General features: G+C 62.7%; 56 protein-coding genes and 1 pseudogene (1 of these 57 running past the window's edge). 37 read left to right on the top strand and 20 right to left on the bottom strand.

From position 1 onward, the window contains the following. From FHY04_RS18985 to FHY04_RS18955, 7 genes are all read left to right on the top strand, one after another. On the top strand, positions 1-262 hold the 3' portion of the coding sequence (locus FHY04_RS18985; protein ID WP_183937444.1) for a MobA/MobL family protein. 413 nt of this gene lie to the left of the window's left edge; only the last 262 of its 675 coding nucleotides appear in the window; its start codon lies beyond the left edge, outside the window; the stop codon is at positions 260-262. Then, positions 259-537 carry a hypothetical protein gene (locus FHY04_RS18980; protein WP_183937443.1) on the top strand — a complete coding sequence of 93 codons (279 nt, stop codon included), beginning with the start codon at positions 259-261 and terminating at the stop codon, positions 535-537. Before FHY04_RS18985 ends, FHY04_RS18980 begins: the two co-directional genes overlap by 4 nt. Before the next feature lie 16 nt (positions 538-553). Next, positions 554-1054, top strand: a complete 501-nt coding sequence (locus FHY04_RS18975; protein WP_183937442.1) for a MucR family transcriptional regulator — start codon at positions 554-556, stop codon at positions 1052-1054. Positions 1055-1261: 207 nt separating this feature from the next. Then, complete coding sequence (locus tag FHY04_RS18970) at positions 1262-1921, top strand: recombinase family protein (protein ID WP_183937441.1); 660 nt, start codon at positions 1262-1264, stop codon at positions 1919-1921. 147 nt (positions 1922-2068) lie between these two features. After that, positions 2069-2746 (top strand): ParA family protein, encoded by a 678-nt coding sequence (locus tag FHY04_RS18965; protein WP_183937440.1) that lies wholly within the window; start codon positions 2069-2071, stop codon positions 2744-2746. Beyond that, entirely contained in the window at positions 2743-3096 is a 354-nt protein-coding gene (locus FHY04_RS18960) for a hypothetical protein (protein ID WP_183937439.1), read from the top strand. Before FHY04_RS18965 ends, FHY04_RS18960 begins: the two co-directional genes overlap by 4 nt. Before the next feature lie 273 nt (positions 3097-3369). Further along, positions 3370-3612 (top strand): hypothetical protein, encoded by a 243-nt coding sequence (locus FHY04_RS18955; RefSeq protein ID WP_183937438.1) that lies wholly within the window; start codon positions 3370-3372, stop codon positions 3610-3612. 103 nt (positions 3613-3715) lie between these two features. Here FHY04_RS18955 and FHY04_RS18950 read toward each other — a convergent pair whose 3' ends face one another. Further along, positions 3716-3985 carry a hypothetical protein gene (locus tag FHY04_RS18950; RefSeq protein WP_183937437.1) on the bottom strand — a complete coding sequence of 90 codons (270 nt, stop codon included), beginning with the start codon at positions 3983-3985 and terminating at the stop codon, positions 3716-3718. Positions 3986-4331: 346 nt separating this feature from the next. Between FHY04_RS18950 and FHY04_RS18945 the strand changes: the two genes are divergently transcribed. Genes FHY04_RS18945 through FHY04_RS18935 form a run of 3 tightly spaced genes read left to right on the top strand, consistent with a single transcriptional unit; the run spans position 4332 to position 7614 of the window. Continuing rightward, a complete protein-coding gene (locus FHY04_RS18945; RefSeq protein ID WP_029625562.1) occupies positions 4332-4913 on the top strand; it encodes a hypothetical protein in 582 nt (193 codons plus the stop codon). Positions 4914-4945: 32 nt separating this feature from the next. Continuing rightward, positions 4946-6436: a relaxase/mobilization nuclease domain-containing protein gene (locus FHY04_RS18940; protein ID WP_260171649.1), complete on the top strand. Its 1491-nt coding sequence runs from the start codon at positions 4946-4948 to the stop codon at positions 6434-6436. 17 nt (positions 6437-6453) lie between these two features. Continuing rightward, on the top strand, positions 6454-7614 hold the full coding sequence (locus tag FHY04_RS18935; protein ID WP_311725614.1) for a hypothetical protein: 1161 nt from the start codon (positions 6454-6456) through the stop codon (positions 7612-7614). Between the two features lie 24 nt (positions 7615-7638). On the opposite strand, the gene FHY04_RS18930 is transcribed toward FHY04_RS18935, so the two are convergent. Continuing rightward, complete coding sequence (locus FHY04_RS18930; RefSeq protein ID WP_183937435.1) at positions 7639-7881, bottom strand: hypothetical protein; 243 nt, start codon at positions 7879-7881, stop codon at positions 7639-7641. 368 nt (positions 7882-8249) lie between these two features. On the opposite strand from FHY04_RS18930, the gene FHY04_RS18925 reads away from it, so the two are divergent. Beyond that, the gene (locus FHY04_RS18925; RefSeq protein WP_183937434.1) at positions 8250-8474 is read left to right on the top strand and encodes an antitoxin VbhA family protein; all 225 of its coding nucleotides are present in this window, start codon (positions 8250-8252) and stop codon (positions 8472-8474) included. Then, complete coding sequence (locus tag FHY04_RS18920; RefSeq protein ID WP_029625563.1) at positions 8471-9529, top strand: Fic family protein; 1059 nt, start codon at positions 8471-8473, stop codon at positions 9527-9529. The genes FHY04_RS18925 and FHY04_RS18920 overlap by 4 nt, the downstream gene beginning before the upstream one ends. Positions 9530-9540: 11 nt before the next feature. Here the strand turns inward: FHY04_RS18920 and FHY04_RS18915 are convergent, their stop codons facing one another. From FHY04_RS18915 to FHY04_RS18845, 15 genes are all read right to left on the bottom strand, one after another. After that, positions 9541-10275, bottom strand: a complete 735-nt coding sequence (locus FHY04_RS18915; protein WP_183937433.1) for a hypothetical protein — start codon at positions 10273-10275, stop codon at positions 9541-9543. A gap of 56 nt (positions 10276-10331) precedes the next feature. After that, complete coding sequence (locus FHY04_RS18910; RefSeq protein ID WP_311725610.1) at positions 10332-12107, bottom strand: type IV secretory system conjugative DNA transfer family protein; 1776 nt, start codon at positions 12105-12107, stop codon at positions 10332-10334. Between the two features lie 165 nt (positions 12108-12272). Continuing rightward, on the bottom strand, positions 12273-13295 hold the full coding sequence (gene virB11, locus FHY04_RS18905) for a P-type DNA transfer ATPase VirB11 (RefSeq protein ID WP_183937431.1): 1023 nt from the start codon (positions 13293-13295) through the stop codon (positions 12273-12275). A 4-nt stretch (positions 13296-13299) separates the two neighbouring features. Further along, entirely contained in the window at positions 13300-14592 is a 1293-nt protein-coding gene (virB10, locus tag FHY04_RS18900; protein WP_183937430.1) for a type IV secretion system protein VirB10, read from the bottom strand. Position 14593: 1 nt separating this feature from the next. Then, positions 14594-15601: a TrbG/VirB9 family P-type conjugative transfer protein gene (locus FHY04_RS18895; RefSeq protein ID WP_183937429.1), complete on the bottom strand. Its 1008-nt coding sequence runs from the start codon at positions 15599-15601 to the stop codon at positions 14594-14596. 1 nt (position 15602) lies between these two features. Further along, a complete protein-coding gene (locus tag FHY04_RS18890; RefSeq protein ID WP_183937428.1) occupies positions 15603-16280 on the bottom strand; it encodes a virB8 family protein in 678 nt (225 codons plus the stop codon). A 489-nt stretch (positions 16281-16769) separates the two neighbouring features. Further along, positions 16770-17822: a type IV secretion system protein gene (locus FHY04_RS18885; protein ID WP_260171648.1), complete on the bottom strand. Its 1053-nt coding sequence runs from the start codon at positions 17820-17822 to the stop codon at positions 16770-16772. A 314-nt stretch (positions 17823-18136) separates the two neighbouring features. Then, positions 18137-18922, bottom strand: coding sequence for a type IV secretion system protein (locus FHY04_RS18880; RefSeq protein ID WP_260171647.1), 786 nt, complete (start codon positions 18920-18922; stop codon positions 18137-18139). Beyond that, a complete protein-coding gene (locus FHY04_RS18875) occupies positions 18861-21227 on the bottom strand; it encodes a VirB4 family type IV secretion/conjugal transfer ATPase (RefSeq protein WP_183937427.1) in 2367 nt (788 codons plus the stop codon). Before FHY04_RS18875 ends, FHY04_RS18880 begins: the two co-directional genes overlap by 62 nt. Further along, positions 21220-21561: a VirB3 family type IV secretion system protein gene (locus FHY04_RS18870; protein ID WP_183937426.1), complete on the bottom strand. Its 342-nt coding sequence runs from the start codon at positions 21559-21561 to the stop codon at positions 21220-21222. Before FHY04_RS18870 ends, FHY04_RS18875 begins: the two co-directional genes overlap by 8 nt. Continuing rightward, the gene (locus FHY04_RS18865) at positions 21554-21877 is read right to left on the bottom strand and encodes a TrbC/VirB2 family protein (protein ID WP_183937425.1); all 324 of its coding nucleotides are present in this window, start codon (positions 21875-21877) and stop codon (positions 21554-21556) included. Before FHY04_RS18865 ends, FHY04_RS18870 begins: the two co-directional genes overlap by 8 nt. 21 nt (positions 21878-21898) lie before the next feature. Further along, positions 21899-23209 (bottom strand): LPD7 domain-containing protein, encoded by a 1311-nt coding sequence (locus FHY04_RS18860; protein ID WP_183937424.1) that lies wholly within the window; start codon positions 23207-23209, stop codon positions 21899-21901. Beyond that, complete coding sequence (locus tag FHY04_RS18855) at positions 23206-23805, bottom strand: lytic transglycosylase domain-containing protein (protein WP_183937423.1); 600 nt, start codon at positions 23803-23805, stop codon at positions 23206-23208. The genes FHY04_RS18860 and FHY04_RS18855 overlap by 4 nt, the downstream gene beginning before the upstream one ends. After that, positions 23802-24155 carry a hypothetical protein gene (locus FHY04_RS18850; RefSeq protein ID WP_183937422.1) on the bottom strand — a complete coding sequence of 118 codons (354 nt, stop codon included), beginning with the start codon at positions 24153-24155 and terminating at the stop codon, positions 23802-23804. Before FHY04_RS18850 ends, FHY04_RS18855 begins: the two co-directional genes overlap by 4 nt. Next, positions 24152-24889, bottom strand: coding sequence for a muramidase (locus FHY04_RS18845; protein ID WP_311725604.1), 738 nt, complete (start codon positions 24887-24889; stop codon positions 24152-24154). Before FHY04_RS18845 ends, FHY04_RS18850 begins: the two co-directional genes overlap by 4 nt. Positions 24890-25198: 309 nt before the next feature. Between FHY04_RS18845 and FHY04_RS18840 the strand changes: the two genes are divergently transcribed. Then, positions 25199-25843 (top strand): Hin recombinase, encoded by a 645-nt coding sequence (locus tag FHY04_RS18840; protein ID WP_183937420.1) that lies wholly within the window; start codon positions 25199-25201, stop codon positions 25841-25843. Positions 25844-26319: 476 nt separating this feature from the next. Here FHY04_RS18840 and FHY04_RS18835 read toward each other — a convergent pair. Further along, positions 26320-27077, bottom strand: a protein-coding gene (locus FHY04_RS18835; RefSeq protein WP_183937419.1) for an IS5 family transposase whose coding sequence is annotated in 2 segments (ribosomal slippage) — positions 26320-26756 and positions 26756-27077 — 759 coding nt in all. Because the reading frame shifts where the segments join, the coding sequence is not laid out codon by codon here. A 427-nt stretch (positions 27078-27504) separates the two neighbouring features. Between FHY04_RS18835 and FHY04_RS18830 the strand changes: the two genes are divergently transcribed. The 5 genes from FHY04_RS18830 (at position 27505) to FHY04_RS18810 (ending at position 34483) form a co-directional block, all read left to right on the top strand. Further along, positions 27505-28452 carry a GAF domain-containing protein gene (locus tag FHY04_RS18830; RefSeq protein ID WP_137861163.1) on the top strand — a complete coding sequence of 316 codons (948 nt, stop codon included), beginning with the start codon at positions 27505-27507 and terminating at the stop codon, positions 28450-28452. A gap of 140 nt (positions 28453-28592) precedes the next feature. Beyond that, the gene (adh, locus tag FHY04_RS18825) at positions 28593-30113 is read left to right on the top strand and encodes an aldehyde dehydrogenase (protein WP_183937418.1); all 1521 of its coding nucleotides are present in this window, start codon (positions 28593-28595) and stop codon (positions 30111-30113) included. Positions 30114-30192: 79 nt separating this feature from the next. Next, entirely contained in the window at positions 30193-31227 is a 1035-nt protein-coding gene (gene adhP, locus FHY04_RS18820; RefSeq protein ID WP_066278433.1) for an alcohol dehydrogenase AdhP, read from the top strand. Then, the gene (acs, locus tag FHY04_RS18815) at positions 31227-33509 is read left to right on the top strand and encodes an acetate--CoA ligase (protein WP_260171640.1); all 2283 of its coding nucleotides are present in this window, start codon (positions 31227-31229) and stop codon (positions 33507-33509) included. Before adhP ends, acs begins: the two co-directional genes overlap by 1 nt. A 488-nt stretch (positions 33510-33997) precedes the next feature. Beyond that, entirely contained in the window at positions 33998-34483 is a 486-nt protein-coding gene (locus FHY04_RS18810) for a GNAT family N-acetyltransferase (protein ID WP_183937417.1), read from the top strand. 192 nt (positions 34484-34675) lie between these two features. Here FHY04_RS18810 and FHY04_RS18805 read toward each other — a convergent pair whose 3' ends face one another. Next, positions 34676-37633, bottom strand: coding sequence for a Tn3 family transposase (locus FHY04_RS18805; RefSeq protein WP_183937416.1), 2958 nt, complete (start codon positions 37631-37633; stop codon positions 34676-34678). A gap of 139 nt (positions 37634-37772) precedes the next feature. Between FHY04_RS18805 and FHY04_RS18800 the strand changes: the two genes are divergently transcribed. Both FHY04_RS18800 and FHY04_RS18795 read left to right on the top strand, forming a co-directional pair. Continuing rightward, positions 37773-38348, top strand: coding sequence for a recombinase family protein (locus FHY04_RS18800; protein WP_311725594.1), 576 nt, complete (start codon positions 37773-37775; stop codon positions 38346-38348). 10 nt (positions 38349-38358) lie between these two features. Continuing rightward, complete coding sequence (locus FHY04_RS18795; RefSeq protein WP_183937414.1) at positions 38359-38625, top strand: hypothetical protein; 267 nt, start codon at positions 38359-38361, stop codon at positions 38623-38625. Between the two features lie 196 nt (positions 38626-38821). Here FHY04_RS18795 and FHY04_RS18790 read toward each other — a convergent pair whose 3' ends face one another. After that, the gene (locus FHY04_RS18790) at positions 38822-39082 is read right to left on the bottom strand and encodes a helix-turn-helix domain-containing protein (RefSeq protein ID WP_183937413.1); all 261 of its coding nucleotides are present in this window, start codon (positions 39080-39082) and stop codon (positions 38822-38824) included. A gap of 156 nt (positions 39083-39238) precedes the next feature. On the opposite strand from FHY04_RS18790, the gene FHY04_RS18785 reads away from it, so the two are divergent. The 17 genes and pseudogenes from FHY04_RS18785 (at position 39239) to FHY04_RS18700 (ending at position 57413) form a co-directional block, all read left to right on the top strand. Beyond that, positions 39239-39679, top strand: a complete 441-nt coding sequence (locus FHY04_RS18785) for a hypothetical protein (RefSeq protein WP_183937412.1) — start codon at positions 39239-39241, stop codon at positions 39677-39679. Positions 39680-39866: 187 nt separating this feature from the next. Beyond that, positions 39867-40889, top strand: coding sequence for a helix-turn-helix domain-containing protein (locus FHY04_RS18780; protein ID WP_183937411.1), 1023 nt, complete (start codon positions 39867-39869; stop codon positions 40887-40889). A gap of 349 nt (positions 40890-41238) precedes the next feature. Continuing rightward, positions 41239-41886 (top strand): hypothetical protein, encoded by a 648-nt coding sequence (locus FHY04_RS18775; RefSeq protein ID WP_311725590.1) that lies wholly within the window; start codon positions 41239-41241, stop codon positions 41884-41886. Between the two features lie 52 nt (positions 41887-41938). After that, positions 41939-42268: a single-stranded DNA-binding protein gene (locus FHY04_RS18770; protein WP_183937410.1), complete on the top strand. Its 330-nt coding sequence runs from the start codon at positions 41939-41941 to the stop codon at positions 42266-42268. Positions 42269-42425: 157 nt separating this feature from the next. After that, on the top strand, positions 42426-42938 hold the full coding sequence (locus tag FHY04_RS18765) for a DUF2726 domain-containing protein (RefSeq protein WP_183937409.1): 513 nt from the start codon (positions 42426-42428) through the stop codon (positions 42936-42938). A 162-nt stretch (positions 42939-43100) separates the two neighbouring features. After that, positions 43101-43991 (top strand): toprim domain-containing protein, encoded by an 891-nt coding sequence (locus FHY04_RS18760; protein ID WP_260171638.1) that lies wholly within the window; start codon positions 43101-43103, stop codon positions 43989-43991. Positions 43992-44015: 24 nt separating this feature from the next. Further along, positions 44016-44558, top strand: coding sequence for a hypothetical protein (locus tag FHY04_RS22740; RefSeq protein ID WP_260171637.1), 543 nt, complete (start codon positions 44016-44018; stop codon positions 44556-44558). A gap of 53 nt (positions 44559-44611) precedes the next feature. Then, positions 44612-44806, top strand: a complete 195-nt coding sequence (locus FHY04_RS18750) for a hypothetical protein (RefSeq protein WP_183937407.1) — start codon at positions 44612-44614, stop codon at positions 44804-44806. Between the two features lie 4 nt (positions 44807-44810). Then, positions 44811-45080 (top strand): hypothetical protein, encoded by a 270-nt coding sequence (locus FHY04_RS18745; RefSeq protein ID WP_183937406.1) that lies wholly within the window; start codon positions 44811-44813, stop codon positions 45078-45080. 66 nt (positions 45081-45146) lie between these two features. Beyond that, positions 45147-49367 (top strand): strawberry notch-like NTP hydrolase domain-containing protein, encoded by a 4221-nt coding sequence (locus FHY04_RS18740; protein ID WP_183937405.1) that lies wholly within the window; start codon positions 45147-45149, stop codon positions 49365-49367. A 126-nt stretch (positions 49368-49493) separates the two neighbouring features. Then, positions 49494-51557 carry a ParB/RepB/Spo0J family partition protein gene (locus FHY04_RS18735; protein WP_183937404.1) on the top strand — a complete coding sequence of 688 codons (2064 nt, stop codon included), beginning with the start codon at positions 49494-49496 and terminating at the stop codon, positions 51555-51557. 140 nt (positions 51558-51697) lie between these two features. Continuing rightward, positions 51698-51928 (top strand): annotated as a pseudogene (locus FHY04_RS18730) (ArdC-like ssDNA-binding domain-containing protein); the annotation flags it as partial. Positions 51929-52502: 574 nt separating this feature from the next. Then, positions 52503-54200: a group II intron reverse transcriptase/maturase gene (gene ltrA / locus FHY04_RS18720; RefSeq protein ID WP_183937402.1), complete on the top strand. Its 1698-nt coding sequence runs from the start codon at positions 52503-52505 to the stop codon at positions 54198-54200. Positions 54201-54216: 16 nt separating this feature from the next. Then, on the top strand, positions 54217-54966 hold the full coding sequence (locus tag FHY04_RS18715; RefSeq protein WP_311725581.1) for a zincin-like metallopeptidase domain-containing protein: 750 nt from the start codon (positions 54217-54219) through the stop codon (positions 54964-54966). After that, the gene (locus FHY04_RS18710; RefSeq protein WP_183937401.1) at positions 54963-55934 is read left to right on the top strand and encodes a phosphoadenosine phosphosulfate reductase family protein; all 972 of its coding nucleotides are present in this window, start codon (positions 54963-54965) and stop codon (positions 55932-55934) included. The genes FHY04_RS18715 and FHY04_RS18710 overlap by 4 nt, the downstream gene beginning before the upstream one ends. Before the next feature lie 207 nt (positions 55935-56141). Then, positions 56142-56777 (top strand): hypothetical protein, encoded by a 636-nt coding sequence (locus FHY04_RS18705; protein ID WP_183937400.1) that lies wholly within the window; start codon positions 56142-56144, stop codon positions 56775-56777. A gap of 24 nt (positions 56778-56801) precedes the next feature. Continuing rightward, positions 56802-57413, top strand: coding sequence for a DUF6927 domain-containing protein (locus FHY04_RS18700; protein WP_183937399.1), 612 nt, complete (start codon positions 56802-56804; stop codon positions 57411-57413). Positions 57414-57551: the final 138 nt, after the last annotated feature.

The raw sequence follows: 57551 nt of genomic DNA, 5'->3' as shown, positions 1-57551 counted from the left end.
CTACCTCCTCTTCCCAACGCGCCCGATCAACGCTGGTCGGTTCGATCAGAAGCCGCGCGAATGGAACACACGACAAAAGCTGACTGCGCTGCGCGCCGAATGGGCGAACATCCTCAACGCGAGGCTCGAGGCCGTTGGCAGCGATGCCAGAGTGGATCACCGTTCCAACAAGGACCGGGGTGTTCCCAAGGAACGTAGCGCTCACATTGGCATAGTCGAGCGTCGCATCATCGAGCGTGAAATTACCGGAGTGCGCCGATGAACGACGCGATTTTCGACGGCGACGATCTAGTGGCGATGCTGGATGCAATTCTGGACAGCCTGATCGATGCTCTCCAGGCCAATGATTGGGCGGACGCCGGTCGGCTTCATGCTTCTATCAAAGGAATTGCGCTGGCTTTAGGTGTTACCGACTTCCCGGAACCGAATTGGTCACCAGCCGACATATGCTACGTTCCGCTCCTGACTGGTCCGAACGGGAGAACAGCATTCGAAGGCGGCAGCCTTGAGCCGCCACCACGTCTAGATCTTGAATAGCAGTACGAATGGGAAAATGAAGATGGACGAAAAGACTGACATGATTGCACTAGCGGCCGAGCTTACCGCTGCGTGGCTTGCCAACCCGAACACTCGCACCGAAACCGATGCCGTCCCTGCCTTCCTCACCGCGATGTACACCGCCCTTGTGAAGCTGGAAACGCCATCCGGCGATCAACCTGGATCTGATGCTCAGGCCGAGATCGAGTATCCCCCAGCTACGACGGTGCGGAAGTCGCTGGCGTCGCCTGAACAGATCATCTCGATGATCGACGGCAAACCCTACCGCACCCTTCGCCGGCATCTCACCACCAATGGGCTGACGCCCGAAGAATACCGCGCCCGCTACAATCTCAAACCCGATTATCCGATGGTCGCGCCCGCCTACAGCGAGGCCCGACGCGCGATGGCAAAGCAAATCGGCCTTGGCCGGAAACCGAAGGCCGTCGACGCGGGATCTGCTGTACCGCCAGCGCCCGCACCACGGCGCAAGCTTAAAATGGCTACGCCAGCATAATTGCCGATCCGTGTCCGAAACCGATCGGTTTCGGACACGACAACCGATTGTTGGAAAAAGCCGAGTTTTTCGTGTCCGAAACTCCTGTCCGGAACTAGCCGTAACCAACGTCCCCCGAAAACGTCCGGAACGCGATTTTGTTTTGTGACTTTCGGACAAAGTATCTAATGTCCGAAAGTAGAATAATCGCGTTGGAGTTTCGGACAAATGCTGATCGGCTATGCTCGCGTATCAACGCATGACCAGCAGCCCCGCTCCCAGATCGAGGCGCTCGAACACGCCGGCTGCACCAAGATCTTCACCGACGAAGGTATCAGCGGCGCTGCCGTCTTCAAGCCGAAATTGAGCGAGGCCCTCGCCTACGCTCGACCTGGCGAAGACACCCTCGTCGTCTGGAAGCTCGACCGGCTCAGCCGGTCGATGTTCGACCTGATCGAAACCGTCGAAGCCATGAAGGCCAAGGGCATCGGTTTGCGATCGATCAAGGAATCCGTGATCGACACAACCAGCGCTGCGGGAAACCTGATCTTTCAGATCTTTGGAGCCTTCGCCGAGTTCGAGCGCGGCACGAACCACGAGCGGACGATGGCAGGCATCGCTGCCGCGCAGCGCGCGGGCACGCGGTTCGGGCGACCACCGAGCATCGATGATGCACAGTGGGCCAAAGCCAAGGAATACCTAGAAGCCGATCCCCCTGCCCGGATCAACGACATCGCCATCCTGCTCAAAGTCAGTCGGCAAGCAATCTACCGACGCCTGGAACGCGACGCCGGCACGGCAGCGACGAAACCCAAGGGTTCGGCTGCTCCGGCCCTGGCGCGAGTTTCTCAGCGCGGAACCGGGAGCAGCAGGAAGGGCAATCAATGACTGTCCCTTTCTTTACATGTAATTCCATGCATGTCCAGGCACTGGAATTGACATGATTGCCAATCCCTAGAAAGATCAGTATTCCGAAAGACAGCCTCCTACATCCTTGGACGGCCAAGGCTTGCGTAGGCATGAAAGGGAATACCGATGGCCGTAATCACATTGGCCTCCTCAAAAGGAGGGTGCGGAAAATCGACTACGGCGATCGTCCTGGCGGGCCAGTTCGCCGAGCAAGGCTACCGGGTCAGGATCATCGACGCCGATCCGAAGCGGCGCGTCGTGCGATGGGCCGCCAGCGGCATGGTCCCGGAAACGATCACCGTGAAAGCGGCCGATCATACATCGTTGGCGACCGAGGTGCGGAACGCCGAGCTCGATAACGACGTCGTGCTGATCGACGTCGAGGGTAGCGCCAATATGGTCGTGTCGATGGCGATCGGTCGATCCCATTACGTCGCGATTCCGGCGAACCCATCGGCCGCTGACGTCGAAGACGCGATCCAGATGGTCGGCCTCGTAAACGACATTCCGAACAACGCCGGAAAGCCAGCCGTGCACGCGGTTCTATGGACCCGAGTGCCGACAGGGTTCCGCAGCAGGGAGTTCAACGCTCTCGCAAAGCAGCTCGAGGAGGCAGGCATCCCGGTCTGCGATGTCGTCCTATCCGAGCGGTCCGCATACAAGAGCTTGATCTCGTACAGCACGACGCTGGACCGGCTGCCGACCGACGAAGTGCCGTCGGTCGACAAAGCAAGAAGCGAGGGGCGGGCGCTGGCAGAAGCCATCAGCGCAGCGATCCTAGGTGCACAGGAGAAGGCCGCATGACCGACGAGGTAAAGCCACAACGCCGCAGCCTGACCGGGGGTCTAGGCGCTATCCGCAACGACCCAGCCGAAGCCCCAGAGAGAGACGTCGCGCTGTCTCCGGCAGCCGTTCGCGCAGGATTCGATACGGTGCCTGTTCCGATGGCGGAGGTTGAACAGCTACGCGCGAACCAGACGCCGCAGTTGCCAAGACGGACGCGCGGGGCAGGGCGCTCGGTTCCGTTTTCCTTGAAGCTCAGGCCCGACACGCTTGAGTACATCTACTCGATCGCGAACGGCCGAAACATCCCACTGGCGCAGGTGATCGAAGAGCTGGTCGACGCACATATGCGCTCCTCACAGCAGGGATAACAGGGCGAACTCAACCGTCCGATTGCTGCCCGTTAAGATAGGGGAATGACGGGACTCAGACCCCAGCAGCGATCGGGCTGGCTTGCGTGGGACGGTTGGGAAAAGTGCTGGATGCGCGATGGGTTATACCAGCCGCTCTGACCCGATGTGCATAGCCTATTGGATGAGTTTCGTCGGCCCTTGCGAAGCGCAAGGACGCGCCAGATCGCTGACCGACAAGATGCCCGAACAGTGGCTCGCTGGGTGTGAAACCTACCTAGGGGCGGGGAAGCGGTGAGACGCGCGAGCAACAACCAGCGACGCGAATTCCACGGGGCCGAGCAGCTCCAGTTTCAGTTCGCGAGCGGTGCCACGACGCGCGGCAGAGGCGTTCTATTGCGCACCTATCAGTCGATGCGGCTCGGCAAACGCGTCGAATTGAAGATACTCCCAGAGATACAAAAGCTGCCATCGTTCGACGTGATCGGCAAGGGATGGGAGGGACACCACGACGGCTGCACCAATCTGTGGGCCTGACGGAATAAGCTCTGCCGCGACCTCGAGATTACGAAGGGCGTCAACCGGCCTCATGGAGCTAGTGAGCGCCGGGATGGCGGGGAGAGGTGTGGCGGGGTGAGAGTCAGGACGTGGGGATTGTGGCGAGGTGTTGAGCGACAGCCTCGGCGCCATGGGTGGAGATAGCTGAGGCGATCGATCGAGCGTCAGTCTTTTCCATCGACGGGATTTTGATGCGATCGAGAGCCGCAAGAAGGACAGGACGGCCGGCATCGCGAGCGGTAAGTTCGGCGACCTTCTTCTGTTCAGCGAGCGCTGCAAGTTCTTCACGCAGGGCTTTTTCTCGCGCTTCGATGGTGGTGATGTCGACTGTCTTGGGGGAGGTACGGGCCATGTGATGTCTCCGGGTATGAGGATGGGGTCGATCGCATAATGTGCGAGGATGACTTGGATTGCTAGGCTGATCGATTGAACCGGGATCGCTTAAAAACCAAAAACAAAAAGCGCGCGCCGAAGGTGCACCTTTTGGTCTTTGATCGACAGTAGAATGAAGAGCTAACGCCCGAATTTTTGGGTGCTGAAGCATGACCGTTGCCCCGGCTCCGCGTTTGTGAGATGATGCGAGATGTAGGAAGGAGCGGAAGGTGTATGAGGGATAGATGGAAGGGATGGCAGGATATGCCTCATGGCACCAATGTCGGACATTGGTTTATGAGGTTCCGCTGCTCGGGGCTTTCAAGATGAAGGTTACGGTCCGGCTTAGCGACGTTCTCACCGCGGAGATCGATCGTATCGCTGTGGCGTCTGGACAGACGCGCAGTAGCTGGATCACGGCTGCGCTAACGGAAGCTGCGCTCACACCGGAGAGCCGAAGCGTACCGGTCATGCCGGTGCAGGGGAGGGGCCACCCCGACGACTACATCCGGGTGACGGTTCGCCTGAACCGCAGTGAGATGGAGGCGATCGATACCGTTGCCGCGCCGATGCGCCTGACCCGCAACGAGTGGATCAAACGCACGATCCGCTGGCAGCTTTGGGACAGGGCCGCGCTGCTGCGTCTCGCGCCGGCGACGCAAACCGAGATCGGGAAAGTGCGGAAGCAGGTTCTCGCGATCGGGCGAAACATCAACCAGGCGGTCCACGCAATGAACGCGGCGAACCAGCCGGAAAGCTCGCTCGACATAGCTCGCATCGCCGGCTCCTTCATGGAGACATGCGCTGAGTTGCGCACCCTTTTGATCGAGGCGCGTCGCTCGCTGGCATCCTCGATCGGCGGGGAAATCGGGTACTGGACCCGCAAGGATGAGGCACCGGGCGAGTGAGCTTTCGTCTCTCCCCCGGCACCATGGACTCGATGGCAGGCGTCTTCGCGCCTCCCAAAAAGTACCGCATGGGATCTGGTGGCGGTAGCGCCAAAGGCCCGAAGACCGGGGGCACGATCCTCGGCATGGCCGTCGCATCGATGTTCCCGAAACCGGCAAAATCATCCGGCGGATCACGCCCTAGTGCGCAGGCAAAACATGCGTTCGGAGGTGGGTCGCAGACCCGTATGAACAACCGCGCTGTGATGACGGCCGACCGTACTTCACGTCGCGCACCCGAGGCCGTTGTGCGGATCACAGGGCGCCAACATGGGGGCGGCCATGTCCTCGCGAACTTCTCCTACATCAGCCGCCTTGGCCACGGCGATGAGAGCGAGCTGGGTCTGGAAACGAGCGAAGGCGAGGTGTTGCGCGATGGCCGCGAGATGCAGTTGCTCGCGAAGGAATGGCACGGCTGGGAGATGGACGGCGACGCCCGGAGGAAGGGTGCGACGTCGATTTCGATGATCCTATCGATGCCAACCGGCACCGATCCAGATCGCTTGAAGGATGCGGCGCTGGACTTCGCGAAGGAGGAATTTGCCAATCGATCGTGGGTCGCATCGCTCCACGTCGATCGCGAACATCCGCACGTTCACCTGACGATCGCGCGCCGCGATCATGATGGCCGGCGCTTCCATCCGAACCGCGACGACCTCTTCCGGTATCGCCAGCGCTTCGCTGAAAAGCTGCGCGATCGCGGCATCGAGGCGAACGCCACGCCCGCCCGTGCGCGCGGCATCGACCCCAAACATGAGCCGATCGCCGCGGTGAAAATGCGCGAGAAGGGGCAAGTGCCTGAGATCGACAAGAGCCGTATCGCGCGGGCCGAGCGCCTTCGCGCGGAGGGTCGCGAAGACCCCGTTATCGCGATGCTCGCGAGCCGACAGGCGACCGTTCGCGCAACCTACACACGATCGATTGCCGAACTTTCGACGTCGCCTTCGGCCGTCGATCAACACGTCGCTCGGAGCCTCGAACGGTTCGTCGCGACGATGCCCGAGCCCGAACCAAACTCCGTCAGGGCATTGCGTGAAGCCGCAGAGCGGGGTGTTGAACCGCGTGTCGAACCAGCACCGAAGCTATCGGTTGGCCTGGACGTTTCCCCGACGTCCGAAGCCCCTAAATCAATCTCGACCGTTGAGCGGATGCGGGCATTGCACGCAGAGCTAACTGCCCGCAATGAGCGCCGCAGCCTTACTCCGACGCCCGCTTCTGACCAGGACAAGCCGCAACCGTCCAAGGTAGCATTGCGCGTTCAGGAGCTTCTCAAGAGCGACCAAAGCCGGAAAGACGAGGGCGTCGAAAGCAAGCCACCCGAGGATCCGAACGAGCGCATCCGCGCCCTCCTGGACGAGGTAGTCGAGCCTACCCCAGCGATGGACCTCGATCAGGCAAATGCGGTCCTCCGCCGGGCCGAGGAGCGAAATCGGGAGCGGCTCGACCGCGATCGGGCGAAAGATAGGGATGGGCCAAGCCGATGAGTGGGGATGCAGGACCCGTGGCGATCGCCGCCGTGCTGGATGCCGTCACGCTGTTGCGAGGCGAGATGGCGGCAGTCACAAGGAGCAACGCGCGCATCGAAGCAGGGCATAAGGAGCTACATCAAAGGCTCGACACTATCGAGGCCGCACAGGCCGACCTCGCCAACGTAGCACCGTTCCTCCAGAACCATTTCGGCAAAACGGTTGAGGGCAATGAGGCACTTGGCATGACCCTCGATGCGATCGCCACGGTCGTAGCCGCTCTCGCTAGCGATAATGAAGCGAACCACGCTGAAGCTACCACGGCCCGGGAGAAGATCCTTGGGCACCTGACTGGAGCGACCGGAGGGCTACGCGAGGCGATCGATGCCGGTGTGATGCCCCTGACTGAGCTGATCGATACCCGCCTGAAGGCGAACGACGCGGCAGCACAGGAAGGAATTGCGGATGTCAAAAGGGGAATATCGGGCATTGCTGAGATCGCCGAGAAGATCATCAGGGACGGTTCATCCGCGCGCGAGCAGGCCAAAGCGGACCTCAAATCAACCGGAACGGTTATCGCGTTCACGCGCGCGGCTGTCCTTGGAGACCACGCGCCGCTGCCGGTTAGCGTTGAAGACCATCCCATGCTGGAGCGCTACATCCTCCATCAACGCCCAGACCTTACATCCAGCGAACGCGCCCTGGTCGAGTGGCGTAAGATTATCGTCGCCACCAGCGCGGAAGAGCTTATCGCCCTTCTCAAGAAGCAGCAGACCCCTTCGCCAACCGACACGCCAGAATCCCGCCTGCTTCGGTATCGCCTCGCCGCCATCACCCGAGCGAAGATAGAAGAGCGCGGAGGCGTACCGCCTCCTCGGCCGACCACGACCCGGGCGACGGACCGATCAGCCGGCACCGGCTACTTGCGAAACCAGGAACTCGCCGCACTCTGGCGGCAGGGCGAAAGCACCGAGCTATATGCCGAGCCCGAACTGGCGGGCGCGCTCGACATCTTCGACGCCCTTGACGATAAGATAGCGCCTTCAGCGCCCGACGCCTATCAGCCCGAGCTGAGCGCGCTTCACAGCGACCTGGCGAAACGCATCGAATTAGGCGAACGGCCGACGCTCCATGAGAGCCGGCCGACCGCGCAACCCGATCGCACTCCAACGATCGAGCCGAGCAAGGACCGATAAGGCCGCGACCCAACGACGCCCTTTTCAACTTGGCCTCAAACCAGCGCCTACACGCACCAAGTCTGTCAGAAACTCCGCAAAGACAAGTCCATCATCCATATCCTCGAACGGTAGGCTAGAAGGATCCTCAAAGCGATCCAACCATTGCCGGACCCGACCGCGCAAGATGTGAGCGTTTTCACGATCGACTAACGCACTGGCAATAGCAGCAGCCTGCATTGAATAACCGTAACCAGGCAGGCCCGAGGGGCAGCGATTGGTCTCCATGGTCTTTCCTTTCTCAAATAGAGCCGAAGGCGATGTGCACATCGACTTCTGGCCCTCGCCGAGAGCGGGGGGTGAATGGGCAAAACCAGGGCCGATCGAGGGGGAGGGGGATCACCCGGCCTGCACCAGAGCGCAGCGCCGGGAAGGCTGGGGATACCCCCTCGATCGCCAAGCGGAGCGCTCGCGCGGAGACGGTCCAGCCCTTGCCCAGAGGGGGGATGCACCCCCCTCACTCCGCACCGCCAAAGGCGGTGCAACGAACGCTCGCCGGCCAACGGCCGCCAGCATTTCCAGAGGTAAGGCTGCGCGCTGTTTGTCGTATCGAGCACGGTTTTGTGCTATGAAGGCTCTCTTGAAAGGATCGCCCGATGAACGTCGTATCGCCCATCACATCATCCACGCCGGCGATCAGCGCGGCAGAACGCGCGCGCCGGCTGAGCGAAGTAAACTTCGCTCGAGGCAGTGTTCGCTATGAGGGTGGGATCCTCTCGGACGAGATCGAGGGCCTTAACGCGCGCTACGTCGCCGGCGAAATCACCAGCGACGAGCTGACGGCCGCGATCCTCGCATCAGACACTGTTAGCGCGGCTTGATTAGCCAGCGCGAAGCAGCCCTTACTTTTGCACGGGTTCGGGAGCTTCAACACGATCCTGTAAAAGGCCAGTTCGATGTGGCCCATCTTCAGGAAGTCCATCGCCGGATCTTCCAGGACCTGCCGGAACATCGCCCAGGCGAGTTCCGGCCGGATGCTCCGGGCCACTTCAAGAACCGCGAGCTGGAGGCTTCGAGCGATCGCGTCCTCGTACCCTATGCGCTCCGGCCCGAGATCGATCGCAATCTCGGACCGACGCTCGCGGTCCTCGACGGGGGCAAGGCGCTAAAAGGCTATGACATGCTGGAGATGTCCGAGGCCGTCGCACAGACCTATGCGCGCCTCGACTACCTCCATCCGTTCAGAGAGGGCAACAGTCGCACGCTCCGCACCTTCACCGAGCAACTCGCCCGTGAAAACGGGCACAAACTCGACTGGGGCACGACGAACGTCACGCCTCAATCCCGCGACGCATTGTACATCGCGCGCGACATGGCAGTGATCCAGCTTCGCAACCCGGGCATCTCGATGGCAGACGCGATGGCAGCGACCACGCGCGAGGATTACGAGCTCAAATACAAGATGGCGAGCCAGGTCGAACGCTACAAAAACGCCGATCCGCTCGAGGAAGTCGTCCGACGATCGCTCGAGCGGGGTCGCGAGCAGGAGCCATACGACCGGCGAATGTCGATCAGGGAAGCGGCGCGCGAAATCGTCGTGATCGAGCCGATCGCCCAGAAGCAGGCAGAGCGGAACGTCGAAGAGATGCGGCTCGCTGTCCTACGGAAAAAGGAGCCCGCGGCCGAGCTGGACCGAGCGACCAACCTGCGCGACTGGGTTAGCCGCGAAGGTACGGTTTCCGCGCTGACCGACCGCCTGGCGAACGTCAGCAGCGGTCACATCACGATCAACCACGAACCCGGCGCATCGGCCCTAAACCGACTGACCGCCGTCGCCGACGGCATCAACCTGGAGCTGTCGAAGCAACGAACCAACCCGACGCCGACGATAACGCCCCCGGTTCGGCAGATCGATCGGGGCGACATGGAGCGCTGAGGGCACCCAGCTTACGCGGGGAGATGCTCAAGCCGGGTCAACGTGCCGCATAACTCTTCAGCGGCGCGACGCTCCCGGCCGAAGGCCAGGACCGTCGTATAGACCGGACTGTTGCGCTCGAACTGATAGCGGATCTCGAGGAAAGCATCCTCGATCACGGTAGTCGTCGCCTTGGAACGACCGCCAAACGTATAGCCCCCGAAAATGCCGCCCGACACGCCGCCTAGCGTGAAGGATCCGCCATGACGGATGTTCGTGATCTGGGTTGCCTCGCGCTCGATGCCGACGTTGACGATCTGCGACGGGACAAGCCACAGCTCCTCATAATTGGTCGACCGGTCGCAAATAATGACGTGGCCGTTGGCGGTCACCGCGATGGCGCCAGGGGCGCCCATCCACCAGCTCTGGCAGATGGTCACGCGCTCCGGGCCTGCCTGGAGCTGGCTGGCGAGTGTCTTCGCCGCGCCCTTGTACCGCACCGTCCGCATCGGCTTCAAAATCAAGCTGTTGACGACGGATGCGACAGCCTTCGCGATGAAATACATGATGAGGCTGCCGACAATCACGTCGACAAAATGACCCATAACCAACGGGCGGATCGCGGAGAGACCGACAAGACCGAGGATGATCGCCATCGGGACGATCGAGCTGATCTTCTCGGTCTGCTCGACACAATGAAGGATCTCGGGATTGCTCCGGCGAATTTCAGGTCCCGGCCTCGTCACAGGTAGCACTACGTCGTTCATGTCATTCCCCTCGGATGGCGAGACCGCCGATGTTCGATCGCGGAATATTTGCTGTCTTAGGCAGCTTTCTCTCCGACCGCGCAAAGGCCGTCGAAGAGCTTGCGGACCTGCTGCTTTGGCGGAACCGCAAGACAATCATTGATGGCCGATCGATTCAATCTGCGGCCTTCCTTCGCTCCGCTACCGGTCGGGCTGGCAGCTTCGGAGGCAGATGGAGTACCTGCCTCAGATGCGGCAGCGGCTGCGGCCGCGTCATTGGCGGCCTGCGTCGCCTCGATCACGCGCAGGCTATTCGCCGCGATCGCGGGGTCGACGCGGATCTCGGGCATCTGCGGCGCCGCAATCTTGCTGCGCTCGATCAGGTGCTTCTCGGCATAGTAGCGGACCTTCTTGCCGTAGGTCGCGTACATGCCGCGCCGGAAAACGATCAGGTCGTTTTCCGGTAGCAGCTCGACTTCCTGCGGAAGCATCAGCGGCCGGCGCTGGTCGGACTCGGACGTCGACCCGCCTCCGCCACCCCAGGTGCCCATCGAGCGCGAGCGCGCCTTGTACGTGTAGCTGCCAAGCTGGTCCGAGATCTTCTTCGCCTCGGACAACGCGGCCGGACGCAGCACGAGCCGCACCGCGCAGTTGCGCTCGATGTCGGCCGCCACCTTGTCACCATAGACGCCCTGAATCTGCTCGAGCGACTGGAACGCCGGCAGCATCCGCATCCCATAGCCGGCGACGTAACTGAAGGCATTGGCCAGCACGGTGCATTTGCCGAGGCTCGCGAACTCGTCGAGCGCGAGCAATACCTTGACCTGGTGCAGCCCCTCCTTGGGTAACTCGCGGACGTTGCGGTCGATGAGCTGCTGGAACAAGAGACCGTAGATCGGCGCGACACGCTCCAGATCATCCGGCGAGACGCCGAGGTAGAGCGAGATCCGCTTGTCGCGGAACTCGCTCAGATCGAAATCGCTATCCGACGTTGCTGTATCGACATACGGGTTCAACCAAGCATTGATCTTGGACGTGACCGACTGACGCAGGCCGGAGAAGGTGTTGGCGGACGAACCGGTGTAATCCTGAATCGCCGAGACACACGCGGTCGACAGCGGCTTACCCGCCTTCTCGCGGGCGGCGATGATCTTGGGGAAGCGCCGCTGTGCATCGACAGCCGCGAATTGGCGATAAACCTCGCCGAGCGTGAACGGGAGCGCGTCCTCACCATCGTCGACGGTCGCAGCGATATAAGCAGCGACGCCGAGGAACGCGGTCCGCGCGCCTTCGGCCCAGAACTTCTCACCCGTGAGCGGGTCGGGGTAGAGCATGGCCCCGATCTTCTGCAGCTCGTTAATGACCTGAATCGGATCACGCCGGTCGATGTAGCTCAAGGGATTCCAGCGCACGGTGCGGCCGGTCGGATCGAGCGGATTGAACAACAGCACCTGCTGGCGCAGCACGTTTTTACGGTAGCCCGCGGTGTTGTCGTAATTTTCCTGCTTGATGTCGAGCACGACCACCGAGTCCGGCCAGTCGAGAAGGTTCGGGATGATGACGCCGACGCCCTTGCCGGCGCGGGTCGGCGCCTCGAGCATGACATGCTCGGGACCGCCGAAGCGCATCACCTTGCCGTTGAACTTGCCCAACACGATGCCGGTCTCGGACAACAACAGGCCCTTCTTGACCTCGTTAATGCGCGCCCAGCGCGCCTCGCCGTGCAGCTTCTGGCGTGTGAACAGCGTCGAAATGATGATGATGACGGTCAGGACCAGGCCGATGCCGAAACCGATCAGGAACGGCACATAGACGATCGGATAACCCTTGAGCGCCCAGAGCGCGCCGGGCACCTTGCTCCACGCCGTATGCGCGTTGAGCAGATGCGCCTTGAACAGGACCGCGACCGCGCCGATCGCGGCGCTCATCACCACCCCGATCAGCGCTAAAAACGCGATCGCAGCCGGCTGCGACCCCTCGTCGCTTCGCATCCATCTTCCGCTCACGCCACACTCTCCTCAATCGTTCGGCTTGCTCGCAGGATCGAACCAGACTTCCGTCATGCGGTATCGCGCGGGCCGACCTTCGCCAGGCGGCAGGCGGTGCATCTGCACGACGATATCGACCAGCGAGCGCAGCAGCGATCGGATGTCGTGCCGATCGAGATCGTTGCCGCCCTCGGATTCCTTGACCAGCAGCGTAAGCTGCTCGAACGCGCCCTCGGCCGTATTGGCGTGGACCGTCGTGATCGAGCCGGGGTGGCCGCTGTTGACGTTGCGCAGGTAGAAAAACGCGGTGCCGTCGCGCAGCTCTTGGAGGAGGATGCGATCGGGCCGCATACGCAGCGCCGATTCCAGCAATTCCTTGGCGCCGGCCTTTTGGAGGCTCTTGCCGTCCTTGGCGTACATCATGTGGACATGGTTGCGCTGCGGCACGACCAGCTCGCGCGTGTCCTCGATCGTCAGGATCCGCTCATAGTCGGGGATCAGCTTGATGAGCCCCTTGGAGAAGCTAGTTTTGCCCGAGCCGGTCGCGCCGGAAATCAGGATGTTTTTTCGCGCTTCGACCGCCAGTTTGAAAAAGCCGCGCCAGTCGCCCGCTTCGCGCAGGCGCAGCAAATCGGCATCGACGTCCCCGTACAGACCATGCGCGCGGACCTCGCTGAACAGGCCGGCCCGCTCGAAGTCGTCGATGTTCATCGTCACGCCCGACGCTTTGCGGATCGTGATCGAGATGCACCCTTGCTCGACCGCCGGGGGCACGACGACCTGGGCACGTTCGCCCCCCGGCAGAACCGAGGAGCAGACGGGATATTCGGAGTTGATATCCTGCTTGGTCAGACCGGCGATCAGCTTCGCCAGCGTCATGAGAGCGGCGTTGTCCAACGCCGGTTCGTCATGCCACTCCCAGCCATTGCGGGTTTCGAGACCGATCAAACCCGGCTCGTTGATGACCAGCTCGGTCACGTCGTCGCGAAGGAGATGTCGCCTGATCGGCTCGGAATTATGCTCGTAAATGAGCGACGTCGGATTGGATGCCATCGGCTTAGCGCCTCAGACCCACGTCATAGACCGAGCGGAAATCGAAGTCCTTCGCAACGAAGATCGCAGCGGTGTCGCCCTGGTTCTTCTTCAGGATCGGCTTGATCTGCATCGTCGACTGGAGGACCGTCGATCCAGTGGTACTCGGGACCTGCGTCGTATTACTGCCCTCGCCGGCGAGCGAGCGGCTCGCGATCTGCGAGGCATCCTCCAGCACCGAGATCACCAGCCCGACGCCGAACCGCGCCCAGAACTGCGTATCGACGCCGCCCGGCAGGCCGGCTCGGCCGAGACTGTCGGCCGCGGGCGAACCGAGATCGATCGCAACACCGCGAGGCGTCAACGCTCGGGTCCACAGCACGAACAGGCGAGCCTGCCCTTGCGTGATGCCGCCCGAATACTGTCCCAGCACCTTCGTCCCCTTGTCGAGAAGGACGATGCGGCCATTTTCGGAATAGACGTCGTGGTTGATGACGCACGACACGAAACCGGCCTGTGTCGAGTTGATTGCGGTCTGAAGCGTGCAGGGGATCACCGTACCGGCGCTCAAAAGCAGGTTCCGATCTCCGACCATCGTCGCCCGCACCGTCTGGATCGCGGAGTGGCCGAGCTGGTCACTGAAATCGGTCGCGCCCTTTGCCGGCGCAGCCGGGGCGTCGTCACCCGGCGCGCCGAAACCGCTCGCACCGAGCCCGCGACGCGCAACCGTCGATTGCCCACCACGAGACCCATCGTCCTGCCCGGCGCCCTGTTGCCCTTCCACGCCAGCGGCAATGCCAGACACCGCCGACGCCATGCCCGTATTGCCAAAGGCCATGATCGGCGATCGCCGCGCCGCATCCGCCATGGCGCGAGCTTGCTCCGCGCGCCGCTGTGCGGGCGACTGCTGCCCGTTTGACGCCGTGGTTGTTCCCGGCACGGGGTTCCCGTTCGCATCGGCAACCTGCGCGCCGGTCGCTGGGTTAATCGGCCGCCCGAAGACGTCTGTTTGCGCGGCCCCGGTTTGGCCGAGCTGACCCGCCAACGCCGCGCGCTGCGCGGTCGACGAGCCCATCACGTCGTCCACGGACCGCTCGCTGGCCTTCGCCGGCTGCGCCGCAGCCTCCGTGCTGGCAGAATGATGAAACGCACTATAGCCGATCATGATGCCGCCCATGGCACCCAGGAGACCGATACCGGCACCGATAAAGGCAATGTTGCCCCAGCCTCCGCTGCGCGTGACCGGGGTATCGATGTCGCTCGAAGGGACGGTATCGGCAGCGACGTTGCCGCCCCGATCAATCACAGTGTCGACCATTTTACTGTCCCTTCACTTTGCGCTCGACCACATTGGAAACGGTGCCCGTGCGATCGCCGCGATCATTGCGCAGCGGTGCCTCGTTGTAGATGCACAGCACCGTCGTTCCGCGCCGCAGGCGGATCTGACGATAGACCGCATGGATCACCACGAAATCCTCGCGCACATCGTAGGGGACGATGGTCTCGGTCCCGTCGACGTCGACGGCGAAGATAGAGGGGATATCGGCGTGCCCCGGATAGCGCAGCACCGTGAACTCACCATTGTCGGAGATCTCGGTCGGCTGCAGCGCGGAGTCGCCCTGCACCGTGTAATTCATGTTTCGAGTACCCTCGATCACGGCATGATCGAGCGCGGCCTGGGCGACGCCGGTCTCGATCGCCTTGGCGGTTTGTGCCTGTGCGAGCTGGACCTGCAGGGCCGCCATGGCGCGCTCCTCGCGCGGATAACGGAAGCGGACGCCATACATGGTATCGCCGGTCCCGAGCGACAGGTTGAAATGGTAGGTCCGCGGCGTTCCGCCCGCGTTCGTGATGACGATCAGGTTCGTCCCTCCCGCCTTCTCGCGCGGCTTCAGGAAGACGACGTTGCCGACCGGCGCGATCTGCCACGACACCGTGTCGCCGAGCGCTGCCTGCGTCACCGTCTCACCGGGACCAAACTGGATCTCGATCGCGTGGCGGAAACTGCCGACGATCGTCACCACCTGGTCGGGATCGTAATTCACGTTGCGGACGCGCGCGTCCTTCCCGCCAGGGATCGGTGTCTCCGACGCAAATGCCGCTTGCGGCATCAACGTGACCGTTGCGGCCCCGACGATCGACAACGCAATCAGGCGTCGCCACACCGCACCAACCGAGCGCCAGAACCGGCTCTGCGAGCCGGTCTCTGTCACCACCAACTCCGTCGTGGACGGTGACAAGCGAACAATGAGTTTCTTGCGAAGCTCTGGCATGAAGGGGACGGCGACGCGCTCGCCATCGTCCGGAATGTTTGGCTGATCGCTCATCTCACGCCTCCGGGTCGGAACGATAATTGACGACCTGGAAGCCGAGCGGATCGAGATTACGATCCTTCTCGTGCTCAGGCGCCGTGGTGTATCGGAAGGTCAGGATCGCGTTCCAGTTCTGCGCGACCGGTGTGTTCTGACCCACCGTTATGATCTTGGTGTAGCGAACCTGCGCCACGGTCGGGCTGAGGAAGCTGATCGTCCGGATCGAGATCGAGACGAACCCCTTCTCACCGTAGATGTTCGACGGCGCGTTCTTGTTGTTGGCCTGAACGCCGCTCAGGTATCGAGGCCCCTCGAACTGATCGCTCATCAGCATCACGGTATAGGCGTTCTCGCGCGCTGCGTCGTTCAGCCACCCTTCGCGCAGACGCACATATTGCGAGATGAAATAGCGGTTGACCGCATCGTCATAGGTGCGCGGCCGCGGCCCCTTCAGGGCCGTGATGACCTGCGTCTCGCCGGACGATTTATCGACCCGGATGACATAGGGCTCCACCGTCTTCAGCGGCGCCAGCATCGCGACGGCAGCAACCGACGCAACCGAAAGCGCGCAAGCACCCGCGGCAACGCCCCAAGCAAGCTTCTTCGACTGGATCGCCGCCCGCATACGGTCGTGTTCCCACGTCCTCGACGTCTCGAAGTATTTCTCTTTGTCTTCGGACTTCACCACGCCCATGGCGCCGATCCCTTCAGCAGGAGGAGTAAGACAGCGCGACATCCCGCTGGGACGTCCGACGCGCTGATCGTGGAAGATTCATCGCACCAGGCCCCATTGGCGCAGCAGGCGCTGCCCCAGGCGTCTGGGATGGGGAAGGGGTGGGGGCCGGAGTGGGCACATCGTCCCGCATCAACACCGGGTCTGATGGAGCGGCAGGAGCCGGTGACGTTGCGCCGCTTGGCGGCGCGACCATCGACTGACCCACACCTTGCTGCGACCCAGGAAGCGGCACGGGAAGGCTCGGCAGGATCGTCCCATACAGATTGGCGGGTCGCCGGTGCTTGCCGTTGCAAACCGATGGGGGTTTGATGTGAGTCCCGGTGCAACCGCTAAGCGCGAGCGCGCCTAACGCCACGATAGTCAGCCTTTTCATACGGTCTCCGTTCGTATCTGTGCCGCGCGGGCGGTGTGCGTGATTGGTGAATCGAGAGCGGCCGGTCAGCCGATCTACGACGATCGATTGGCAGACCCGCCCCGACCGCCCGAGTTTGACCCCTGCTGCGTTGCGCGCTTAAACATCAACTTATTCGCCATCATGTTCGCGCCGGTTTGCAAGAAGCCATGACCGCCTGAGGAGGCACCACCAGCTATGCCTGCGGCAATGGAGGGCGACTGGAAGAAGAAGATCGTTCCGACGATGTAAATCGCGCAGCAAGCCAATGTCGCCAAGACAATCACGGCAATTTTTAGAACGATGAATGTTTTCTCCATCGTCAAGAATGCGTGGCCATCACCAACTGAATTGATGATGCTGTTCATCGAGGCTTCTTGAAGTCCGGTAATGAATTTTGTCATGATGGCCATAATGACCATAAGCAGAATATAATTTACAGTCTGCTTCAACCAGCCGTCAAAAAGCCAGCGTGATGAATTAAACAGCAGACAGGCTAGGGCAAGGGGAGCAAGAGCAACGCATATCGAAACCGCAAGCTTTGCGAAAATGACGATGCAGAACCCCACGCATGCCGATATAAAGGCAAATATGTCGAGAATGATCACTGCAAGAAACGTAATGATCGTACTTTCCATCTGAATTAGAGGCGTCTGGATGTCGGTCAAGCCTTTCGGAACCTGCTTTTGGACTTCGCCATTGGCAAACTCGAGACGTTTTGCCAGTTTGCTTGTGTCTGAAACATAAAGGTCGAACGTCGTTCCAGGATTACTGACAGGCGTACCTGTACCAGCAGCGATTATTTCGCCGGGTAGGTTCGTGACTACATTCACGACAAACGTCGTGTAGCCAATCGAACTCGCAGCAGCGATTGCAAACCCGACTTTACCGGCTTGGAAGACCAGCTCTCTCAGTGGTGCCTGAATAGCACCACGCAGCACCGCGAAACCTAAAAGCAGAAAATAGATTGTGGCGGCGAGCGCAAGCGGCGCCGCCACAAAGGTGACCAGCCCAGAGCCGAAGGACGCTACTGCTCCAGCAATCGCCGTCTCCACATACGTGTACATAGTCGTGAAGACATTCATCAAGCCGATAGCGGGGCCGGGCATAAAGAAAGACCTAACTGCGTTTAGCGAACTAGAGAAAGACTACTTTTTGCGAAGAGTGGTCGCGTCGTAAAAGTCTTGCGTTTCCTTGGCCGCTTTCTGTTGCGCTACAGATATCGTTGCTTGCTCGGTGGTAGAGCAAAGGTTCGCCTTTTGCGCAGGCGCTATTTGGCTATACTCGCCCGTATCACATTTACCCTGCCACTCTGCTAGCAGTGCCGGACTGGCAACAAGTTGTTGCGCAGTCGGCACTACAGGCTGTTGCTGGCAACCGCAGATCGTCAATAAAAGCGCTAAAGCGGTAAACCTTCGCATCATCACTTCCTCAATGTGTTCGCGTCGTAGAAGTCCGCAGTATCGCGCGAGGCGGCGACTTGCGCCGCGCTGATAGCCATCTGCGCCTCACCAGCCTGCGCCATCTGGATCGCCTGCATTTTAATCATGTCGTTCTGAAGCTGCGCCTGTTCGACCGCAACGCGAGCCTGAAGATCCATGACATCCTTTGGATCCTTGGCGTTATCGAGCTGGGCGCGGAGCTGGTCGAGGCCCTGCATCCTGGTCTGCGCGACGCTAAGCGTGTTCTCGCCCATGGCGGCAGTTGCCGCAGCGGACCCCGTCGCTTCTTTCAGAACCTGTGCGTAAGCCGCGTCAGCGGATGATCCGCTTGGCGTAAGCCCGAAGCGGGACTGGATGTTGCTCGCCAAGCCGGACAGTGAGCCGAGCTTGGTCAAGTCTCCTCCCGTGAGTGTCGCAACATCGATCGTCGTGTTCGGCAGAAGATTGCGCACCTGCGATTGAAGCAACTGCGGCGCGATGCTGTTGACGTTGGTCAGCTTCGAGAGCGAATCAAACGTCTGTTGTGCTTGCTGGATCTGCTGCTTTCCCTGGTCGATCATCTTGACCGTATTCTGGACCTGCGCGAGCGCCTGGACGTAGGTCGAGGTGTCGAACACAGGGATACCCTGTGCCGCGGCCGGCGACGCGAACGCAGCGAGCGCGACTGGCGCGGCTGCAAACATGATGATGTGCTTTAGCGACATGTCAGCTTCTCCTTTGGTTGGCGTAGAAGTGCGGCAGCCACGCCGCGGGATCGTTGCCCGCATGGGCAATGGCCTCCTCCATGGCGACGAGGGTTTCCTCGCGACCAGAAAGCACTTTCAACTCGTTCGGCATCCCACCCAGATCGAGCTTCGCCACGATCGAGGTGTGGCCCTGCTTGACCAGGAAAGTGCGGCTTTCCGGGGTCAGATCCTCCTTGATCAACCGGAACTCCGCCTCGGTCAGGCCCAGCCCGTCGCAATAATCCGACCGCTTCGCGTCCGAATTGGGCAACAGGATTTTGGTCGCCGTCTGCTCGATGATCGAGTGCGCGATCGGCGACCGCAGCGCATCGGCCGGCGACTGCGTGCCGAACACCATGAAGGCGTTGCGCTTACGGAAGGTCTTCAGACCATCCTGCGCGAACGCGCGAAACGCATCGTCCTCCAGCGCCTTCCAGAACTCGTCGACGTCGACCACGACACGCTGCCCGTTCAGCAGTTCGTCGACGCGGTGGAAGAGATACAGCATCGTCGGGGTGCGGATCTCAGGGTTCTCGAGGAAATCCGTCATGTCGAAGCCGACGAACTGCGCCGCCATCGACACCTCGTCCTGCGGCCCGTCGAACGCCCACCCGAGCGGCCCACCCAGGCACCAGCGCTCGAGCCGAGCACCGATGCCCTCGGCATCGGCATACCCCAGCATCTCGCGCAGCGAGCTGAACGACCGCGATGGTGCCGGCAGGCGCATCACCGCATCGATACCCTCATCGATCAGCCGCTCCTCGGCGACGCTCAGCGGGCGGGTCTCACGCCGCACCAGCACGCGGATGAACTGCCGAAGGAACGCGATGTCATGCGGACTGGCGGTCAACCCCTTCAACGGGGCAAAGCCGGTCGGTTCGCCATTGCGGAGCGCCAGATAGGTGCCGCCACAGGCGCGCACGAAGATCTCGGCACCGCGATCCTTGTCGAAGAAGACCTGCTTGGCACCGGTCTTTTCGAGCTGCGCCTGCAGGAAGTTCTGCAGCACCGTCTTACCACCGCCCGTCGGGCCGATGATGAGCGTGTGGCCGATGTCGGCCCGGTGGAAATTGAACCAGAACGACGAACCCGCCCGCGTCTTCAGCAGCGTGACCGCATCGCCCCAGTGGTTCCCGGACTTGCGACCGGCCGGGAAGGTGTAGAACGGACTCAGCGCCGCGAAATTGCGCGTGTTGATGACCGCGGGCCGCGCACGCATCTTGAAGTTGCCCGGAAGCTGCGCCCAGAACGCGGCTTCCAACGCCACGTCCTCGCGCGCCATCACCATGCCGGTATCGGCCGCGGCCGATCGGGCGATCGACAGCCGCTCCAGCAGCCGCTTCGGATCCTCATCGATGACCGAGATCGACAGATGATGCTCACCCATGGCGAAGCGGTTCGCCATGAGATCGTCGACGCCCTCGAGCAGCTCCTCCGCCTGGCTGACGCCGGCGTCGTCCGACGACACCATCTGCTTATACTTTTTCGTGAACCGCTCGCTGGCGACCGACTTCACCAACGGCGCGAAGCTCTGCGTCAGCACGAACGGGAAATCGAGCGTCAACAGGCTGTTGAACTGCCCGCTGCGCGTGCTGGCGACATACTCGCGCACCCCGAACATGCCGAGATAATGCGATTTGTGCGGCAAGCGGATCTCGGCCGCCTCGCGCCCGAACACGACCCGCGAGGAATAGAGCGCTTGACCGAGCCTGCCGTTGAGCAAGGGCACGCGGATGCGATCGCCCGTCAGGATGAAGTGCAATACCTCCATCGGCTGCGAAAACATCACGCCGTTGTGCTCGTAGAGCGACAACGGTTCCGGCACGACGTCGGCGAGCAGCGATTCAAAATCGCGACATTTGTCCGCCATCAGCGTCATCGCGCGATCGTCGATGTCAGTGTTGGCTTGCTTCTTCGCGAAGAAGCGCCCGATCTGATCGCCCGCCATGCTCGATGGGCGCACCAGGATCGTGACGTAGAATTCGTTGTGGTAGAGAACCTTCTCGCGCAGCGTCGCAGCGTACTTATCCTGCAACTGGCGCGCGAAGGCGGAATGGAACTCGCCCCCAAGAACGGGGTCGGTCGCAGTGCGCACAAGATGCGTCCACATCGCGACGCGATCGTCGCCGATCGAGCGCCACGCGATGTTGAGCTTGCTATGCCACGTATTGAGATCGCCAATATCGCTGGTCTCGAACGGCCGCCCATCGACGCGGTACATACGCATGAGCGAGCCGTCTTCGAGAGCGACCAGGGTATCGTCGACGTGCCGCGTGTAGGGGATGAACTTAATGTCATCCGCCTCGCGAAGTGCGATTTTCTTATGCTTCAGCTTGGAATCAGTCATTGCCGAAATGCTTCCGCTTCACGCCTTTGGCGAGGCGGACGGGAGAGTAACTCCCGCCCCCCCAGAACTTGCGATTCTTGGATAGAAAGCCCGTCTGGAACCAAAGGCCCCACAGCCGGAACGCGTTGAAGTCGTAGTGACAGATCATGCGCGCCGGCAGGTAGAGCGCCCCGAACAAGGCCAGGGGGTAGAAGGGATTATGGAAAATCCCCCAGAACACCATGCAGACCATGATGATCGGCAGGATCGCCTCGAGCGGCAATCCCATGAACACCGATGGCCTGGTCAGGGCGAGGAACACCTTATCCTCGACGAGCTTTTCTACCTCAGCCACCCGAGCCACCCATCCATCCGACGATCGTGGTCGCCGAGAAGATGATGCCGATACCGATCAGCACCGTGACAGCCTTGCCCCAGTCCATCCGGCCCGTCAGCTTGGCGTAGCCGACCGCCATGATGGCGATCACGCCGACGACCGAGGCGACCGTGGTCATCCACTGCTTGATCGTCGACAGGCCGCTCTCGATAGACGTACCCTGTGCGAGCACCGGCTGCGCGATCGAGATGAGGGCAACCGCACCTGCGATGCCCATGACTTGCCGGGCACGGCGATCGGACATCATCCGGCCCATCTGCTGTTTGAACTTCATACGGGTCTCCATGGCTTGAGTTTACCTCTCCAGATCGGGGGTGGGTTGGATCGGTTCGATTTGCCGAACGGGGGTTGGCTCACGGACCGAAACATCCAGGCCGCGCGTCAGCGCGGCCGAGATCAATTCGCGGCTCTCGAGGTTAGCGGACATGATCCGATCCGTGTCCCCCTCGAAAGCCACGCTAATATGTTGCTCCATTACCGCCTGCGCTTCGACCGCATTGGCAAGGCGTGGGTCGGCCGCAATCCGCTCGGCGTTGTCGCGCAGGAACAGCTCCGCCAATTCTTCATTATCGTCCCGCGCGGCGTCAGCGCCATGCACCCGCTCCTCGCGGACGATTGCCGGTTCGGGCAGCTCATGCGGATACGGGAGTCGCGTCCCAGCCCGTTCCTCCGACCGCTCCGACTCTACGAACGACGCGACCAACTCTTTCGCCACCTCATGACGATTGAGCCCCGAGCGGACGATGTAAACCGCATCCGCGACCTCACCGTCCCACTCCTTGTCACGCGCCATCCGGCGCAGATCGTCGGGCTCATAGCCCGCTCTGGAGAACGAGCTGACCAGCGACGGGCTTTCGAGCGCCCGCTCCAACGCACCGTTGAGCGCCTCGTTATTCACTTCGAGGCGCTCGTACCGGAACTCTCGTTCCATCGGCTCCAGGTTCGGTGTCAGGCTCTCCGAGAGTGCCTTATGGTCCTGGGTATAAACGCTCAGCGTCAGCAGCAGACGCTTGTCGGCATCCGACAATCCCGTGCTGCCTTGCGCTGGCGCCGCTTCCGCAACGGCTTCGCGACCGACATCGGCCGACCGCGCTGGAACGGCCGCTTCGACCGCGACGGCAGCCACGATCGGCGCAACCTGTTCGACGACCGGCGCCGGCTTTGCAGCCGCCTCGCGTTCGCGCCGTGCTTCATCCGCACGCCGCAACTCGCCCATCCGCTCCTGTTCGGCGAAGCTCGGCTCATAACCCCGGACCGTCAGCCCCTCGCGCGATCCGGCCTCCCATACGGCCTTCTTGAACTCGGGAGATCCATCGACGTCGATGCCCTCCCAACCGTTATGCTTCGCGATTTTCACCAGCGCCGCGACGGTCTCCGGATCCTCCTTCCGGGCAACGATGCGATCACCGTTGCCGAGGACTTCGATCGACGGGTCTCCGCGATCACCCGCCCGAAACATGCCCATCCGAACTTCGTTGGGGTCTTTTGCCGGGACAATTCGAACGTCGTATCGATCGGCCAGATCGGGCGGCAACTTGAAGCCAGCCTCGACGGCTTCCGGCTCCACGTCCCGTCCGGGGCGTGCAACGGTATTATCGACGCTCATTTGAAAACCTCGATTGAGTTGGAAGCGACCTGACCGACCACCCAGCTATCGTCGCTGCTGACGGGCTTGGCCGCGCTGGTTGCACCGGTCGCCCCAGCAGGCGCGCCCGGAATAGGCGGCGCAGCCTGAATCGTGCCCATGCCGCTTGCGGCCGACCACACGCGGCCAACATACCCGTTGCGAAAGCCCCGCGTCAGCGTGCCGGTGTTGTAGAGCGAATAGGTCGCCGAAATTGCGTCGAGGCCGCTGTAGTGACGGCTGGCGAGGCCATAGCCCTCTTGCAGCAGCGACGACGCGAGACGCAGGTTCGTGCACGGATCGAACGCCTGTTCGACACTCACGCCGAGGCGCGCGAAATTGGCCGAGTTGATCTGGGCCAAGCCCACATCGACCGTGTAGCCCTGCGCCATATAGCGCCGCACCAGCGCGGCACCTTCGGCAGCAGAGCCGGCCCGCACACGCGGGCCACGATTCACGTTGATCGACAGATCATCGCCGCCACTCTCCGTCATCACGAGAGGCACGACCGCTTCGGTCGCGACTTCGGACGCGCATTGCTGCGCCAAGACGGTAATGGCGGCGACGGCGTGGATCATTGCTGCGTCACCGTCTGGTAGCGCGTGTCCAGCGAGTAGCGCGACGTGCTGCCGTCGGGCTGGCTCACGGTCATGGTATAACCATGCTTCGCTGACTTCGTTTTAATGCCGACCCCCGTGCAGGAGGGGAACCCACCGCCGGTAGCCAGCGCGTTCCAGAGCTTCGTAATAGGAGGCACACACTCTGCGTACTTCGTCGGCGACCCCGGCGTGGCGAGGCAAAGGACGACCTGGCAGCCCCAATCGGACGCATAGGCCGGCTGGGGCGCAGCTACGACGACCAAACCGCCCACGCACAGCGCGACCGCTCCAGTCATACCGCTCAGCTTATTCAGAACACGTCGCATCATGAACCACCTCCCTGAGAAGCGCGCCAAGCCGCGCTGGCGAAGACATCCCATTGTGGGGGGGCCTTCGCTGCGGTTTGCAGGACCGAAGCAGGCGCGGTGTGCGCATCGGTCCCGACCGGCACAGAAGCCGGCGCGTCAGCGCTGGCGACGTTGACGATCCAGTCTTCATCCTCCTCGATCGGCCGTGTCCGGTCGATCACCTGGCCCGGACGCGCGAAGGCGACGTGCCAATGGTTGGAGTGGCCGCGATCACCCGGGCCGAGAAGCTCGATCAAGCGGAACCCGCTCTGTGCCATCAACGAGCGGATCTGATCGCGGTTGATCGAATTGACGCCGCCTGCCGGCACGAAGTCGACCGCCTGGCCGAATTTGTGCCAGCTATACCGCGCGCCATAACTCGCGTTCATCGGTCGGATCGTGTCGGTTATCCGCGCGCCGAAGGCGCGACGAACGAGAGCTGCGACATTCGATACCGTTGGCGCGCGGCCGACCGGCGCACCCTGCGTACCGTCATCGATGTGTGAGAGCGCGCACGCATCGAACACCGACGCCGGTGTGACGCCGTAAGTGGCAAAGTCCCGACCCGCGATTTCGAGTGGACCGGCAGTGAAATCAGCGCCTAACGTGATAAGGTCACGGACCGTCGCTTCCGCATCCGCCTCCGTCGCCGGCTCCGCGGCGAGCGTCGCGCCAGCATGGACCGTGATCGGAAAGGGCGAAGGAGCCGAGCTCACAGAGCCACCCAACCCTGCCGCGCAGAGTTGAATCGCCTTCGCCGTGAGCCCCACTGGAAGCATGACCGAGTCCTGTCAGCTTGTCTAAGATCGTATCATGGGCGAATATGGCAATGCTGGCAACACTCAATCGCAAACCAGCAACAGGACCGGCACTTGTTAAAGTGCATGAATTGTTTCGAGACAGTTAATGCCCAAGGTTGCCGAACCCCGCTATGTCGCATACAAAAATGTCCCTTTAAGGGAGTCCGGCGAGACGGGAGTCCGCTGGGCTCCCTCAGTGATGCGTACCGCGCAAAGGGCAAAAGATTGAGCAGAACCGTCGCTTTTATCGCGGAAACACCGGGCTCGGCGACAACCGCGGATCAACAAGCGTGTCTCTGCCCGACCGATCTTCAGGTTCTCGCCGGCAGCAAAGCCTTCAACCAGCTCGAAGACCTTCTCGCACTTAGAGGCATCCGCCTCGGGCCAGGCGATCGCGTCAAGGTTCACGCCCTCTCGTGCCTGGACATTTCCACGCACAAGCTGGTTCGAGCAGTCGTGAAACTGCTCAAGGCGGGCATCAGCTTCGAAATCTGCGCGCCTCACATCGTCGTCGAGCCAACGGTCGGCGACGTAGCCCACACGATCTTTGCCGAGCTGGACAGCCATTACCGACACATCCACGGGATCAAGACGCACCCTCCCGAGATGGCGCGATCGGGTCGCAAACCCTTCCTCGATTCAAACAAGCTCGCGGATGTCCGAGCCGCATTGAGTAAACCCGGGGCGACGCAGGCCGAGGTTGCGCAATCGCTAGGCGTCGCACGATCGACCCTGTACAATTTTCTCGAACGGCATGACCAAAATCGGCCGGTGCAACGACGTACCAAGAAGACGCAGGAACTGCGCCCCGTGGCGGTCGGAAGTAAGATCGCAGATCCCCGCATCAAGGAAGAAACGCCAACCGAGTAAAACGGCTCCATCGCGCCGAGGCGATCGTGCCGCATCCGCGGCGACGCTCTCCGACTGATGGCCAACCCGGCCGATGGTTGTTTGTCCACGGCCTGCAATACAGGACCGCAACGCCAAGCTACTCACCACGCCACCTCCACCGGTTCGTCCCCAACAGGGCTCACTGCACGAAAGTGCGGTTTACGTACGCTAGACGCGAACGGATAGCGAACAGCAGCAAGTTGGTGGGACGTGTGATTGTGTATGCGTCCGGGCACCGCCGTCCAGCGGAGCGCCCCACACTCAATGACCGCTTCCGGGTTGTGCCCGGAGCCGATCTAATGGCTAGGTCTGGGTGGTTTCCGGACATGCGGCTTTCGGGAGACCGCAGGCGATAGCTGCCGTCCCAAAAACGATGGTGTTTTGGGACAGTTACATGCTTACCGCAGTGGCACCCACCAAGCGCGCGATCATGCTTTAAGGTCAGGACTCGTTGATTACAGCCAGAAGATGACGGTGGCAGCGAGGGCGATGGCGGAGAAGAAGACGGTCGGGCAGCGGTCGTAGCGGGTTGCGACGCGGCGCCAGTCCTTGAGGCGGCCGAACATGATCTCGATGCGGTTACGTCGCCGATAGCGGCGCTTGTCGTACCTGACCGGCTCGTTGCGGGACCGCCGCCCTGGGATGCAGGGTTGGATGCCCTTGGCCTGGAGCGCATCCCTGAACCAGTCGGCGTCGTAGCCGCGGTCACCTAGCAGCCACTGAGCCTTCGGCAGGTCGTCCAGCAACGCGGCCGCACCGGTGTAGTCGCTGACCTGCCCGGCGGTCATAAAGAAGCTCAAGGGGCGTCCGTTCGCATCGGCTACGGCATGGAGCTTGGTGTTCATGCCGCCCTTGGTGCGGCCTATCAGGCGGCCAAGGCCCCCCTTTTTACCCGCAGGCTCGATGCCGTGCGGTGCGCCTTCAGGTAGGTGGCGTCGATCATAACCGTCTTCGGCTCGGCGCCTGCCGCCGCCAGCCCTTCCATCATCCGCGTGAACACGCCTGCCTCACCCCGGCGCTTCCACCGGTTGTAGAGCGTCTTGTGTGGCCCATAGGCGCTGGGCGCATCTCGCCAGCGCAGCCCATTGCGGTTGACGAAGACGATGCCGCTCAGAACCCGTCGGTCGTCCACCCGCGGCCGGCCGTGGCTGTTGGGAAAGAACGGCCGCAGCCGCTCAATCTGCTCATCCGTCAGCCAAAACAGGTCACTCATTCCGGTCTCCTCGCGGAGCCTGAATCAGATCGCGACGCTCACATCAATGGGTCCTGCCCCTAACTAGGCTCTCATACCATTCCCGATCGGAAGGGTATGAAAGACAGTCAGAACAGTCCGTTTCCGTTCGGAAATCGGAAATCGGAAATCTTCTCAGCTCAAGGTTGGAGTTCAATGATGGAAACGTCTGGATCTGGTTCAGGCTCCGTAGTAAGCGCAAAATGAGCGACCTGTCCTGACTGACGGACGAACCGATGGGCGGCTGCAAGCAATTGCCGGATGGCACGATGCAGGCAGGGTGACCGGTCAGCGTGATGTCAATTTATCGACGCAAGGATACCTTTCTTCACACCAAAGGCCGCTGGCGGGATGCAGAACACTACGGCATTGGTTCGACAACTGGCGACATTTCGTGTATCCCGGCGCGATGAAGGATCGGCATGAAGCAGTTGTCGAAGAGGTCCTGCATTGCTCAGCCAGTGCCGCGCATTCGCTTGTTGCTGCCAGCTGGTGTCGTTCGGGCCTAAAGCACGGTCTCGACGCAGGAGCCGATCGGGTTCCAGATCTTGTATCTGCAAGTGACCTGATTCAGCGGCGGCAACGCTGTGAGTTGATGCTGGAGGTCGCGCGTCCCTTGCTCGACCAGCTGTTCCAGATCGTCTCTGCCACGGGTTGCGCCGTGATGCTGTCGGACAATGACGGTGTCGTTCTGGAAGCGCGTAGCCTCGCGGGTGACCGCGAGCTTTTCGATCGGATCGGCTTGACGCCCGGCGGAGTGTGGAGCGAAAGCCGGGAAGGCACGAACGGGATCGGCACCTGCCTGATCGAGGGTCGACCGGTCACGATCCATCGAGATGAACACTTCGCCAGCCGGAATACGGGCATAAGCTGCATGGATGCGCCGGTGCGCGATGCGACCGGCCAGCTTGTCGGCGCCTTGGATATCTCGAACTGCCGCTACGACCACAGCGCCGCGATGGGAATGCTCGTTCAGAAGATCGTGCAGGATGCCGCTCGCCGGATCGAGAGCGGCATCTTTCGCGCGCATTTCGCCTCGTACCGGATCATCGATGCCAATCTGCCAGGCGGCGATGCAGCCTTGCTGGCCGTTGATCGGGACGATCTGGTCATCGGCGCGACCTTCGCTGCAAGGCATCGGTTCAAACTGACCAACGCGTGTCTCGGGGGCCGCCGCACGGCTTCGAATATCCTCGGTGGCGAAGAAGCCACCTCGTTCGCTGACTCGGAACGGGCTTTCTTGCGCCGCGCGCTGGCGCGGGCAGACGGCAACGCCACCAAGGCGGCAAAGGAACTCGGCATCGGTCGAGCTACTCTCTATCGTCGAATGGAAAGGGTAGGTTTGCAGCGTCGCTGACATATCTGGTCTCCCCATTGTCTCGATAGCGAGACAATCGACCCATTCCATCAACCGGCAGTCCCTGTGCACCGCCGCCATCTCGCGGAACTATCGTCCTCGCGACCGGAAGGATCCGGCGGTTTCGAGAGGATGACGTGATGGACATACAGACCAACCCCGCCACTTCGATGACGGTGCCGTTCGCGGAACGCTACGACAACTTCATCGGCGGAAAGTGGACCGCGCCCAAGGACGGGCGCTATTTCGACAACATCTCGTCGATTACCGGCAGATCCATTGGTCAGGTGGCACGCAGTCAGGCGGCCGATGTCGAAGCCGCGCTGGATGCGGCGCATGCGGCGAAGGAGGCCTGGGGCCGCACCAGCGTTAGCGAGCGAGCCTTGATCCTCAATCGGATCGCGGACCGGATGGAGGAAAATCTTCGCGAGCTCGCCATCGCGGAAACCTGGGACAACGGAAAACCGCTACGCGAGACAATGGCCGCGGACATTCCGCTGGCGATCGATCACTTCCGCTATTTCGCAGGCTGCATCCGCGCGCAGGAAGGCGGTATCTCGGAGATCGATCACGATACGGTCGCTTATCATTTCCATGAGCCACTGGGCGTGGTCGGCCAGATTATTCCGTGGAACTTCCCGATCCTGATGGCGGTGTGGAAACTCGCACCGGCACTGGCGGCAGGCAATTGCGTGGTATTGAAACCGGCCGAACAGACGCCGGCGTCGATCATGGTCCTGATGGAAATCATCGGCGACCTGCTGCCCGCCGGGGTGGTCAACGTGGTCAACGGCTTCGGCTTGGAAGCCGGCAAGCCGCTCGCCAGCAGCAACCGCATCGCGAAGATTGCCTTCACGGGCGAGACGACGACGGGTCGGCTCATCATGCAATATGCCAGCGAGAACCTGATCCCGGTGACGCTGGAGCTCGGCGGGAAAAGTCCGAACATCTTTTTCGAGGACGTATGTCGCGAGGACGACGATTATCTCGACAAGGCGATCGAGGGCCTAGTGATGTTCGCGCTCAACCAAGGCGAGGTATGCACCTGTCCAAGCCGGGCACTGGTGCATGAGAACATTTACGACCGCTTCATGGAACGCGCGATCCAGCGCGTTGAGGCGATCAAGGCAGGCAATCCGCTCGATCTGGAGACAATGATCGGCGCGCAGGCATCATCCGAACAGCAGCAGAAGATCCTATCCTACATCGATATCGGCAAACAGGAGGGCGCCGAACTGCTGACCGGCGGCGAGGCAGCCCGGTTCGAAGGCGATCTTGCAGGCGGCTACTATGTAAAACCCACCGTGTTCCGTGGCCATAACCGGATGCGGATTTTTCAGGAGGAAATCTTCGGACCGGTCCTGTCGGTCACCACCTTCAAGGACCAGGATGAGGCGCTGAACATCGCCAACGATACGCTTTATGGCCTGGGCGCGGGCGTGTGGAGCCGGGATGCGAACACCTGCTACCGCTTCGGCCGCGCGATCCGCGCGGGACGTGTGTGGACCAATTGCTACCATGCCTATCCCGCCCACGCGGCGTTCGGCGGCTACAAGCAATCCGGCATCGGGCGCGAAAACCACCGCATGATGCTCGACCACTATCAGCAGACCAAGAACATGCTGGTCAGTTACAGCCCGAAGAAGCTCGGCTTCTTCTGAGGCGAACAGCCCGGGCACGGCGACGCGGAGTTTCGCCCGCCGCCCGGCCTTCGAACGATAAAACTACAGGAGAGATGTCATGAGCAAGACCATGAAAGCCGCCGTCGTGCGCGCCTTTGGCGAGCCACTGCGGATCGAGGAAGTTCCGGTTCCCGAGGTCCAGCCCGGCATGATCCAGGTTGCCATTCAGGCCTCCGGTGTGTGTCACACCGACCTCCACGCCGCAGAAGGCGACTGGCCGGTAAAGCCCGAGCCGCCCTTTATCCCGGGCCACGAAGGCGTGGGCTTTGTCTCCGCTGTGGGCAAGGGCGTGACCCACGTGAAGGAAGGCGACCGGGTCGGCGTGCCTTGGCTCTACACCGCTTGCGGTCACTGCACGCACTGCCTCGGTGGATGGGAGACGCTGTGCGAAAGCCAGTTGAACACCGGCTATTCGGTCAATGGCGGGTTCGCCGACTACGTGCTGGCCGACCCCAATTATGTCGGCCACCTGCCGGACAATGTCGGCTTCAACGAAATCGCGCCGGTGTTGTGCGCGGGCGTGACGGTCTACAAGGGCCTGAAGATGACCGATACCCGGCCCGGCGATGCGGTCGTCATCTCCGGCATCGGCGGTCTCGGCCATATGGCGGTACAATATGCGGTGGCCATGGGGATGAAGGTGGTCGCCGTCGACGTCGACGACGCCAAACTCGACCTCGCCCGCAGGCTCGGTGCGGTGGAGACGGTCAACGCACGGACGGACAATGATCCCGCCACGACGGTAAGGCGATTGACCAGCGGAGGCGCGCGCGGCGCGCTGGTGACCGCGGTGAGCGAAAAGGCCTTTGAACAGGCGGTCGGCATGATCGGGCGCGGCGGCACCGTCGCGCTTAACGGCCTGCCGCCGGGTGATTTCCCGCTCAACATCTTCGGCATGGTACTGAACGGTATTACCATACGCGGCTCCATCGTCGGCACCAGGCTGGACCTGCAGGAATCGCTCGAATTCGCTGGCGACGGCAAGGTGAAGGCGACGATCTCGACTGCCGGTCTCGAAGACATCAACTCGGTGTTCGACCGTATGCGGCAGGGCCAGATCGAAGGGCGGGTCGTCCTCGACCTGACCGTATAATGGCGAACGGTGACGAGCAGGACGAGGGAAAAATGGGGCGGGCCGCTTTGGTTCGCCGTGTGATTGCCACCGAGGCGGGAGCGGCGCTGCTGGCCGAAATCGTCGACCGTCACGGCCCGGTGCTGGTCCACCAGTCGGGCGGTTGCTGCGACGGTTCCAGCCCGATGGTTTATCCCCGCAGCGAGTTTTGCCTTGGCGGATCGGACGTGCTGCTCGGCACCATAGGCACCACGCCAGTCTATATCGGGGCGCAGCAATTCGCGGCATGGAAGCACACGCAGCTGATCCTCGACGTGGTGGAGGGACGGGGCGGGATGTTCAGCCTCGACAACGGAACGGGCCGACGCTTTCTCGTGCGAAGCCGTGTCTATGAGAAGGCCGAGATCACCATGTTGGCGGCAACCGACAGGCTTCACGCGATGCAAGCATCGGTGGAGCGCGATCCCGACGCCTTTTGGCTGGCCGAGGCATGCCGCCTGAACTGGAGCGTCTTCCCGACCAAAGCGGACGAGAGCAGCTTCGACAAAGCCGACTTCGGCATTCGCTGGTTTGCCGACGGCGAACTGAATGTTTCGGTCAACTGCCTCGATCGCCATCTGGATGCCCGTGGCGACAACGCCGCCATCGTTTTCGAAGGGGACGAGCCGGGCGAGGGGCGAACCCTCACTTACCGCGAACTGCATACGGAAGTCTGTCGTTTCGCCAATGTGTTGAAGGGCCGCGGAGTCGCCAAGGGAGATCGGGTAGTCCTGTACATGCCGATGGTACCCGAAGCCGCGATCGCCATGCTTGCCTGCACACGAATCGGCGGGGTACATTCGGTGGTGTTCGGTGGCTTTTCACCCGATAGTCTGTCTGATCGTATTTCCGATTGCGGCGCCAAGCTCGTTATCACCGCCAATGAAGGCAGGCGCGGCGGCAGGTCGGTTCCCCTAAAGGCCAATGTCGACGCGGCCTGTGCAAAGGCGGGCGGGGTCGAAACGGTTATCGTCGTACAGCGGACGACGACCGAGGTCGATCTCAAGGAGGGCCGCGATTGGTGGTGGCACGACTTGAGCAAAGGGGTCGATGCCGATTGTCCGCCCGAGCCAATGAATGCGGAAGATCCGCTGTTCATTCTCTACACCAGCGGATCGACCGGCAAGCCCAAGGGCGTGCTGCACAGCACCGGCGGTTATCTCCTGTGGGTCACGCTCACCACGGATCTTCTATTCGGGTTAGCCGACGACGATCTATTCTGGTGCACGGCCGATGTCGGTTGGATCACGGGCCACAGCTATGTCGTTTACGGGCCGCTCGCGAACGGCGCCAGCACGGTAATGTTTGACGGCGTGCCGACCTATCCTGATGCCGGACGCCTATGGGAAACGTGCCAGCGTCTGGGCGTCACCGTGTTCTACACCGCGCCGACCGCGATCCGCGCGCTGATGCGCGAAGGAGAGGAGCCGGTGAAACAACACGATCTGTCCCGGCTGCGGCTGCTCGGCACCGTAGGCGAGCCGATCAATCCCGAGGCCTGGAACTGGTATCACCGCGTGATCGGCGGCGAGCGTTGCGACATCGTCGACACATGGTGGCAGACCGAAACTGGCGCGGCGCTGATCGCGCCCGTGAACGGCACGGCGGAGGCGAAGCCAGGATCGGCGACCAAGCCGCTGCCGGGTGTATTTCCGGAACTGGTCGATGCCGAAGGCCGCACACTGGCCGGCGCGGTGGAGGGCAATCTCGTCCTCACCCGTAGCTGGCCCGGTCAGATGCGCACGGTTTACGGCAATCACGAACGCTTCTTTCAGACCTATTTCAGCACCTACCCGGGCAGCTATTTCACCGGAGACGGCGCACGTCGCGATGCCGATGGCGATTACTGGATTACCGGCCGGGTGGATGATGTGATCAACGTATCGGGCCACCGCATGAGCACCGCCGAAGTCGAAAGCGCGCTGGTGGCGCATGAGCGTGTGGCGGAAGCGGCGGTGGTGGGCATGCCGCACGATATCAAGGGACAAGGCATTTACGCCTTCGTGACGCTCAACGCGGATCAGGAGGGCGACGAGGCCCTGCGTGCCGCGCTGTGCAAATGGGTGCGCAGCGAGATCGGTCCGATCGCCACGCCCGATGCGATCCAGTTTGCGCCCAGCCTACCCAAGACGCGCAGCGGCAAGATCATGCGCCGCATTCTGCGCAAGATTGCCGAAGGGAAACCGGGCGAAGTCGGAGACATGTCAACCTTGGCCGACCCTGCGGTGGTCGACGAACTCGTGGCCAACCGCATCAGCGCCTAGGGTCCGTGACGGGGACAGGAAAGCTTTCCGAAGTTAGGATCGTCTCCGGCACCGTCTCGTTTGGGAACGGCCAGCGGGACGCCTCCCCCAAGTGGTCGGGCTGTCGGCCGCCGAATGGATCCGCTTTCCCGAATCCTGTTCCCGATTGCTCTTTCCCGAAATTCCCCTCCGGAGATGGAGAAACGGGACAAATCGAGACAAACGAATGGCTGCTTTCGGGGGTCCGGATTGCTCGCCTCAATGACCGAAATGGGGCGCAAGCCGAAAGGCAGGTTTCAGATCGTTGGAGGGGCAAGCGGACGTCGGGCCAGCGCCGGATTCAACGTCGGCTTTCCTGCGGCTTTGGCCCAATAGCCGCTAGGCAGCTCACGCCCCATTCTGGACGTTCCTACGCCTGATCGTCGTTGCGGGAAGCGGCCATACCCTTGACAGCGATAGCTTGAAGAAACTTAGATTGGTCCTCCGACCAACAACGGTCATGCATCAGTATGCAAATCGACGTCAGACAAGCCGCAATCGAGACAAAGCGTGACTTCGCCTTTATAGTGGAGGACGCGAACGCTTGGCAGAAAGCGCGTGGTAGTGAGGCGTGGGCCGGTCCTTTCGACGACGAGTGGATGCTGCCTCGCATTGAGCGAGGCGAGCTGTTCCTCGCCTATGCAGGGGCTGCGCCGGTTTCGGCGTTCCGAGTCTTGTGGGAGGACCACCCATTCTGGGGCGATCGGGAGGTCGGCGACAGCATCTACCTCCACACCTTCGCAGTCAGGAGAAGCTGCTCTGGGCGGGGAATCGGCCCCGCCGTCATCGAACAGGTGGCAATCATGGGACAGCACAGCGGGCGGGCGAAACTTCGGCTTGATTGCTTTCTCGCAAACACGCGGCTGATTTCGTTCTACGAACGCAACCTCTTCGCTTCAGTCGGTGTCACATCGGTGAAGGGGAGACTTATGAACCTCATGGAACGGGCGATCTGAGCGACAGCTATCTCCAACAACTCGCCGCGAGGCTGCCGTTCTGTTCACCACCCAGACATCGCCATAGAACTGGCCGCTGGCGCAACCCGAAAGCGGTCGCTTGATCGGTGGAAGCGCCGCTGGACGGCCGTGGGCGGACGCTAACGTTTCAACGCTGCTTTCAAGGGGTGGGAGCTGTCCCTCCAACTCCAATTACGCGGCTAGCAGTGACGGCGACGTGCGAAGCGGCCTCAGCTGGTCCGGTGGCGGCCGGTCGTCACGTTCCCAGCTATAATCACCGGTGAGCGAGATGTGCTCCCAGCCCAGCGGCGCGATATGGCGGGCCACCTCGTCTGTGGTTTCCATGCCGGTCAGCGCCTGCTCAAGATAGCGGGTGTTCCACAGGATGATCGCGGCGACCAACAGATTGAGGCCTGACGCCCGATAGGACTGGTTCTCGAACCGCCGGTCGCGCAGCTCGCCAAGTTGGTTGAAGAATAACGCGCGGGCGAGCGCGTTGCGTGCCTCACCCTTGTTCAATCCAGCTTGAGTGCGCCGACGCAGGTCAATGTCCTGCAACCAGTCGAGCATGAAGATCGAGCGTTCGAGCCGGCCGATCTCGCGCAGCGCCAGCGCAAGGCCATTCTGGCGAGGATAGGCCGATAGCTTGCGCAACATTGCCGAGGCGGTGACGGTCCCAGTTCTGATCGAGGTGGCAAGCCGCAGCAGTTCGTCCCAATGCGCAGCTGCATGGTCGTGGGCGATTGGGTCACCAACCATCCCTGCAAGCAATGGTCCCGTCTCTTGGCCAGGCAGAAGATGTAGGCGGCGCTCCTTGATATCGCGCAGCCGGGGCGCGAAGCGATAGCCAAAGAACGGCATCAACCCGAACACATGATCGGAGGCGCCACCCGTGTCGGTATAATGCTCTTCGATCGACAGCCCGGTGTGGTGGTACAGCAAGCCGTCGAGCACGTAAGGAGCTTCGCCAGCGGTCGCGGCGATCACGCGGGAGCTGAACGGGCCATACTGGTCCGAAACATGGGTGTAGAAAGATACCCCAGGCTCGTTGCCGTTGCGCGCATTGATGTCGCTGATTGCAGCGCCGCGCCCGCCAGCGTGGAATTGCTGTCCGTCGCTCGACGAGCTGATGCCGCTTCCCCACAATCCGGCCAGCGGCAGTGCACGATGGGCGTCGATTAAGCGTGCAAGCGCCTCACCGTAAGCCGCCTCGCTGATGTGCCAGTCATGCAGATGGGCGAGTTGGCGCAGACTGGCACCACGGCAACTGTCCGCCATGCGGGTCAGCCCTAGATTGATGCCGTCGGCAAGGACCACGGTCAGCAGAGCGTTCCGGTCGTCTGCCGGTCGACCGGAACGCCGGTGAGTGAAACAGTCGCTGAACCCGGTCCACGCATCGACATCGAGCAGGATATCGGTGATCTTCACCCGGGGTAGGCGGTCATAAGCTGTACGGCGGGCGACCTCCGCTGCGGGAGGCGTGATCGCCTTCAGCGGCGAGATCATCAAGCCGTTCTCGTCGAGGCGGACCTGAGGCAGTTCGCCCTGTCGGGCAAGCACCGTCACCCTCTCGACTGCGCTATCCAGACGCTGGCGACGACCCTCGATGTGAAGATCGAACCCGGCTTCAATCGCGAGCGGAAGCGGTCCCTTGTCACGCAACGCCGCGAAGGTGGTAGGTGGAATGAGATAGCTGTCGAAGTCTCGGAACTGCCGGCTTCCCGCTACCCAGATATCGCCGGCCCGCAACCGATCGCGAAGCTGGGATAATAGGCAAAGTTCGTAAGCCGCGCGATCGACAACACCGTCACGAATTACGAACGGACGCCAGCCTGTTGGTACGAAGCGTAATGGCACCTTGTCGGGCAGGCGCCGTTTTCCAGACCGGTAAAGATCGGCGATGATCGTGAGACCGTCGAGGATTGGCTGAACCGGTTTTGCGCCACGGAATTTGAACGCATTCAAAAACTGCCCGGCAAACAGCTTCACCGTGCGATGCCGCTCAATCAGTTCGGCGGTGCGGTCGATGGTTTCGGGCCGGACGAGAACTTCAGCCTGAGCGACAGCCGATCCGAACTGCTCCCAGTTGAACGGGCCGATACTCGCAAGAGACTCGATGCCCTTGGCGTGCGCATCGATCAGCACGCGGCAGCTATTGGTCAGGGTGCGAAGATGCCCCTGCATTTCACGCACTGTCCTGAGCGCCTTGTCGCGCGTCCGGTTCTCCGCGCGACGGGCCATGCTGCCGAGCAGCTTGTCGAACATGGTGAGTGTGGCGTCGGTGAGGCTTTCCTCAAGACGAGTGGTTGCAGCTGCCAGTGTCGCGTGGCGGCGCATAGGGCTGAGCTCGCCGAGGTGCTGCGGCGTGATCCGGACTGCCTGGTCAGCGAGCCTTTCGAACGTGACCGCCGGGATCATGGCGGCGCGTGCCCGATCCAGGCCGAGCGTCCGGACATGTTCAAGCCGTTCCAGCAGCCGCAGGATGTTGCGCGGTGCCGGCGATTGCGGCGCATTGCGCAGCCAGGCGAGCCAGGTCGGTCCTTGATCTGCTCGCCGGGTCAGCAAGGCATCGAGCATCTTGAGCTGGTCAGGCGCGATGCCGTTGGTCAGGAGCTCATGGGTGAGGTGTTCGGCTTGTTGACGGGCGCGCCTGACGATCGCCTCGATCACCGCTGGTGGCGGCAGGAGTATTCGTCGCCGGCGCAGTTCATCGATCACAGTGCTGGCGAGTTGGAAAGGTTGGGCAATCGTCTGGGCCACCGGCATTGCGAACGCCACGATCGCACGTGAGTGATTTCGATCGAACGCGGTATAGCCGAACCGCTGCATCAGGTCGGCAAGATGGGTGCGGCGAGTTTCATCGCGGCGACCGTAATCCTCGAACTCTCTCGTCGACACGTCGACCTGATCGGCGACAAAGGCGAGGATGGCAGCAGGCGGTTTCTCGCCCGCCTCCAGGACCCGGCCTGGCCAACGCATGTAAAGCAGCATCATTGCAAAGCCGAGCCGGCTCGCCGCTCCCCGACGTTCGCCGACAAGATCGAGATCTTGGCGGGTCAGGGTGAAGTGCCGGCTAATCTCGCGCTCATCAATCGAGGGATCATAATGCTGCGCGAGCGCCTCGCGTGTCAGCAATCGCCGCCTTGCCATGCGCTACGACCTTTCTCGTGCCTGTCCGTCAGACGGTCCTCTGGCGGACAGCAGGAATATGTCCGTCAACTCTGGACCCGCGATGGCGATTCGGACAAGAATGCAAATCGATGGGAAAACGGACAGATCGGGACGGTTTGTGGCACTGATCGGCTATGCCCGGGTTTCGACCGGCGATCAGAAGCTGACGCTCCAGCACGATGCGCTGACCGCGACCGGATGTGAGCGCATCTTCGACGACCATGCGTCCGGCGCGAAGACCGATCGACCGGGTCTCGCCGAAGCGCTTGCCTATCTGCGCGCCGGCGACACCCTGGTGGTCTGGAAGCTGGACCGGCTCGGCCGCTCGATGAGCCACCTGATCGATACGGTCGGCGAACTCGCCGAGCGTGGCGTGGGCTTTCGTTCGCTCACAGAGCAGATTGATACCACCACTTCAGGAGGGATGTTGGTGTTCAACATCTTTGGATCGCTCGCTCAGTTTGAACGCGACCTGATCCGCGAACGTACCAACGCCGGATTGAAAGCAGCGCGTGAACGAGGAAGCCTTGGCGGTCGGCGCCCCGTCATCACGCCCGACAAGTTGCGCAAGGCACGCGATCATATCGCTGCAGGCCTGACCGTTCGTGAAGCCGCTACCCGTCTCAAGGTCGGGAAAACCGCGCTCTACAAGGCGCTTGAACGCACCGCTGCCAACGCAGCGGACAGAACATGAGGCAAAGCTGATGGACGAACGCGACCCCAACATTGTCACTTCGAGCCTGTCCGGCATCGTCGAAGAGCAGGGCGTCAGGGTAACGGTCAACATCATCAGGCTGGAGAATGAGCCTGGATGGTCGCTCGAGGTCGAGAACGAGCACGGGACCTCCACGGTCTGGAACGACATGTTCGCGACCGACGATGCCGCTTATGCCGCTTTTCGTCAGACCGTCGACACGGAGGGCATGGGCGCCTTCCTCGATAAGGCTGTCGTCATCCCATTCCGACGTTAACACCGACGCCGTTCGCTGTTCGTTCGGGCCTGGCGTACGTAAATGTCACTTTCGTGCAGTGACCCCCAACAGTCTGGAATGACTATTCGAGCAAGGCGTCTGAAGTTCGCGCCGCTTCTTGCGAATCGTTCTAAGTCTGTCTCCGACCGGCGGCAATGGAAAAGCATTGCCATAAATCTGTAATTTATAAGGCTTTTTAGCCCTTACTCCCCGCGTCAGCGGGTATCAGCAGTATCGAAACATCTACGCCGACCGCATCGGACAACTTCACCATCATCTCGAGCGTCGGATTTGCGCGACCGTTCTCTATCTCCGAAAGATACCCTGGCGTTATGCCGGTTCGCCCGACGAGCTGGGTCTGGGTCAGTTTGAGGGCCTTGCGGGATTCCTTCAGACGCGCACCGAAAAGGACGGCTCTGGGGTGCGGAATATCTTCCAGGTCGACGAATTTGACCATCAACGGCGTCTCTTATCGCGCAAGCGTCAACCGGGACGGCCGCTCTCCTGTTTTCCGCCTTATCGCGAACGGCGCCGCCACGCACCAGATTCTATTTACAGTAAATCTAGCGCGGTCCTTTGACAAACCAGCGCCGGAATCGTTAAGCCTCGAATCATGGCACGGCCGGAAAAAAAGAATCAGAAGGAAATCGTCAGGGAACTCGTCCAGCAGCAGCGGGACGCGCTCTACGCGAGCGGCCACCAAAATATGGCCATGTCCGTCCGGCCAGAGGTCATCGACCAAATCGATGTCCTGAAAAAACGATACAAATTGCGTTCGCGCGATGCGGTGATCGCACGCGTCATCGCGAAGTCGAAGGCGACATTCAGTCCCGAGACCTTCGCGCTACAGGCTGCCGACAAAAACACCCTTCGCAAGATCTCTCCGATCGTCCCCAACGACCTTGTGGACTACGTGAAGCAGATCCAGCGGCGCTTTCGCGGCATAGCTTGCGGGCCGGTTTTCGAGATGATCTTTGCCGAAGTCGGCAACGACCTGTCGAACCCTGCCGTGCAGCTCGAGCTTATTCAAAGGGAGCGGGCCGTGAGCGGATAAAAGAAAGCCCGGCGCAAGGCCGGGCTCCCTGATCTGTAAGAGCATCGTTTGGCGACGATGCAAGGCTGGTTTCAAAACCCACTAACAGCCCCCTCCTACAGCATCACGATCCCCGGATCAAGAGAGCGTGCTTCGCGCCACGGCATGACTTTGCCTGCTGACGGTCCCTCGAACGAGGGGACGAACGATGGGATTTACCTTGCAAAGATCGATGGAGCGGGCCGGCTCGATCGTTGATGAACTGCGCGCCGAAGGCATCGATGACCTCGCCATCCAGATGGCGCTGGATCATCAGGAGGCACAGCGAGGGGCCGGGGTGCCGGTATATCCGCTTCGTGTGATTTGCGGCCTGGACCAGCTCGACCGACGCACCGATCGCAGCGTCGGGCAACACGCGCTCGCGCTGGCTGTTGCCCCCCGCAACCGCCCCGGCAAAGGCGGTCTTCACATCACGCGCGAACCTGTCTGGGCAAAGAGCATTCAGACCGGCAGCGATGCCGAGGCGAGCTTTCCGGTGCGGCTTACCACCGCAACCAGCAAGGCAATCATGAACGCCGCCTACCGCGGGCATGACCTTGGCCTGGACGCCTGCACAGCGGCACGCCGCGACAAGCGCGAGCTAACCAAGGAGGAGCAGAAGCTGGCCGCGTTGACCCCTAGCGGTCTCAAAATCCTACGACGCCTCCTCCAGGAGGCGCATTACCGAAAGGGTTGGGTCATGCCCGCGTATGAGACGATCGCGGCATGGACCAAGCTGGGGCGTTCGACCGTCATCCGCCAGTTGAAGGCGCTTGCGGCGATCGGGCTGACCGAGTGGGTCAGGCGTTTCGACTATGAGTGCGACCGCGAGAAAGGATCGCGCAGCAAGCAAACATCCAACCTCTATCGCTTTGCACTGCCACGCTGGCTCGCGAAATTCCTCAAGATCGACGCTCCCATACCGGATGACGAACGTACTCGCCGCGAGATCGCGCTCGAGGACCACGCAGTGATGCTCGCACAGACTCCCGAGGCTGAACGCAAGCGGCTAATGCCGACCGATGCGCCATCGCGCGCCCCGCTGATAATCGCAGCCTACCGGCACGATCGCCGCTCGCTTCGCGAGCAACAGGCCCGTGAGTGTCATGGAGGTACGGAACCTCAAGACTCAAGTTTATATATGGAAGTGGATATGAGGAATCGGCCTAGTCGGCCGATGAGTCGGCCCTGACGGGCTCGGTTGTTAAGGCAACGGCAGCGCCGCAAACCACCACCACTGCAAAACCAAAATTCGGGACCGTCGCCTTCGGCTCCGGAATGCTCCCCGATGGGAGCAAGCGGCTTGGGCAGCTCCCAAACGGCGACCGTCGTGCCTGCTGATCGCGTTTTTCGACGCTCAGCGCCCTTAAACAGCCGTCGCTCGACCATTGAGCGCGTCTCATTTGCCGCTTTCCCTTATACGGGTTGTCTTGAAACGATCTGGCGATAATATCGGACAAGCTATGGACGAATGACCAGGAGCGGCGCGTAGTGACCGAACGAAACCCGCAGCGGGTCACAGCCCTTCCGACCGGCCCTTCGTGAGACTGCGCGCGCTCCTGGGCGGCGCCGCGATCCTCGGAGGGATCGTCTTGTGGCATCACCCCACGCTCGACCACGGCGCTGCCGGGTCCGCCCCGCTCGGCTGCACCCCAACGAACGACGGGTCCGTGTGCGATGCCGTCGCCGGCCTATCCAAGGTAATTCGCTCTCCCCTGATCCCTAAAAATCGGGCCGCGCTTCTTCCACCGCCCGAAACACCGGGCGCGGTCGACCCGGCCATTACGCAGGCCAACATCGACGGCACGATCTGCCGCCCGGGTTACGCCCGGTCGGCACGACCCGCCTATTCGATCACCGGGCCGCTAAAACGGCGCATGATGGATGCGCAACACCCCGGCGAACGCATGGCCGATTATGAGCTGGACCATCTAATCCCAATCTCGATCGGAGGAGCGCCGCTCGACATGCACGACCTCTGGCTTCAACCGAGAGAGGGTCAGGCGAACGCCGGCGACAAAAACGTCCTCGCCTACGTGCTGTGGCGGTTGGTCTGCACGCACCAAGTGCCGCTCCAGACCGCGCAGCGCGAGATCAGTCACGACTGGACACACGCGTACCAGCTTTACGCGACGCCCGAAAACATCGCCAAATACCATTTCCAACATCCCGAGCAGGAGCGCGAATAGCGCTTTATGAACCGGGCGGTTTCAGCATTCCACTTCAGCAAAGGAGAGTATGATGCCTCAGAATATTGCGGAATTTCGGATCATCGGTCGGATCGGTAAGATCACGTCGCGTGAAAAAGTGAAGTACGTCAGCGTCGCGGCGAATTATAATCGGCGTGACGGAGAGGAGTGGAAGACCGATACACATTGGAACAGCGTGGTGTGTTTCTCAAACGTCGCTTCGCAAGTCGACAATGCCAATAAAGGCGATCTTGTTCACATCACCGGGCGAGTGCGTGAAAGCCAGCATGGCGAAGCCAACGATACATCGTACCGCACCGAGCTGATCGCCGACACGTTTTCAGTGCTGACCAAGGCCGACACCGAAGACTCGGATAGCTGATGGGACGCGGGGGCGGCCTTCGGCACGGCTCTATCGGCGCTACGCGCCGACCGAGCCCGCACGCGGTCTCGGCCCTCCCGGGTGACGATCCTCGCCTGGCCGGGAGGGCGCGCACAGCGCGCGCCCTCCCGGCCCTCTCACCAAATCCAACCGCATTATGACGCACTACACGCGACCCGAGTTGCTCCTCGCAGCGCTGGTCGTGGTCATCGTCCTGGCCGCGATCGCCAAGGCAATCCCGCGCACGCCCCGCGTCCGCGCCAAGGCGCTGCTCACCGAACGCGAGCGCGCCGCGCGCGGCATCATCGAACGCGTCCTCCCCCATACCCGCGTGCATGTGCAGGTCTCGATGGGCGCGCTCTTGCAGCCCAAGGGCGGCTTCGGTCGCAACGAGGCGACCCGCACCCGCTACAAATTTTCCTTGAAGATCGTCGACTTCGTGATCGAAGACCGCACGTCCGGCGCGATCCTCGCGCTGGTCGAGCTGGACGATCGCAGCCACGACGCTGCACGCGATCGTCAACGTGACGCGATGACCGCTTCGGCCGGCTATCGCACGATCCGCCTTCCCGCCGGCAAGCTCACCACGGCCGATATCGCCGCGCGGCTTCGGCCGCTCCAACGAAAGAACGCCGGCACGTCTACCAGTGCGACGCGGAGCGGCGCATGATCGATCACCGAAAAAGGACGAGTTCGGCGCTAGATCCTTTGGCGACGATGCGGACCCGGGCGGCGATCGCCGCCACAGAGGGGAGGATGCCGGCTGCTCTTCGGTTCAATTTTTCCGGAGGCACCCATGACCGAAATCCATCAAACCCACAGGACGATCGCCATGGCACGTCTCCCGCTAGACGCTGAGGTCCGCGCCAAGGATATCGTCGAGAAGCTCGGCGGAATCTGGCGCGGCACGCGCGGCGAATGCCGCTGTCCAGCGCATGACGACGGCTCTCCGAGCCTGTCAGTCCGTCTGGGGGACACAGCGATCCTGTTCCACTGCTTTGCCGGTTGCACGACGGTCGAAGTCCTCAAGGCCCTGCAGCGCCGCAAGCTCCACGATCGCACAGCCGTCTCGATGCCCGAAGCCAAGCCCAAGCGCGACATGGGCGCGCTCGCGCTCCGGCTCTGGAAAGCCAGTCAGCCGATCACCGGCACGCTTGCCGAGGAGTATCTCCTCGCGCGCGGCCTTTCCGGCCCATTCCCCAAGTCGCTGCGCTTCAATGCGGCGACGATCCACGGATCGGGCCCGTCCAAGCGGACGATGCCCGCCATGATCGCGGCCGTCGAAAACGACCTGGGCGTCGTCGCGGTGCAACGCACGTTCCTCGATCCCGACAATGTGCTCCACAAGCCGATGCCCAAGTCCAAGGTCTCGCTGGGCCTGCTCGGCACCGCCGCGATCCGGCTCGCGCCGGCGACCGACGAGCTGGGTTTCGCCGAAGGCATCGAGGACGCCCTGTCCGCGATGGAATGGTTCGGCACGCCCACCTGGGCCTTGGGCGGCGTCGAGCGCCTCGCCTTTGTCGCCATCCCGGAGAAAGTACGCCGCATCATCGTCTATGGCGATCGCGGGCGAGCGGCCGATCGAATGATGGCCAAGGCTCGCGACCATCTCACCGCCAACGGGCGCGAGCTCGTCAACCGCGTGCCCGAGCATCACGACGACTGGAACGACGCCTGGAGAGCGCACCTTTCGTGCGGTATCGATGCGAAGAGGAAAGTTTGACCGATGACGCTCTCTGACAAGGACGTGAAGGAAGCCCTGCTCTATATGGCGAAATCAGGCGCGTTTCCCGACGATCTGGCGCTTTCGCGTTGGGCGATCACCGATGAGGCCGAGCCTCACCTGCGGTATTGGCTCGCCGAGGGACGCAGACCCCTCCCCGCGAAATCCGAAGATATCGATCTTGAGGCGGCGAAAGCCGATGTAACGGCGCAGGATGTTCTGGCGGCAGATATCGCGGCGCGTTTCACGCCCGAACCGACCTCGATCTACAATCCGCAAACCGTCACCGACATGTTCCATTCGGGGTGGTTCGGCCAAGGGCCGGCCTTCTGGCGCTGGGTCGAGACCGACGCCGCCCAGCCCTATATCGCGGCCTGCGCCGCGATGCGTCGCGCCCCGACGCCTGGAGAGCTGGCCGACGTCATGACGCCCGATCCCACGACCCAGGCAATCGAAGATCCCGATTTTCTGGCGGCGCTGGCCGCCTCCATCGAGGCAACATTCGGCCGACCGGACGAGATGACGACGAGTGCCGTCGCTTCCTCTCGCGATCGCTTGTGGAACTAGCCGGCTTCGAGTTGCCAACGCGACTGCGTGCCCCTCACGACATAGGAACCGCCATGAACGCACCAACATCTCCCCGCGACTTCTCCGCGCTGCCGCACCGCGCGCACGACGTCATTACGATGATCGGTCGCGCTAACCGCGCAATCGAGAACGCGCTTGTTCCCGATACCCGACGCCCCTCGCGCAAGGTTTGGGAACGGATTTTGGCCGTGCTGAAGCAGATTCAGTTCTTCCCCCATGTACCTTAACGGGATGTCGGTGAGCGGCTTGGACGGCGCTTTGGACGACGCCTCCAGCGCGATCGCCGCACTGGAGGCGGCTGTCGCTCACGATCGCGGCACCATAGCTGGACGCTTCGCGCAGTGGCTTCATTTCCGTCGCCATCCCGAGGAATATCACATCATAGCCCAAGCTCCGACCGCCCTTGGAAAGGGCGTCGGGCTTGTCATTCCAAGATTCGGCGAGAGCTTCGGTCCGACCGAAGTGTTCGATCCCAAGCCGCGCCCCAAGAACCCGGATTGAGAGGAGAGGGAGCCTTCGGCTTGTTGATCCGGTGATGAGCACCGGGCGATAAAACCGGAGGCCTCGATGCGCACTTCAGCCGCAGCTCTCGAACTCGATTTCACCGAACCCTCGATCACGGCCGCCAAGGCGGTCGCCGAGACCATCGCAAGGAACGGATCGCTCCAGCGCGACACGCTGCTGTGGGTCATGGAGCAAGCCTATGGCGGATCCTCGGCCGACGGTCGTTGGTCGCTCCGCGACGCTTACGACATGCTCGAACTCGCCGAGGTCATGTACCTGGCGAAGGCCGAGCTTCCGTCCACTCCGGGCGATTGCCTTGCCGCACTGACCAATCTGGTCGCCGGCCTGCCCACGCATACCGTCCGCAGCGAGGAGCAAATCGAGCTTCAGCAATTCTCGACCCCGGCGCCGATCGCCTACCTCGCTGCGCTCGCCGGTAGGATCGCCGCCACGGATATGGTTCTCGAACCCTCTGCCGGCACCGGCCTGCTCGCCGTCTTCGCGCACCGCGCCGGTGCCCGCCTGGTCCTCAATGAGATCGATCCGGCCCGCGCCGAGATGCTTGGCTCCGCCTTCCCGGGCGTCACTGTCACGCGCCACGATGGCGAGCTGATCCACGATCTGCTCGAACCAACCATCCGGCCAACGGCCGTCCTCATCAATCCTCCCTTCTCGCGCAGCGTCGGTCGGCACGCCGACCCGCTTGCAGCGTTCCGGCATCTGCGCGCCGCCTTGATGCGTCTGGGCACCGGAGGCCGCTGCGCTGCCATCCTGCCCGATCGCGTGGACATATCGAGCCGCGCCTGGGCCAAAGCGACGGAGGGCTGCACCCTCACGCTGCACCTTGAGCTGCCGGGCAACGCCTATGCGAAGCATGGCACCAGCCAGACGGTGAAGATCATGGTGCTGGAGAAAGGCACCGGCACGCCGGCCGAGCTGATCCGCTGCGCGACGCTCGCCGATGCGCTCGCGGCGATCGCCGCAAAGGCCGCTCCGCCTGTGTCCGCGCGTGTCGCACGCTCGGCCTCGCTGCTCGTCCGCCCGAGCGGGCGCAACTCGCTTCTTAGCGGCTTGACGAGCAAACCGCGCCTGAGCGCACCACCCGCAAAAGCCGCGCGGTCGCAGACCGCGACCCCGATCGACTACACCGTCTTCCCCGAGCCACTTCCGACCGGCGAGTCTGTCGGTGTGTACCTGCCCTATCGGCCCAGCCGCATCGCGATCGGCTGCGCATCGGCGCACCCGACCGCGCTGGTGGAATCGATCGCCATGGGCTCGATCACCGCGCCGCGGCCGACCTACGTCCCGACCTTGCCGCAAGCCGTCGTCGACGCGAAGACGCTCTCCGACGCACAGCTCGAGACGCTGATCTATGCCGGCGACGCCTTCGAGCGCGACATCCCCGGCCTGTTCAAGCCGGTCGAGGAAGGTCTCTCGATCGCACCATCGGAGGATGGCCGTCCCTACCGGACCGGCTTCTTCCTCGGTGACGGCACCGGCGCCGGCAAGGGCCGCCAGGTCGCCGCGATCATCCTCGACCAGTGGCTGCGCGGTCGCCGCAAGCACATCTGGGTCTCCAAGACCGAGACGCTGCTCGAGGACGCGCGGCGCGACTGGACCGCGGTCGGAGGTCTCGCGCTCGACATCCAGCATCTCAACCAGTGGAAACTCGGGACGCCGATCGGCGCGGCCGAAGGTGTGCTGTTCCTCACCTATGCCACGCTGCGCTCCAATCGCGGTGACAAGGGCACCCGGCTCCAGCAGATCCTCGAATGGGTCGGCGACGATTATGACGGCATGATCGTATTCGACGAGGCGCACGAGATGGCCGGTGTCGCAGGCGGCGAAGGCCGCTTCGGCACCAAGGACGGGTCCGACCAGGGCATCGCCGGCGTGCGGCTCCAGAACCTCCTGCCGCGCGCCCGCGTCCTCTACGTGTCCGCGACCGGCGCGTCAGACGTCAACAACCTCGCCTATGCAACGCGGCTTGGCCTGTGGGGTCCGGGCACGGCCTTCGCCGATCGCCGGACTTTCGTCGACTCGCTGCGCCGAGGCGGGATCGCCGCGCTCGAGCTGATCGCGCGCGACCTGAAAATGCAGGGTCTCTATGTTTCGCGTGCGCTCAGCTTCGCCGGTGTCGAATACGATATCCTCGAACACAAGCTCACGCCTGACCAGATCGAAGTCTATGACGCCTATGCGGATGCGTGGGCGATCATCCACGCGAACCTGCGCGCGGCGCTGGACGCGACCCGCGTGACGGACAGCTTCTCGAACGACACCTATAACAGCGGCGCCAAGGCGGCCGCGCTGTCGATCTTCGAATCCACCAAGCAGCGCTTCTTCTGCCAGCTCCTGATCGGCATGAAGCTGCCCTCGCTCGTTCCCGCGATCCGCGCCGATCTCGCCCGCGGCGAGAGCGTCGTCATCCAGCTCGTCTCGACGTCCGAGGCGATGCTCAACCGCGCGTTGGCTGCGCTGACCATCGAAGAGCGCGCGAACCTCGACATCGAGCTTTCGCCGAGGGAGTTTCTCATGTCGTACCTCACGGCCGCCTTCCCGGTCCGGCAGATGAAAACCTTCGTCGACGAGACCGGCAAGACCCGCTCCGAACCGATGTCCGACGAGGACGGCCGCCCCGTCTTTAGCCAGGAGGCGCTCGATATGCGCGACACCCTCCTCGAGCAGCTCTGCGCGCTGCCGATCGTCGGATCCGCGCTCGACCATATCATCGGGCATTTCGGCACCGATGCGGTTGCCGAGGTGACGGGGCGCAGCCGTCGCGTCATTATGGACGCGCACGGCCGCCAGCGCGTCGAAAGTCGCTCACCCCGCACCAACCTCGCCGAGACCGACGCCTTCATGCGCGGGCAGAAGAAGATCCTGATCTTCTCCGACGCTGGCGGCACCGGCCGCAGCTATCATGCGAGCCTGACGTGCGAAAACCAGTCGCGCCGCAATCACTACCTCCTCGAGCCGGGCTGGCGCGCTGACGCCGCCATCCAAGGGCTCGGTCGCACACACCGCACCCATCAGGCGACCGCACCGCTGTTCCGACCGGTGTCGACGGACTGCCGGGGCGAACGTCGCTTCATCTCAACGATCGCACGCCGGCTCGACAGCCTGGGCGCGCTCACCCGCGGGCAGCGGCAGACCGGCGGTCAGGGCCTGTTCGACCCGCGCGACAATCTCGAAAGCGACTATGCCAAGGAATCGCTCGAACAGTGGTTCCGCCTGCTCGCCAATGGCAAGCTGCGCTCCACCACGCTGGACGAATTCCAAAAACTCACCGGCCTCGAGCTGGAGGGCGAAGGTGGCGGCCTCAAGGAGGAGATGCCCCCGATCCAGCGCTGGCTCAATCGCATCCTTGCGCTGCGCATCGCCATGCAGAACGCGATCTTCGACGAGTATCTCGGCCTGATCGAAGCCCGGATCGAGGCGGCCAAGGAAGCCGGCACGCTCGATCTTGGCGTCGAGAGCATCAACGCCGAGCGCATCACGATCCTCGATCGCACCGTCATCCGGCGCGACCAGACGAGCGGCGCCGAGACCGAGATCCTCCGGTTGGAAACCGAGGAACGCTACAAGCCGCTCGCGCTCGATCGCGCTTTGCGGATCCTCGGCGAGGACGCCCGCCCGATCGTCAATCGCAAGTCGGGCAAGGCCGCGATCCGGTGCAGTACCTACTCGCTCACCGACGACGATGGCGAGATCGTGCGCCGCTACGAGCTCGTCCGCCCCACCCGCACCGAACGGATGCGGCAGGATCTTCTCCTCGAGACGATGTGGGAGGATGCCAGCGAAGCGGAGTTCTCCGCGCTGTGGCAGGCCGAGGTCGAGGAGATGTCGGGCAAGACCCGCACCAACACGCTCTACCTCGTCACCGGCCTGCTCCTGCCGGTATGGGATCGCTTGCCCGACGATCACGTGCAGGTCTGGCGTCTGAATACCGATGACGGCCAGTCCTTTCTCGGCCGCATCGTCCCCGCCCCGCTGGTGACCAAGCTCGCGGACGCCTTCGGCATCGCCGCCACCATCACGGTGTCGGGAGCCGAGACCGCCAAGCACGTCATGGGCAGCGGGGAGATCACCGCGCTTGGTGCGTACCGGCTGAAGCGCAGCCTGGTCGCCGGACAGCAGCGGCTCGAACTGCTCGACTGGCCGCACACGCGGTTGGCCGAGCTGAAGGCGGGCGGATGCTTCACCGAGATCATCCAGCACAAGACGCGGATGTTCATTCCCGTCGCCACGGCCGCGACCGTGATCGACCGCATCACCGCCTGAACCGACACAAGGCTCTCTTCCCGATCATCAAAGGGAGGGGAGGGAGCCTTCGGCTTTTTGAGCTTGATGAGCAGGCTCGCGTGACCGTCGGACAACGGCGCGCTTATCTCGAATGGAGTATGACCGATGATCCAGTCCGTGAAGGTCAAGAACCTGTCGCTGTCGAAGGACAATGTGCGCAAATCGAACCGTGACGCAGGGATCGACACCCTCGCCGCGAATATCGCAGCCCAGGGGCTATTGCAGAACCTGATCGTCACCCCGCTCAAGAAGGCGGGTACGTTCACCGTGAAGGCAGGCGGTCGGCGCTTGCGCGCGCTCCAGCTCCTGATCGAGCAGGGCACCCTCCCCGCTGACCACACCGTTCCCGTCCTCGTGCTGAGCGACGACGACAACGCGATCGAGGCAAGCCTCGCCGAGAACTTCCAGCGCGTGCCCATGAATCCGGCCGACGAATGCACCGCGTTCAACTTCCTGATCCAGAAGGGGATGACCGCCGAGGACGTCGCCAAGCGTCAGGGCGTGACCACCCGGTTCGTCGAGCAGCGCGTGCGCCTTGCCGAGCTGGCCCCTCCTGTCTTCGAGGCGCTCGCAGCCGGCGAGATCACGCTCGGCGTGGCGCAGGCTTACGCCGTCACCACCGACGTCGATCGCCAGACGCGCGTGTTCGCCCAAATGAGTACGGCATACTATGGCGACAATCCCGATAACATCCGTCGCGCGATCCTCAACGGCACGGTCAAGGCGAACGACGCCAAAGCGCGGTTTGTCGGTCGCGAGGCCTATGTCGCAGCAGGCGGTCGCATCGAGGGCGACCTTTTCGCCACGGAAGGCGATGAGAACTGGATCGACGTCGACCTGATCGAGACGCTTGCCGCCTCGAAGCTCGAAGCCGCAGCGGCCGAACTGGCGCAGGCCGAAGGTCTCGCGTTCGTTACGCCGATCGCGGCGACGCACGTCCCCTACGACCTGGAGCGCCAGCTTCACGAGTATCACGCTCCGGCCCGCGCCCTCACCGAGGACGAGACCGCGCGTGTCGAGGTTCTGTCGGCCGAGAACGACGCCCTGATCGAACAGCTCGAGCAGGAACTGCCCGACGGCAGCACCGAGGCCGAGGCGGCGAACGCCCGTATCGAGGCGATCGAGCGCGAGCTTGAAACCATCGAAGACGCTCGTCACGAGATCGATCCGGCGCTGAAAGCGCAGATCGGGACGTTCGTCTATATCGGGGGCGACGGCCAACCCCGCGTCCACACCCGCCTGTTCAGCGAAAAGCCGGTCGTGGACCCGAACGCGCCGCCCAAGGAATCGGGCGGCGCAGCCGGGGACAGCGATGCCGGCGACGGCGAGCAGGGTCCGAAACTCAGCGCCACACTGATCGACGAACTGGCGACCCAGCGTCGCCAGATCCTCGTCGCCCACGTTGCCAGCGACCCGACGATGGCCCTCGACCTGACCATCTTCCTGATGGCGCAGAACGTGGTCTTCGAGCAGGCCCACATCCCCAACCACTCGACCCTGAAGTCGAGCGCCGCGGGCTTCCCGATCTTCGGGTTCCGCGACGAGGGATCGATGGCATCGCAGACCATCGACGATCAGCGCCAGAAGCTCGACACGAGCTGGGCGGGTCTGCCGACCATGACCGCGCGCTTCGACGCCTTCCGAGCGCTCGATGACGAGGCCCGGGGCGAGTGGGTCGCGTTTTCGATAGCACGTACCCTCGAACCGACGCTCAACGTCGCCGAGGGCTATCGCAGCAACGGCTTCCACGACCATCTCGGTCGTCTTCTCGACATCCAGGTCGAAAATTGGTGGCGCCCGACGGCCGAGAACTTCTTCGGCCGGGTCAAGAAGACCGTCATGCTCGACGCGCTCGAGGAGATCGGAGGCCCGATCCTTCGCGGCCGCTACAAGGACGCCAAGAAGGGCGACCTTGCCGGCACCTGTGCCTCGCTGTGCAACGGTCAGGGCATCGTCGAAGCGGAGATCCGCGAGAAGGCGACGGCCTGGTTGCCCGAGGCGATGCGTTTCGACGCGATCGAGAAGGCGGCACGCACGCCGCTCCGCTCCAGCTTCGCCGACGACGAGACCGGCATCGATCCGGACGAGGACGAGGATGGCGATCTCGACACCGGCGACGATGCAGTGATCGATCACGAGGAAGAGGAGGATTTCAGCCAAGCAGCCTGACGCCGGCTTACACATTTCGAGGCACCTGGGGGCGGCACTTTTTACGGAGTGTCGCCCCTCTTTTTGTGACCCGGCACCGTCCCCTTCCAGAGGGGAGGATGCTCACGCGGGGTTGCCTCACCTCAATCAGGAGACCGATCGTGGCACAGACCACCGACAAGCCCTCGCCTGCCGACATCATCACCAACACCATCATCGACAAGCTCGAGTCCGGGGTGCGTCCCTGGGTCAAGCCGTGGCGCCCCGGCCTTGGCGGCCGTCCGCTGCGTGCGACCGGCGACCCCTATCGGGGCATCAACTGCTTCTGGCTGTGGCTGTGCGCCGAGAGCGCCGGCTATAACTCCCGGACGTGGATGACATACAAGCAGGCGGTGCGACGTGAAAGTCGCATGAAAGGAGTAGTCTCAATGACTTAGAACAGTGTCCAGTTCTATCGCCGCTTCCCCTGTGCGATTCGAGTAATCGATTGGTGCAGAGCGGGGATGAAAGCCCAAGACGACTTCCAGCCATGGGAAGAACTCGGGCGAGGCGAAGGTCGGACGGATGAAGTTCATGAACCTATAACGACGTGTCGTGAGGTAGTAAGGTGCCGAAATCGTGGCTGATACGGCATTGTTGGGCGCATTGCGAAACAGGGCGTGCTTGGCCCTGCTGCGGACACCGCGCCCCGGCACAGCATAGGCATCCACCCCGACCGCATCTCCATCATGCGGAACACGGAAACCCCGATGGGGACTGCCGGTGACGGCAGTAGGCCAACCGCAAGGGACCGCCGAATACCCAGCGGGAACAGGAGAGTCCGAGAAGCGAACGCCGGCACGCCGAAAGGCACGGGGAATCCATAACCCGCCGGATAGGGCCATGCCCAAGCCGAAAGGCTGCTGACGCGGACTTGGTGAACCGCCCGACATCATCGTGATGAACGCTAACCGACGGAGAAGTTGGATGCAGGTACGCCCTGTAAACGAACCCGAGGGACAGGCCCAATGGCGCGCCATCTACTGGCGTCAGGTCAACAGGCGTGTTCGCAATCTGAGACGAAGGATATTCCGGGCGACCCGGGAAGGCGACCACCGCAAGGTGCGCTCGTTGCAGAAGCTCATGCTGCGGAGCCGAGCCAACGCCGTCAAAAGCGTCCGGCAGGTCACGCAGATCAACAAGGGCAAGCTCACTCCCGGCGTGGACAAGTTGGTGGTAAAAACGACCGAGGCGCGATCTGCGTTGATCGACCGTGTAATGGCGCATCAGCCGTGGCGAGCGTCGCCGGTTCGACGAGTGTATATCCCGAAGGCAAGCGGCAAACTCCGTCCCTTGGGCATCCCAACGATCCTCGACCGTGCTATGCAGGCGGTCGTGAAAAACGCGCTTGAACCCGAATGGGAAGCGCGGTTCGAGCCGGAAAGCTACGGCTTCCGACCCGGACGGGGGTGCCACGACGCGATCAGCATGATCTTTAACATCGCACGTCCGACAAACCGGCGGCGATGGGTGCTGGACGCCGACATCGAGGGTGCGTTCGACAATATCGGACACGATGCGCTGCTCACGGCCATTGAGCGGTTCCCGGCCAAAGAGCTGGTCCGCCAATGGCTTAAGGCGGGGTATGTGGAGAAGGGCATCCTGCATGACACCGAAAGCGGAACGCCGCAGGGTGGCGTCATAAGCCCGTTGCTTGCCAATATCGCGTTCAACGGCATGGCTGCCGCGGTCGGTGTGAAACACATCGCTCGCGGCGACAATATCGGAAAGCGCGCGCTGGTCAGATACGCAGACGACTTCGTGGTGTTCTGCGAGACCGAGGAAGATGCCTATGCCGCCAAGGCCGATATCGGTGCTTGGTTGCAACAGCGAGGGCTGAAGCTCTCCGAATCCAAGACGCGGGTGGTCCACCTTGCCGATGGCTTCGACTTCCTCGGCTTCAATGTGCGCCATTACCCGACACCGGAAACAAGCCGGGCGGGCTGGAAGCTGCTGATCAAACCCAGCGGGGACGCGATAAAACGGTTCCGGCAACGGATGCGCGAGGAATGGCAGACCATGCACGGCCAGAATGCGGTCGCGGTCATGGCGCGCCTGAACCCAATCATCCGGGGCTGGAGCAACTATTATCGCACCGTGGTGTCGAAGAAGGTCTTTGCGCGGCTCGACAGCTGGATGTTCGACAAGGAGGTCCGGTGGGCGAGGAAGACACATCCGCACAAGCCTTGGTACTGGTTGAAACGGAAATACTGGGGGAAGCTCCACCCGTTGCGGCAGGACCGGTGGGTGTTCGGCTTGGCCGAGCGCGGGCCGGGTGCGTCGCTCTTGAAGCTTTGTTGGACGCCTATCGTGAGGCATGTTCTGGTGAAGGGCAGCGCCTCGCCCGACGACGCCCAGTTAGCCAAATACTGGGAAAAGCGGAGCGATAAGCGTCACGATGAGCTGACGGGCAGGCAGCGGAAGCTGGCGTTGCGCCAGAAGGGTGTATGCTTCTGGTGCAACGAAACCATCCACAACGACGAGTATCTGCACGTCCATCATCTTGAGTCACGTCGGCTCGGAGGATCGGACGAGCTCTTTAACCTGCGGCTTATGCACCTCTACTGCCATCAGCAACTTCACGCTCGGGAGAAATATTACCGGGAACGTGAGCGGTTCGCTTGAGCCGTGTGCCGTGAAAGTGGCAAGCACGGTTCTGAGGGGGGCGGGTTACAGCGATGTAGCCCGCCTACCCGACCAGGCCCTTGGCGGCCAGGTCCGCGAGGGCGAGCGGTCGCAGATCGCGATCTTTTACAAGTCCTACAGCAAGACGGTCGAGTCCGTCATCACCGGCGACACGACCGACGAGATGCGGCGCGTGCTGCGCTCCTATGCCGTGTTCAACTGCGACCAGATCGACGGGCTGTCGCCCAATTTCTACCCGAGCCCGGTCAACATCGTGCCCCCGGCCGATACGCTGCCGGAGCGCGCACGGCGCTTCCTAAATGCGCTGCCGGCAACGGTCCACACGCGCGGCGATCGCGCGTTCTACGACCGCACCGCCGACACCATCACCATGCCGCCCGTCGAGCTATTCTCGACCCGCGCCTACTTCGCGGCGACGCTTGCCCATGAGGCCGGCCACTGGAGCGGCCACCCCGACCGGCTCGATCGCACGTTCGGCAAGCGCTTCGGCGACGACGCCTACGCGTTCGAGGAACTTTGCGCCGAGATGACCTCAGCGCTGCTCGGTGCCGATCTCGGTCTCCCCACCTCCCACATGGACGATCACGCCGCCTATATCGGCTCGTGGCTAAAGGTGCTGCGCAAGGATAGCCGCGCGATCATGACCGCCGCGGCGAAGGCCGAAGCCGCAGCCGGGTATCTGCTCCGCGCGACCGGGCTCGACGCCTCGGACGAGCCCGAGGAACAGATCCGTGAAGCAGCATGACCGCTCAGGCCGCCCTCCCCGACCTCGGCGCCTACCGGCGCTTCGTCGTGGCGTTCAGTGGCGGCAAGGACAGCCTTGCCGCCTTACTCCACCTTCGCAGTCTCGGCGTGCCGGCACACGCGATCGAGCTGCATCACCATGATGTCGACGGCCACGGCCCGACGTTCATGGATTGGCCGTGCACGCCCGCCTATGTCCGCGCGATCGCCGAGCATTTCGGGATCGCTTTCTACGTCTCGTGGCGCGAGGGCGGCTTCGCGCGCGAGCTGGCGCGCGACGACGCGCCGACCGCGCCCATCCTGTTCGAGACGCCGACCGGCATCGGCCGTGCCGGGGGCAACGGCCCTGTCGGCACGCGCGGGCTCTTTCCCCAGACGTCTCCTGATCTTCGGGTGCGCTGGTGCAGCCCCGCGCTGAAGATCGACGTCCTCGCGGCCGCGATCCGGAATCAGCCGCGCTTCCTCGACGGCCGCACGCTCGTCATCACCGGCGAGCGTGCCGAGGAAAGTCCCTCGCGTGCGCGCTATGCGACGCTTGAGCCGCATCGCACCTCGACCCTCGCGCGTGCGGTCGATCATTGGCGCCCGGTCCATGACTGGACCGAACGCCTGATCTGGGACGCGATCGCGAAAGCGCGCATCCGTCCCCACCCGGCCTACGTCCTGGGTTGGGGCCGCTTGTCCTGCCGAGCCTGCATCTTCGGCTCGCCCGACCAATGGGCGACGCTCCGGCTCGTCTTCCCTGCCGCCTTCCGACGGGTCGCGGCTCGCGAAGCCGCAAGCGGCAAGACCATCCATCGCACGCTCACCGTCACGCAGCTCGCTGATCGCGGCACGGCGTTCCCGGCTGCGACGCTCAATCCCGACGAATTGGCGCAAGCCGATGATCCGGTCTGGCGTCTCTCGATCCTGACGGATCGCTGGACGCTCCCCGCCGGTGCCTTCGGAGACCATGCAGGGCCACCATAGGACACGCGATTTCACCGCGTAGATGTCCTGCTGGTGCCGAGCCCAAACGCCTTCTCACGAGCGTGGCCGTTAAGCCCTCGGCGCGGTCAGATTAACGCGATCACATCGAAAGTCCATCTTACGGCAGTCGTCGAAATACCCGGGACGCATGGAGGAGAGGAAGCCTTCGGCCTTTTGAGCGCGCCTGTGCGCTCAGGAGGTTCGGCTATGCTCTACGACACCCACTACCGCCACAACGAGGCGCTGTCTCCCGACGCGCTCGGCACCCTGCCCGCAGCGCTCCATGCCCTGAACGCGGGCGTCGACGACTGCCGGCGTGCCGGCAAGCCGATCGACCGCGATGCGTCGATCCTGCTGCTGATCCGCAACCTGGCGTCCGTCGCCGAACGTGGTGCGCCCAGCACAAACGAACTGCGCCTGCGCTGTGCGGAAGACCGCAACAGCGTCATCGCCGGATCCGCGCTGCTCGACATCGCCGGCAATAGCGTCGCCGACGACGCAGCGGCGAAACGTACCTTCCATCGACAGACACGCCTCGCGCTCGCTTCGCTTGCCGAGGCGATCGGCCTCGAGGCGCAGGACGTCCGCATCGACACCGACATGGGTGGCCTTTCCGACGATGGCACGACCGAGCTGCGCCACGCCGATCTATCGATCCGCGTGCGGCCGCACAGCTTCCTCCCCGACAGCGAAATCACCTTCAACCGCTGCCGGGGCGGCGAACACGCCGGCCCCGTTCAACGCGCGCCGATCGCCGAGCTGCTGGATGCAGCCACGTTCCAGCGCCGGCTTACCGCGACGGTTGGCGACGTTGGCGCTCCGCGCCTCGCCGCTGCCGCCTGATCCTCACGTCATCGGAGACTTATCATGGGTTGGCTCTTCATGCGCGATATGGGCGGCCACGCCACCCCGCGCTCGTATCTCGACAACCAGTTCACCTACCAGCGCGACACGCATCGGCTCACCGTGCTGGCATCCGCCATGGTCGGATCGACCTATTACGCCGCTTGCGAGCGCCTGGCGAACGACGCCGAACGGGTCGTGTTCGGCATCGTCTGCCTCACCAAGACCAGCACCGGCGCGCGCGACGGCTGCACGTTCGGGTTTAAGGACATGGATGAAACGGTCGGGCCGAACGAGAGCGAGTGTCCGGCCGCGATCCTCGACGAGCTGACCGCTACGGACAGCGAATACGCCCTGGCCTGGCGGGCGCGATGCCGCGCCAACCTGCTCGCCAAGAAACTCGACCGGGCCAAGCCTACGCCGAAGCCCGGGCAAACGATCATCTTCGATGAACCCATGCGCTTCAGCGACGGCAGTGACCGCAGCCGCTTCGAGGTGGTCGCGAACCCCAAGGGCAAGACGCCGCTGTTCCGTGACCCGGAAAGCCGCGCGATCTGCCGCATCCCGGCGTTTCGCAAGCGCGCCTACCGCATCGTTCATGCGGCGATCGTCGTGCGGGACGCGGCCAGTGGCTGACCGCCCGCCCGTCATCGCCGCCTGGGGTGCCGGCGTCGATTCCACCGCCATGTCTGTGGAGAATCGATAAGCGCATATGACGTTTACGGCTGCAGGCGGCGTCCGGCGGCCATCGAGAACCATTAATCTCATTCGGAG

The organism is Sphingomonas sp. BK481 (assembly GCF_014194875.1).
Lineage (GTDB): Bacteria > Pseudomonadota > Alphaproteobacteria > Sphingomonadales > Sphingomonadaceae > Sphingomonas > Sphingomonas aerolata.
Note: the sequence above shows the minus strand (reverse complement) of the source record. Positions and strands in the feature narration are given on the sequence as shown.

Excerpts from the sequence above, each read along its gene's own strand:
- FHY04_RS18980 (WP_183937443.1), top strand. The coding sequence starts at position 259 with ATGAACGACGCGATTTTCGACGGCGACGATCTAGTGGCGATGCTGGAT.
- FHY04_RS18975 (WP_183937442.1), top strand. The coding sequence starts at position 554 with ATGAAGATGGACGAAAAGACTGACATGATTGCACTAGCGGCCGAGCTT.
- FHY04_RS18970 (WP_183937441.1), top strand. The coding sequence starts at position 1,262 with ATGCTGATCGGCTATGCTCGCGTATCAACGCATGACCAGCAGCCCCGC.
- FHY04_RS18965 (WP_183937440.1), top strand. The coding sequence starts at position 2,069 with ATGGCCGTAATCACATTGGCCTCCTCAAAAGGAGGGTGCGGAAAATCG.
- FHY04_RS18960 (WP_183937439.1), top strand. The coding sequence starts at position 2,743 with ATGACCGACGAGGTAAAGCCACAACGCCGCAGCCTGACCGGGGGTCTA.
- FHY04_RS18950 (WP_183937437.1), bottom strand. The coding sequence starts at position 3,985 with ATGGCCCGTACCTCCCCCAAGACAGTCGACATCACCACCATCGAAGCG.
- FHY04_RS18945 (WP_029625562.1), top strand. The coding sequence starts at position 4,332 with ATGAAGGTTACGGTCCGGCTTAGCGACGTTCTCACCGCGGAGATCGAT.
- FHY04_RS18940 (WP_260171649.1), top strand. The coding sequence starts at position 4,946 with ATGGCAGGCGTCTTCGCGCCTCCCAAAAAGTACCGCATGGGATCTGGT.
- FHY04_RS18930 (WP_183937435.1), bottom strand. The coding sequence starts at position 7,881 with ATGGAGACCAATCGCTGCCCCTCGGGCCTGCCTGGTTACGGTTATTCA.
- FHY04_RS18925 (WP_183937434.1), top strand. The coding sequence starts at position 8,250 with ATGAACGTCGTATCGCCCATCACATCATCCACGCCGGCGATCAGCGCG.
- FHY04_RS18915 (WP_183937433.1), bottom strand. The coding sequence starts at position 10,275 with ATGAACGACGTAGTGCTACCTGTGACGAGGCCGGGACCTGAAATTCGC.
- virB11 (WP_183937431.1), bottom strand. The coding sequence starts at position 13,295 with ATGGCATCCAATCCGACGTCGCTCATTTACGAGCATAATTCCGAGCCG.
- virB10 (WP_183937430.1), bottom strand. The coding sequence starts at position 14,592 with ATGGTCGACACTGTGATTGATCGGGGCGGCAACGTCGCTGCCGATACC.
- FHY04_RS18895 (WP_183937429.1), bottom strand. The coding sequence starts at position 15,601 with ATGAGCGATCAGCCAAACATTCCGGACGATGGCGAGCGCGTCGCCGTC.
- FHY04_RS18890 (WP_183937428.1), bottom strand. The coding sequence starts at position 16,280 with ATGGGCGTGGTGAAGTCCGAAGACAAAGAGAAATACTTCGAGACGTCG.
- FHY04_RS18885 (WP_260171648.1), bottom strand. The coding sequence starts at position 17,822 with ATGCCCGGCCCCGCTATCGGCTTGATGAATGTCTTCACGACTATGTAC.
- FHY04_RS18880 (WP_260171647.1), bottom strand. The coding sequence starts at position 18,922 with ATGCGGGCAACGATCCCGCGGCGTGGCTGCCGCACTTCTACGCCAACC.
- FHY04_RS18875 (WP_183937427.1), bottom strand. The coding sequence starts at position 21,227 with ATGACTGATTCCAAGCTGAAGCATAAGAAAATCGCACTTCGCGAGGCG.
- FHY04_RS18865 (WP_183937425.1), bottom strand. The coding sequence starts at position 21,877 with ATGAAGTTCAAACAGCAGATGGGCCGGATGATGTCCGATCGCCGTGCC.
- FHY04_RS18860 (WP_183937424.1), bottom strand. The coding sequence starts at position 23,209 with ATGAGCGTCGATAATACCGTTGCACGCCCCGGACGGGACGTGGAGCCG.
- FHY04_RS18855 (WP_183937423.1), bottom strand. The coding sequence starts at position 23,805 with ATGATCCACGCCGTCGCCGCCATTACCGTCTTGGCGCAGCAATGCGCG.
- FHY04_RS18850 (WP_183937422.1), bottom strand. The coding sequence starts at position 24,155 with ATGATGCGACGTGTTCTGAATAAGCTGAGCGGTATGACTGGAGCGGTC.
- FHY04_RS18830 (WP_137861163.1), top strand. The coding sequence starts at position 27,505 with ATGAAGGATCGGCATGAAGCAGTTGTCGAAGAGGTCCTGCATTGCTCA.
- adh (WP_183937418.1), top strand. The coding sequence starts at position 28,593 with ATGGACATACAGACCAACCCCGCCACTTCGATGACGGTGCCGTTCGCG.
- adhP (WP_066278433.1), top strand. The coding sequence starts at position 30,193 with ATGAGCAAGACCATGAAAGCCGCCGTCGTGCGCGCCTTTGGCGAGCCA.
- acs (WP_260171640.1), top strand. The coding sequence starts at position 31,227 with ATGGCGAACGGTGACGAGCAGGACGAGGGAAAAATGGGGCGGGCCGCT.
- FHY04_RS18810 (WP_183937417.1), top strand. The coding sequence starts at position 33,998 with ATGCAAATCGACGTCAGACAAGCCGCAATCGAGACAAAGCGTGACTTC.
- FHY04_RS18805 (WP_183937416.1), bottom strand. The coding sequence starts at position 37,633 with ATGGCAAGGCGGCGATTGCTGACACGCGAGGCGCTCGCGCAGCATTAT.
- FHY04_RS18795 (WP_183937414.1), top strand. The coding sequence starts at position 38,359 with ATGGACGAACGCGACCCCAACATTGTCACTTCGAGCCTGTCCGGCATC.
- FHY04_RS18790 (WP_183937413.1), bottom strand. The coding sequence starts at position 39,082 with ATGGTCAAATTCGTCGACCTGGAAGATATTCCGCACCCCAGAGCCGTC.
- FHY04_RS18785 (WP_183937412.1), top strand. The coding sequence starts at position 39,239 with ATGGCACGGCCGGAAAAAAAGAATCAGAAGGAAATCGTCAGGGAACTC.
- FHY04_RS18780 (WP_183937411.1), top strand. The coding sequence starts at position 39,867 with ATGGGATTTACCTTGCAAAGATCGATGGAGCGGGCCGGCTCGATCGTT.
- FHY04_RS18770 (WP_183937410.1), top strand. The coding sequence starts at position 41,939 with ATGCCTCAGAATATTGCGGAATTTCGGATCATCGGTCGGATCGGTAAG.
- FHY04_RS18765 (WP_183937409.1), top strand. The coding sequence starts at position 42,426 with ATGACGCACTACACGCGACCCGAGTTGCTCCTCGCAGCGCTGGTCGTG.
- FHY04_RS18760 (WP_260171638.1), top strand. The coding sequence starts at position 43,101 with ATGGCACGTCTCCCGCTAGACGCTGAGGTCCGCGCCAAGGATATCGTC.
- FHY04_RS18750 (WP_183937407.1), top strand. The coding sequence starts at position 44,612 with ATGAACGCACCAACATCTCCCCGCGACTTCTCCGCGCTGCCGCACCGC.
- FHY04_RS18745 (WP_183937406.1), top strand. The coding sequence starts at position 44,811 with ATGTCGGTGAGCGGCTTGGACGGCGCTTTGGACGACGCCTCCAGCGCG.
- FHY04_RS18740 (WP_183937405.1), top strand. The coding sequence starts at position 45,147 with ATGCGCACTTCAGCCGCAGCTCTCGAACTCGATTTCACCGAACCCTCG.
- FHY04_RS18735 (WP_183937404.1), top strand. The coding sequence starts at position 49,494 with ATGATCCAGTCCGTGAAGGTCAAGAACCTGTCGCTGTCGAAGGACAAT.
- ltrA (WP_183937402.1), top strand. The coding sequence starts at position 52,503 with ATGCAGGTACGCCCTGTAAACGAACCCGAGGGACAGGCCCAATGGCGC.
- FHY04_RS18710 (WP_183937401.1), top strand. The coding sequence starts at position 54,963 with ATGACCGCTCAGGCCGCCCTCCCCGACCTCGGCGCCTACCGGCGCTTC.
- FHY04_RS18705 (WP_183937400.1), top strand. The coding sequence starts at position 56,142 with ATGCTCTACGACACCCACTACCGCCACAACGAGGCGCTGTCTCCCGAC.
- FHY04_RS18700 (WP_183937399.1), top strand. The coding sequence starts at position 56,802 with ATGGGTTGGCTCTTCATGCGCGATATGGGCGGCCACGCCACCCCGCGC.